This is a genomic window from Methylobacterium sp. J-026 (assembly GCF_022829585.1).
Classification (GTDB): domain Bacteria; phylum Pseudomonadota; class Alphaproteobacteria; order Rhizobiales; family Beijerinckiaceae; genus Methylobacterium.
In genome coordinates this window covers 1-55,281 of sequence record NZ_JAKSYC010000181.1, presented here as the reverse complement: position 1 = coordinate 55,281, position 55,281 = coordinate 1, and the positions used below count along the sequence as shown (strand labels likewise).

Genomic DNA, 55,281 nt, shown 5'->3' with positions numbered 1-55,281 from the left:
CCCCCGCCCCTTCCGTATCCCCCCCGACCCGCCGCCGGACTCGCGCGTGACGCCCACGCCCCTCTCGGCCCGGCCGCAGACCCGGATCGTGGAGGAGCCCTTCGAGTTCGTCGATGCGGCGGAGGGCGTCGCGGTGCCGGTGGCGCGGCGGCGGCGGTCGCCCTGGATGGCGCTGTTCCTGTCGGCGGTCGGGGCCTGGTCTCGCTGGGCATCGGGCTCTCGGTCGAGCGGATGATCGCCGATCTCTTCCAGGCCGCGCCCTGGCTCGGCTGGGTGGCGCTCGCCCTGCTGGCCATCGCCGCCCTGGCATGCCGACCAGTGCGTGTGGCGGTCTCTTGTGGATCTCGGAAAGAGCCGGAGGCGCGCCTATCCTTCCCGCCTCTGCGGGGGAGGGTGGCCCCTGCGTGAGGAGGGGCCGGGCAGGGACTAAGTCCCGCAAGAGGGGAGCGACGGTGCAGAATAAGGCTTCAGCCGTCATGCAGGCTTCGCCCTTTTCGGAAGCCGGGTTCCCCTCTCCCAACCCCCTTCGGGGGCCACCCTCCCCCGCAGAGGGGGGAGGGAGAGACCGCGCGTCTGCGAGCGCCTCTCCGAGATCCGCCATCACGCCAGCCTGTCGCCGATCAGGAACTGCATCGCCCGGTCCAGCCGGATCTGCGGCAGGTGCCCGGGGCGGCCGAGGCCGTCGGGCCGCACCAGCGGCGGCCGGAACCGGGGGAAGCGCAGGGAGCCCGGCTCCACCGCCCCTTCGAGCACCGCCTCGGCGCGGGCGGGCAATTCGCCCGGGAAGATCGCGGCCTCGCCGTTGCCGTCGAACACCTCGTCGCCCACCACCTCGCCGGCCTCCGGGGTGCCGGCCACCGCCCGGAGGGTCTCGGCGCCGTCGTGGACCGTGGTCTCCCGGGTGGCGCGCACGGAGGCCAGCGCCACGGTGCCGACCCGGGCGCCCGCCGCCTCGGTCCGGCGCATGGCCCGGGACACGAGCAGCCGCAGCAGCGCCTCGAGCCGGTCGTGGCTGGTCTGATGGAGATGGTCGGCCTTGGTGGCGGCGAACAGCACCCGGTCCGCCCGGGGGGCGAACAGCCGCGACAGCACCGTGTTGCGGCCGATGTTCAGGCTGAGCAGCACCGCGTCGAGGGCCTCCTCCAGCTCCGCCAGGGCCGCGGGGCCGGCATCGACCGCCGAGAGCACGTCGACTAGGACGATCTGCCGGTCGACCCGCTGGAAATGCTCGCGGAAGAACGGCGTCACCACCTTGGCCTTGTAGGCCTCGAAGCGCCGCTCCATCAGCCCGGCGAGGCTGTCGGGGGCGATGCTCTCGGAGAGGCGGTCGAGGGGCGCGAAGGTCAGCGCCGGGGAGCCCGCGAGGTCGCCGGGCATCAGGAAGCGGCCCGGGGGTGTCGTGGCCACCGATTCCGGACCGGCCCGCAGGCCCGCGAGGTAGGCCTTGAACGCGTCGCTGGCGCGCTCGGCCGCGATCTCGTCGAGGGGGCCGTTCGGGTCGAAGCCCGTGAGCGCGTCGAGCCAGGGGGCCGCGACGGCGGCGCGGCCGGGCCGGCGGGTGCCGTTGATCGTGGACCGCGACCACGCCGTGTAGCTGGTCTCGATCAGGGCGAGGTCGAGGAGCCACTCGCCCGGATAGTCGACCACGTCGAGCATCAGGGTCGCCGGGCCCGAGCGCCACGCGGCGGCGCGCTCGTAGGCGATCTCCAGGCGGAACTGGCTGATCCGGTCGGTGGAGCGTGGCCAGCGCCGCGCCTCGGTGAGGGTGCCGAAATGCTCCTCGAAGGGGAAGCGCGGGACGTCGTCGTCGGGCTGCGGGACGAGGCGGGCGCGGCGCAGGCGGCCCTCCTGGGCGGGCGCGAAGGCCGGCAGGGCGTGCGTCTCCACGAGGTGGTGGATCAGCGCCGTGGTGAACACCGTCTTGCCCGAGCGCGCGAGCCCGGTGACGCCGAGCCTCAAGGTCGGCTGGACCAGCAGGTCGTGCGAGGCTTCGGCGAAGGCTTTGACGGCCGAGCCGGCGCGCGCGGCAAGGTCGGTCAGGGGCACGGGCGGGCTCGTCGTGAGGGGAACAGGCCGGGCACAGGTGGCGCGATTGCGGCCGAACCGCAAGGCTTGCGGCGCGCGCATCGTCCCGGACCGCACGGCGGCGGCCGTCTTTCGGGGCGATGCGCTACGGCGGCGCGCCCTCGGCGGCCGGCGTGAGCGGGCGCAGCCGGGTGATCGCCCCGGCGACGAGGTCGGGGCTGGCCCGGAGCGTGCCGAGTTCCACCGCCGACATCGCCAGCATGACCGGCGCGAGATGGGGGCGCGGCGCGCCGTCAGGCCCGAACAGGTCGAGATCGTCGCCGGGTTTCAGCCCGACGCTGCCGCTGATCCGGGCGGCATAGGCCTGGATCCGGCCCTCGTCGCCGCTGCAGAGCGGCGCCGGCAGGCGCAGGTCGAGGATGGGCATCCCGGCCGCGATGGCCGGCAGCAGCGCGGATTCCGCCACCATCCGGTCGGGGCTCGGAACGGGGCGGTCCGCCGCCCGGTCGAGGAGGGCGGCGGGGTCGGCGGCGCCGCGGACCGGGCGCGCCGGGCCCGCCGACGGGGCGATGCCGGCCGCGATATCGGGCACCGGCTGAAGCGCCGCCACATGCGGCACGGCCGGGCGCCGGGCCGGCCGCCCGGCCATCCGGGCGAGGGGTGACCAGGGCTGTACCCGCAGGGCCGACGCCCGGCGCCGGGGCGCTCCCCCGGGCCGGTGCGCCGCGAGGAAGCGGGCGCGCAGCGTCCGCCCGAGCCCCCTTGGCGCCAGGGCCGCCGAGATGGCGGGCGCGGCGCCCCCCCGGGCCGGTGCGCCGCCGACGCGGCATTCCGCCGGCGCCCAGCGGCGCACGATGGCGAGCGCGGTCCGCCGCCCGTAATCGCGATAGTAGCGCCGCAGCAGGCTCGCCGCCGCGTCGGCGCCGTCGTCGAGGGTGGCGAAGGCGGTGTGGCCCTCCCCGTCGGCACCGATCTCGCCGGGCCAGCGGGCGGACTTGATGCACCAGCCGTTGTTGAGCCGCACGCAGCGGGCGACGTAGGGCGGGTCCGCGCTGAGACGGGCTGTGACGGCCAGCGCCCGCGGCAGCAGGTGCGTGCCGGTCTGCACGTGCCAGTTGGAGACCGAGCGGGTGGCGGGGTCGAAGCGCGGCGGCGCCTCGACGGCGACGGCCGGCTCCGGGGGCGGCACGGCGTGCAGGAGCGCGTCGACACCGGTCTCGGCGCGCGGGATCAGGCCCGTGAGCAGGACGAGCGCGTTCAGCAGCACGCGGACGGGCCCTCGCCGGGGTTCGCAGCGGCCTTCCCGTGTGGGCGATCGGAGGCGGAAACCTTCATCAAGCCACCCGACTGCAGGAACCCGGGCGTCTTCCGTCCCCCTGTCCTCCTGAGTTCATAAAGCGCGGTCGGAGACGGGGAGCAGCCGGCCGCGCGCCTCTCGCTTCCTGCTCTGCAGGCTACGGGATCCGCAGCTTTGACGCTGACCTCGATGGCGGAGCGCGGCAGGCTCCCTCTCCCGGGCGGGACAGGGTTGGGGTGAGGGGCGGGAAGGATCAGGATCGGGCACATCATCGAGGCATGTTCGGGCCTGTCCGCCTCCGGTGAGGTCCCGCCTTTCACCCTGTCCACCGACCGTTCGTGACTGCACCGCGCCCCAAACCTGTGGAGGCCGTAGCTCCGCGTGGGAGGGAGGGCGCGGGGCCGGGTCCGCCGCTCCACCCTCACGGGTTCAGCACCTTCAGCGCCGCCGCGTGCAGCCGCGGATCTCCGGCCGCCACGATGCGCCCGCCGCCGGCCGCCGGGCCGCCGTCCCAGGCCGTGATCCGGCCCCCGGCCCCCTCGATGATCGGGATCAGCGCGACGATGTCGTAGGGCTTCAGCCCGGCCTCGACCACGAGGTCGATCTGGCCGGCCGCCAGCATGCAATAGGCGTAGCAATCGGCGCCGTAGCGGGACATCCGAACCCGTGCCTCCAGATCCCGGAACCGCTCGGCCTCCGCGCCGGCCGCGAACAGCCGCGGATCGGTGGTGGCCAGGATCGCCTGGGCGAGGTCCGCGCAGCGCCGGCTGCGCAGGGTGCGCGTACCGGCGGGTCCGCGCAGGCGGGCGCTGCGCCCGTCCCCGGTGAAGCGCTCGCCGAGATAGGGCTGGTGCATCATCCCGCGCACCGGCACGCCGGTGCGGGTGAGCCCGATCAGGGTGCCCCAGGTGGGCAGGCCCGCGATGAAGGCGCGGGTGCCGTCGATCGGGTCGAGCACCCAGACGCACTCGGCGTCGGTGCGCTCCGCGCCGAATTCCTCGCCCAGGATGCCGTGGCCGGGAAAGGTCTGGCCGATCATGGCCCGGAGCACGACCTCGGCCGCCCGGTCGGCCTCAGTGACCGGATCGAACGGCGCGCCGCCGCGGGCCTTGTCGTCGAGACCGAACTGGGCGCGGAAGAACGGCAGGATCGCCTTGCCGGACGCGTCCGCGAGGTCGTCCAGGAATCGCCCGAGTTCGACCACGCTCATCGGATCACGTCCCCGTTCCATCTTCGGCCGGCCCGCTCGAGCGGCCGATGCGCGACGAAACCGGTGCGCCCCCCCGGCCGTCAAGTCCCCGGAGCGGTCCGGATTCATGCCCCGGATTCATGCCCTGGATTCATGCCTCGGCCGGGGCCGGCGCGCGGCTGGCCTCGTCGCGGCTCTCCGGACGGCGGGCCGCCCCGGCATCCGGCGCCTGCGCGGCGGCCAGGACGGCCTCCACCATCGCGCGCAGCGAACCGGCCTGCCGGTCCCCCTCCGTCATCGGCTCCGCCGCACCGGATGTGGCCCCGTCGCCGGCCTGGGCGAGCCAGAGCCCGAGCAGCACCGGCACGCCTGGCATCCGCGCCTCCAGGCGCTGGACCAAGCGGCGCAGGTGGGTCGGCGCACCCTCGGGCGCCAGGGTGACCACGCAGGCCATCCGGGCCGGACCGGGCTCGAATCGCCCGATCCGCGCCGCCGCCGCCTCGGCGAAGGGCACCGTGCGGACGCCGATCCCGCGCTTCTCCAGGATCTGGGCCAGGATCGCGGCGGCGGCCTCGTCGAGGAAGCCGCGCCCGGAGACGCAGAGCACCGTACCCGACCGCCTCCAGGCCTCCGGCAGGCCGTCCGGGGCCGGACCCATCGGCAGCGGGCTGCAGGCGCTCCCGTTCCCCGCTCCGGCCGCCTCCGCGACCGCGTCGCTCCGGTCGGACAGGTCGGCGATCAGCTCGCCGAGGGCAGCGCGCATCGCCGCCTTCTGCCCGGCGGTCAGCACCCCACGCGCGGCGTCCCGGGCGGCGAGTTCGAGGGCCTTGAGGACGACCTCCTCGTAGTAGGACGAGAGCGCGCAGTCCTGCAGGATCAATTCGGCATGGCCCAGCACCTCCTCGGCGTCACCCGCGAGGATCCGCTGGTAGAAGTTCTGGACGGGCGTGAGCGCCGGCCGGTCGCCGAACAGCACGTCCAGGAATTCGAGATGCTCCACGTGGCGCCCGAGCACCACGAGGCAGGCGGTGAGCGGCGTCGAGAGCAGGAGCCCGACCGGCCCCCAGAGCCAGGTCCAGAACAGGGCCGAGACCAGCACGGCGAAGGGCGAGAGCCCGGTGGACTGGCCGTAGACGATCGGCTCGAAGACCTGGCCGGTGAGCGGCTCCAGGACGACGAACAGGAGCGCCACCGCGATCATCATGTTCCAGCCGGGATCGACCGCGGCGGCGAGCGCCATCGGCAGGATCGCCGACAGCACGGCCCCGAGATAGGGGATGAAGCGCATCAGCGCCGAGAAGATCGCCCAGAGCGCCGGGTTCGGCACGCCGATCACCCAGAGGCCGATGCCGATGACGACCCCGAAGGCGGCGTTGAGGGCGAGCTGGACCACGAAGTAGCGGCTCAGCCGCTTGGCCGCGTCGTCGATCGCCCCGGTGGTCCGGTGCAGGTCGCTCGACCCCGCCAGCCGGATCATGCGGTCGCGCAGGTCCTCGCGCTGCATCAGCACGAACAGCAGCACCACGAAGACGATGCCCACGGTGGCCAGCGGCGGCATCACCGGCGACAGCACGGTCCGGAGCATCTCGATCGGACCCGGCGGCGACGAGATCAGCTCGACCAGCACGGGCTTCTGCGCGGGCTGGGCCTGGTCCGGCGCCGGAGGCGGCGGGGCGGTCTGTCCCTGCGCGCCGGCCGGCTCCTGGCCGCCGCCGTGCAGCGCCTGTCCGGTCTTGGCGAGGGACTCGATCAGGTGTCCCGCGGGGGACTCGCGCAACCCGGCGAGCTTGCGCTCGATGGTCGCCCGGTAGCGCGGGGCGTCGCCCGCGAGGTCGGCCGCCTGGAAGCCGATCAGGGTCGCCAGGGTCGCCACGATCCCCAGGGTCAGGACGACGCTCAGCCCCACCGCCACCAGCCGGGGAAGGCGCAGGCGCCGCAGGCGGTTCACCAGCGGCGTGAGCACGAAGGACAGGAGCAGCGCGATCGCGATCGGGATGAAGATCTCCCGGCCGAAATACAGGGCCGCAATGAGGGTGGCGGCGACCACCACCGGCGAGGCCATCGCGGCCCGCGGGGTCTCGGCGGCGGCGACGCGGGCCGCCCGCGGCGGAACCGGCGCGCGTTCAGGCTGCGCCCCGACCGGGGTTCTGGTGCCCATGCTGCGATCCACGCCCCGAACGCCACAGGCGGGCGCCCGCCGGGGTCGGACGAGGCCGCGCGCACGGGGAACGGCACGGGGCCGGAAAACGATCCCGCGGAGCGTTCGGCGGCTTACGCCCCCTGCACCCCCGCTCGGGCCACCGCGCCCGCATCCTCGAGATCGGGCAGCGACCAGCACAGCTGCATCACCCGCTTGGCCTGCGCCTCCGGCAGCACGCCGGCCGCGAGGTCGGCGAACTTCGCCTCCAGCTGCGCGTCGGACATCGGTGTCTCGACGCTGCCGATGGCGTGCGCGATGAACCGGTGGAACACCCGCCCGTCGTTCAGGGTCACGGTCATGTCGACCTGGGCGGCGTCGATGCCGGGGGTGACCACCGGCATCACCTTCCGGCGCAGAGCCACCACCCGCGGATCGTTCACCGCCCGGTCGCTGAACTGCTTCTCGCCGCCCGCCCCCTCCACGAAGGCCACCGCGGCCGCGTGGTAGATGCTGAACTTGCCCTCCAGGCCGGTCTTCGGGGCGGTCTTGCCGGTCAGCTCCAGTACGAGGGGGTGGACCTTCAGGTCGACGCGGGCGATGTCCTCGGGCCGGATGTGGTCCTGATCGCGGATCTGGACCGCCGCGTCGATCGTCGGGTGCATGACGATGCCGCAGGCGAAGGGCTTGTAGGTGTTCAGCAGGGACTCGTAGCGGGTGCCGAGGCCGTCGGTGATCTCGGACCAATCCTGCTTGGTGGAGATCGTGTTGGCCCAGCCGCGCCTGGCCTCGATCATCCCGTCCGAGGACGTATAGCCCTTGGCCGCCAGGATCGCCGCGAACAGGCCGTTCGCCGCCGCCCGGCCCGGGTTGAAGCTCTTGTTCATCGAGCCGAAGGATTCGCGCAGGCCCACCGGCTGCGAGGCGGCGAGCCCCAGCGCGTAGACCATCTGCTGCTCGGTCAGCCCCATCAGCTTGCCGGCGGCCGCGGCCGCGCCGAAGGGCCCGCAGGTGCCGGTGATGTGCCAGCCGGCATCGTAGTGGTTCGGATAGACGGCGTTGCCGATCCGGCACTCGGTCTCGATCCCCACCACCAGGGCGTCGAGGAAGGCCTTGCCGGAGACCGGCTTCATCTCGGCATAGGCCAGGATCGCCGAGGCGACCGGGCCGGCGGGGTGGATGATCGTCTTCAGGTGGGTGTCGTCGAAGTCGAAAATGTGGCTCGCCACGCCGTTGAGGAAGGCGGCGTTCATGATGTCGAACCGCTCGGTCCGGCCGAACAGCCCGGCCTGGGGCGGCCCCGAGAAGGGCTGGAGGGCCGAGACCGCCACGTTCACGGTCTCGTGGTGCGAGCCGCCCACCGCCACGCCGACCCAGTTGAGGAAGCTGCGCACGCCTTCCCGGCGGACTGGCTCCGGCAGGGTGTCGTAGGAGGATCCGAGGATCCACTGCGCGAGGATTTTCGTGACGGGCGGCGGCGCCTTCGCGGCGGGCTTCGAAGCCTCGGCGGCCTGCGCCCCTTCGAGGGCTGGCCCCGCGAGGGCGAGGCCCGCGGCACCGATGAGCGAGCGGCGATTCATCGACATGGCGTTCTCCCGTGGGGGCGGCCGCGGACGGCGATCCCATTGGTCGACGCCATACCACTCCGCGCCGCCCGCCGTCAGCCGGCCGGTTTCACGCCGCGGCCGGTGAAACCGGCGCTCACACCACCACCGGCAGCGCCTCCTGCGCGCCCACGCCGAAAACCCGGCGGTAGCGGGCGATATCCTCGGCCGGACCCTGCGCCTTGGTGGGGTTGTCGGAGAGCTTGACGGTCGGCCGCCCGTTCGCCTCCGTGACCTTGCAGACGATCGAGACCGGGTCGAGCTTGCCGTCCGGAAGGAGGCCGCGGAAGTCATTGGTGAGCAGGGTGCCCCAGCCGTAGCCGATGCGCATCCGCCCGTGGAACCGGGCGTGGATGCGCTCGATCTCGTCGATGTCGAGCCCGTCGGAGAAGATCGCGAGCTTGTCCCGGGGATCGTGCCCGCGGCCCTGCCAGAACCGGATCACCTCCTCGCCGCCCTCGATCGGGTCCTTCGAGTCGATGCGGATCCCGGTCCAGCCGCTCACCCATTCGGGGGCGTTCGCCAGGAAGCCGGTGGTGCCGTAGGTGTCCGGAAGGATCACCAGGAGGTTGCCGCCGTAATCCTCCTGCCAGTCGGCCAGCACCGCGTAGGGGGCGGCGGCGAGCGCCGCATCGTCCTCGGCGAGCGCCGCGTAGACCATCGGCAATTCGTGGGCGTTGGTGCCCACCGGCTCGACCTCCTGCCGGGCGGCGATCAGGCAGTTCGAGGTGCCGAGGAACGCGTTCCCCAGACCCTCCGCCATGGCCTGCACGCACCAATCCTGCCAGAGGAAGCCGTGGCGGCGGCGGGTGCCGAAATCCGCCACCGACAGGTCCGGCAGCTTCTGCAGCCGCTGGATCTTCTCCCAGACCCGGGTCATGGCCCGGGCGTAGAGCACCTGCAGGTCGAGCTTGCCCAGACCGCGCAGCACGGCCCGGGCCCGCAGCTCGTTGAGGATCGCCAGCGCCGGCACCTCCCATAGGGTGGTCTCGACCCAGGGGCCGTGGAAGGTCAGCTCGTACTGGCCGTCCTGGACGGCGAGTTCGTAGTCCGGGAGCCGGAAATCCTCCAACCACGCCACGAACTCGGGCTCGAGGATCCGGCCCTGGCCGCGGAAGACGTTGCCGCGCAGCCACGTTACCTCGCCCTTGCTGAGGCGCAGCGTGCGGGCGTGATCGAGCTGCTCGCGCAGCAGCCCGGCATCGACCTCGTCGGCGATGCGGATCCGCCGCGTCCGGTTGGTGATGCCGAAGGTGGTGCGGATGTCCGGGTGCCGGCGCAGGATCGATTGCGCCATCAGCAGCTTGTAGAAATCCGTGTCGAGCAGCGACCGCACGACCGGGTCGATGCGGAAGCTGTGATCGTAGACCCGCTTGGCCAGATCGAGCATTCTCTTGGCACTCTGCCGCGCTTCGATCGCGCAGAGCGCATGCCCCACCCGCCCGCGTCAAGAAAAAGGGCGGCCCGCCGATCCGGCGCGCCGCCCCCGAGACCCGCGTCGTCCGAACGCGAACGATCAGGCGAGATCGACCTTCTTGGTGTCGGTCTTAGGGCTCTCGCCGGTGAGCGAGGCTTTCACGTAGCCGTAGAGGTGCAGCATCGTGCTGTTGGGGCTGTCCCAGTACTCGCCCTTCTCCGGATGGACGCGGAGCAGCGCCACCTCGGGGTCGTTCTTGCCGTTCGGGAACCAGGTCTTGAGGCTCTCATTCCACTTCGCGTCGATCTTGGCCTGATCGCGGACGATCTCGGCCTTGCCGGCCACCGACACGTAGGTCTGGCTCGACGGGTCGGAATAGGCGAGGTTCACCTGGTTGTCCTTGCTGATCTCCTCGGTCTTGGGCGAGTGCAGCTTGGTGAAGAACCACAGGTCGCCGTTCTCGTCGGCGTCGTTGTTCCACATCGGGCGGCTGTTGAGCGTCCCGTCGGAATCGGTGGTGGTCATCATGGCGATCTTCACGTCCTTGATGAGCTCGAACAGCTTCTTCGCGCCCTCGTGGTCGCGGTGGTTGCCCTGATGCATGAATGTCGTCTCCTAACGCGTCTCGTCGGTCTGTCCGGACGGCGATTCGCCGGTGCGCGGGCGCGCGCCGGAGAGGTCCCCGCCTGAAGGCTGCCCCGACAACGGATCAATCTCCCGTTGGTTCAGCGTGCTCGCGCGGTGAGGGAGGTTCGCATGGGGGCCGTTCGGGTGGAAACCGCAGTGCCACGCTGCTGGTGATGGGCGCGCTCGGCTTCCCCGTCCTGCCGGCGGCCGCGGAGGTGCGCTTCGGCGCGGGCGTGCGCATCGCGGGCCACGACTTCTCGCACCGGCGCTCCGGCAGCGTGCATATCGAGCGCGTGAAGCGGCTCCGCGGCCCGCTCGGCTGCCGCCACGAGCGCCACGGCCTCGACAGGCGCGGCGACGGGACCGTGGTGCGCGGCCCGATGGAAACCTACACCGTCATCGCGCGCCCGTCGGCGCGTTGAGCGTCCCGTCGTTTCACGAACCCGCTTTCGCGAACAGCGCCTCGATCTCAGCCATCGGCTTGAAGAGCCGGTCAGGCAGATCGGTCAACCGCAGGAATTCGTGGCGCTCGTAGAACGAGGCTGCGGCCGCGTCCTTCGCGTCGACGACGACCGCCAGGGTGGCTGCCTCGCTCCTGAGGCAGCGTCGGAACGCGTCGAGGAGAAGGAGCGTGCCGAAGCCCTCTCCGCGCCGCGTCCCATCGACCGCCAGTCGGCCAAGTAATGTCGCGGGCAGGATGGGGTAGCGCGGCAACTTCTTGACGAGCGTCGCCGGCAGCTCGGCCGACCGGATCGAGGTGTTCGAGAGGGTGTAGAACCCGATGACGGCGGCCGATGGCGGTTCCAGAAGAACGTAGGGGGCAGCCACGCGCCGCCGCGCATCCTGTCCGGCCTGCATGCGGAGGTAGCGGTCCAGCGCCTCGACACCGCAGGCGAAACGGGACCGGTCGTGCCGCGCCGGGTCGAGGGCGGCGATGACCGGCATCGACGAGCCGTTCACGTCGCGTCGTCGCCCATCCGCGTCCGGAAGGTCGCGACCCGTTCCCGCATCCGCCGGCCCGGTTCGCGAGGCTCGACCAGGGCCTCCACGAAGGCGCGGGAGTCCCGGACACTCAATTCGATCATCGCGTGCTCGGCGATGGCGCGCTTGGCGGCATCCTGGAGGCTTGTCAGGACGAAATCGGTGACGCTGCGCCCTTCGAGGGCCGCAGCGTGCGTGATCAACGCCTTCTGTTCCGCCGTGACGCGCGTTTCCAGCCGTTCCGCCCGTCGCCGCCGCGTCCGCGCATCGTCAGATCGCTCTGCATCGGCCATTGCCGCCTCCGATCGGGCAAAGTGTACGGCCAGCGACCGGATCTTTCCAGAGCGGATCGGTGCATCCTGCGTGAGAGCCCGGTCTGACCCGAATCGCTGTCCGGGGTCTGGTGTTCTCGCCGCGCTTAGTTACATGCAGCTGACATACCGACTTTCCCCCGTGGAGGACGACTTGGCGATCACCCGCGACGACGTGCTGAAGGCGCTCGCCAGCGTCACCGTCGATGCCGCCGGCACCACCCTGCCCGGCTCGGGCCGGCTGTCGGAGGTCGTGGTCGATCCGAGCAACCGGGTGATGTTCTCGATCCTGGTCGATGCCAGCGAGGCCGAGCGGTTCGAGCCGGTGCGGCGGCAAGCGGAGGGGCGCGTCCTGCAGATGCCGGGCGTCTCGGGGGTGTTCGCGAGCCTGACCTCCGAGCGGGGCCCGGGCCATCCGGCCCAGAGCGGCGCCGCGCCGCGCCCCGTGACACCGCCCCCGGTCGCCCCGCCCCGGCCCGGCGCGCCGCCGAACCAGGGGCCGCAGATCGCCGGCGTGCGCCACATCGTGGCGGTCGCCTCCGGCAAGGGCGGCGTCGGCAAGTCCACGACCGCCTGCAACCTCGCCCTCGCGCTTCAGGCCCAGGGGCTGAAGGTCGGCCTGCTCGATGCTGACATCTACGGGCCGTCGGTGCCAAAACTGTTCGGCCTGGCGGGCAAGCCCAATGTCGTCGACAACAAGGCCATGGAGCCGATGGTCGGCTACGGCCTCAAGGTCATGTCGATCGGCTTCCTGATCGAGCCCGAGACGGCGATGATCTGGCGCGGGCCGATGGTGCAATCGGCCATCACCCAGATGCTGCGCGACGTGCTCTGGGGCGAACTCGACGTGCTCATCGTCGACATGCCCCCCGGCACCGGCGACGCGCAACTCACCATGGCGCAGGCGACGCCGCTCTCCGGCGCCGTGATTGTCTCGACGCCCCAGGATCTCGCGCTGATCGACGCCCGCCGGGGCGTGACCATGTTCAAGAAGGTCGCGGTGCCGATCCTCGGCGTGATCGAGAACATGGCGACCTTCGTCTGCCCGAATTGCGGCCACGCCTCGCACATCTTCGGGCATGGCGGCGCGCGGATCGAGGCGCAGCGCCTCGGCGTGCCGTTCCTCGGCGAGGTGCCCCTCGACATGATCATCCGCGAGACCTCGGATTCCGGCCGGCCCGTGGTGGCGACCGATCCCGATGGGCCCCACGCCAAGGTCTACCGCGCCATCGCCGCCCAGCTCTGGGCGAACCTGTCCGGGGCGCCGGCCGGGCGGACGGCGCCGAAGATCGTCTTCGAGTGATCGTTTGGACCGCCCGCCGATCCTGGGTCTGATCCTCGCCGGCGGCCTCGGCCGGCGCATGGGCGGGGGCGACAAACCCCTGCTCCGGCTCGGCGGCCGGACCCTGCTGGAGCACGTCGTCGCGCGGCTTGAGCCGCAATGCGCGGCGGGCCTGGCGCTCAGCGCCAACGGCGATCCGGCGCGGTTTTCCGGATTCCCAGGGCCGGTCCTGCCGGATCCCCTGCCGGGGACGCCCGGGCCGCTCGCCGGCATCCTCGCCGGGCTGGATCACGCCGCAGAAAGCGGCATCGCGCGGGTGATCAGCGTCTCGGGCGATACGCCCTTCCTGCCGGCCGATCTCGTGACGCGGCTTTCGGCGGTCGCGCCTGAGGCCGGCATCGCGCTGGCGGCGTCCGGGGCGCGGCAGCACTACACGATCGCGCTCTGGCCGGCGGCCCTGCGCGGCGCTTTGCGGACCTATCTCGAACAGGGCGAGCGGCGCGTCGGCGCGTTCATCGCCCGCCACGGGGCGGCTTCGGCGTCCTGGCCGGCCGAGCCCGTGGACCCGTTCCTGAACATCAACACGCCGGAGGATCTGGCGGCGGCGGAGGCCATCAGTCTCACAGCCGGCGTTTGAGGCGGTATCCCATCCGAGGCCTCAGGCCAGGATGCAGAGGGGTGAGATCGCCCGCGCGTGATCGAGCGGGCGATTCGAGGCTCAGGCCGCGCCGATCGTCGCCTTCACGATCTTGTCCGGGGAGCGCGGCGGCTCGCCCTTGTTGATCGTGTCGACCACGTCCATGCCCTCCACGACCTTGCCCCAGACGGTGTATTGCTTGTCGAGGAAGCGCGCGTCGTCGAAGCAGATGAAGAACTGCGAGTTCGCCGAGTGCGGGAAGTTGGTCCGCGCCATCGAGCAGGTGCCGCGCACGTGCGGCTCGGCGTTGAACTCGGCCTTCAGGTCCGGGAGCTCCGAGCCGCCCGAGCCGGTGCCGGTCGGGTCGCCGGTCTGGGCCATGAAGTTCTCGATCACCCGGTGGAACGGCACGCCGTCGTAGAAGCCCTGGGAAGCCAGGGTCTTGATCCGCTCCACGTGACCCGGGGCGAGGTCGGGGCGCAGCGCGATCACGACGCGGCCCTTGGTGGTCTCCAGCACGATGGTCTCGTTGTCGGCCATAGATCGATCCTTTTCCGGTTGGGGGAACTGTATCGGCGCGCGCCGGATCCGGCCAGCGCCTGTGAGGGGATCGCCGGCGCTCAGGCCGGCGGGCGATAGACGAAGCGCAGCGCCACCGGCCGCCCGGCGATGGCGCGGCCGAGGCCCAGGGTGATGTGGGCCGGGGTGCAGCGCGCCATCGCGTCGAGGGTGCCGCGCACCAGGGTGGTCCGCTGATCCGCGGAGACACCGGCCGCGTAGGTGACGCGCGGCGGCCCGATCAGGCTGCCGTCGCGGCGCAGCGACAGCCGGAGGGTGATCTCGATGTCGTCGGACTCAGGTGTCGGCCGTCCGAGCCCGGCCGGCACCTGCCAGCAGGCGGCGAGCGCCGGGTAGAGTTCGGCGAGGGTGTTGGCGGGCTTCGTCGCCACCCGGGAGACCGGCACCGCGATCGTGGCGCGCAGGGTCTGCGGCAGGCTCAGGGGATAGGCGCCGCCGGGTTCGAGGGCGTAGCCATAGAAGGGCCCGCCCTCGTAGGCCCTGGCGACCGCCGGCGCGAAGGTCAGCAGGAGGATCGAGGCGGCGCGCCGGCCCAGCATCGAGCCTCTACTTGGCCTTCTCGGCCATCGCCATGCTGACGATCTTGTCGGGGTCCTGCACGGAGCCCCCCGGCGCGCCGGGGGCGGCCTTCTTGATCTTGTCGAGCACGTCGAGTCCGTCCGTGACGTTGCCCACGATCGTGTACTGGCCGTTCAGGTTCGGTGCGTCGGCCAGGCAGATGAAGAACTGCGAGTTCGCCGAGTTCGGATCCTGCGAGCGGGCCATGCCCACCGTGCCGCGGCGGAACTGGGCCGATTGCGAGAACTCCGCCGGGATGTTCGGCAGGCTGGAGCCGCCGGTGCCGTTGCCCTTCGGGTCGCCGGTCTGGGCCATGAACCCGTCGATCACCCGGTGGAACTTCAGGCCGTTGTAGAAGCCCTGGTTCACCAGCGTCTTGATCTGCTTGACGTGCTTGGGCGCGAGTTCGGGACGCAACTCGATGGTGATCCGTCCATCCTTGGTCTGGAGATAGACCGTGTTGGCGTCGGCGGCGCGGGCCGCCGTAGCGGTGCCGAGCGTCAGGGCGAGCGCGAGGAGGGCGTGGCGTCGGTTCATCGAAGGCCTTTCGGGTTCAGGACTGTGCGGCGAAGCGCTGCCGGAGGCGCGCGGCCACGGCGGCGGGCACGAAGGGCGAGACGTCCCCGCCCATGCCGGCGATCTGGCGCACCAGCGTCGCGGTGATCGGCCGCGCCTGCGTCGAGGCGGGCAGGAACACGGTCTGCACCTCCGGCGCCATGGCGCCGTTCATGCCGGCGAGCTGCATCTCGTAATCGAGATCCGTGCCGTCGCGCAGGCCGCGGATGAAGATCGCGGCGCCGCAGCGCCGGGCGGCCGAGACGGCGAGATCGTCGAAGGTGGCGATCTCGAGCGTCGCGCCCTCCGCGGCAGCCACCGGTCCGCAGGTCTCGGTGAGGAGCGCGGCCCGCTCCTCGGCCGAGAACAGCGGCGCCTTGCCGGGATGCACGCCGATGGCGATCACGAGGCGGTCCACCAGCCGGCAGGCTTGGCGGACCACGTCGAGATGGCCGTTCGTGACCGGATCGAACGAGCCGGCATAGAGGGCGGTGCGGGTCATCGGGGCCCGGCCTAGAGCATTTTTGCGCCGGACGGAACCTCGGGGTGAGACGGCCGGGGCCTCACACCTCCTCGGGGCCGCCCTCCAGGCCGCCCTCAATGCCACCCTCCGCGCCACCCTCGTCCTCGCCCTCGATGTGCTCCACCGAGACGACCTTCTCGTCCTTGGCGGTGTTGAACACCGTGACGCCCTGCGAGGCGCGGCCGACGATGCGGATGTCGTCCACCGGCACCCGGATCAGCTGGCCGCCATCGGTGACCAGCATGATCTGGTCGGTGGCCTCGACCGGGAAGGAGCCGACGAGGCTGCCGTTGCGGTCGTTGACCCGCATGGCCGTGATGCCCTTACCCCCGCGGCCCGAGGTCCGGTACTCGAAGGACGAGGAGCGCTTGCCATAGCCTCGCTCCGAGAGCGTGAGCACGTATTGCTCGGCCGCGCCCATCTCGGCGTAGCGCTCCGGCGAGATGGCGGCGGCCTCGGCGCCGTCCTCGGCCTCGATCTCGGCGCCCTCCTCCGCCTCGCCGGTGACGGCACGGCGCATCTTCAGGTAGCCGGTCCGCTCCTCGGCGCTGGCGTCGAAGGCGTTGAGGATCGTCATGGAGATGACCCGGTCGTCCGGGGCGAGCAGGATGCCGCGCACGCCGGTGGAATCGCGGCCCTTGAACACGCGCACGTCCTCAACGGGGAAGCGGATGCACTGCCCCTTGGCGGTGGTCAGCAGCACGTTCTGGTCCGGCCGGCAGATCTCGACATGGACGATGTGGTCGCCCGGATCGAGCTTCATGGCGATCTTGCCGTTGCGGTTCACCGTGGTGAAGTCCGACAGCTTGTTGCGCCGGACATTGCCGCTGGCGGTCGCGAACATCACGTCCAGCGTCTCCCAGGAGGCCTCGTCCTCCGGAAGCGGCATGATCGTGGTGATGCGCTCGGAGGTGTCCTGCAATTGCAGAATGTTGACCAGCGCCTTGCCGCGGGCGTTCGGGGCGGCCATCGGCAGGCGCCAGACCTTCTCCTTGTAGGCCTGGCCCTGGCTGGAGAAGAACAGCACCGGCGTGTGGGTGTTGGCCACAAACAGTCGGGTGACGAAATCCTCGTCCCGGGTCGCCATGCCGGAGCGGCCCTTGCCGCCCCGGCGCTGGGCCCGGTAGGTCGAGAGCGGCACGCGCTTGACGTAGCCGGCGTGGGACACGGTCACCACCATGTCCTCGCGGGCGATCAGGTCCTCGTCCTCGACGCTGCCGTCGAAGTCGACGATCTCGGTCCGGCGCGGGGTGGCGAACTGCTCGCGCACCTCGACCAGTTCCCGCTTCACAATCGCCTGGATGCGCACCCGGGAGCGCAGGATGTCGAGATAGTCGGCGATCTCATCGGCGAGCGTCTTCAGCTCGTCGCCGACCTCGTCGCGGCCCAGGGCGGTGAGGCGCTGCAGGCGCAGGTCGAGGATGGCCCGGGCCTGGGTCTCGGACAGGCGATAGGTCCCGTCCTCGGCGACCCGGTGGCGCGGGTCGTCGACCAGCGCGATCAGCGGCGCGATGTCGTGGGCCGGCCAGTCGCGGCCCATCAGCGCCTCGCGGGCCGAATTCGGGTCCGGCGATGTCCGGATCAGCCGGATCACCTCGTCGATGTTGGCGACCGCGATGGCCAGGCCGCACAAGACGTGGGCGCGCTCGCGGGCCTTGCCGAGGAGGAACTTGGTGCGCCGGGAGACGACCTCCTCGCGGAAGTCCACGAAGGCCTCGAGCAGGTCCTTCAGGTTCATCAGCTCGGGGCGGCCGCCGTTCAGCGCCACCATGTTGCAGCCGAACGAGGATTGCAGCGGCGTGAACCGGTAGAGCTGGTTGAGCACGACGTCCGCCATGGCGTCGCGCTTGATCTCCACGACGATGCGCATGCCGGTGCGGTCGGATTCATCGCGCAGGTCGGAGATGCCCTCGACGCGCTTCTCCTTCACCAGCTCGGCGATCTTCTCGACCAGCGTCGCCTTGTTCACCTGATAGGGGATCTCGGTGAAGATCAGCGCCTCGCGCTCCTTGCGCAGCTCCTCGACATGCGACTTGGCGCGCATGATCACCGAGCCGCGTCCCGTCGCGTAGGCCTGCCGGGTGCCGGCCCGGCCGAGGATCATGCCGCCGGTGGGGAAGTCCGGCCCGGGGACGATCTCGGTGAGCTGCTCGATGGTCAGCCCCGGATCGTCGATCAGCGCCATGCAGGCGTCGATCAGCTCGCCGAGATTGTGCGGCGGGATGTTGGTCGCCATGCCGACCGCGATGCCGCCGGCGCCGTTGGCCAGGAGGTTCGGGAACCGGGCCGGGAGGACCTTGGGCTCCTCCCGCGATTCGTCGTAGTTCGGCTGGAAATCGACGGTGTTCTTGTCGATGTCGGCGAGCAGCGCGGTCGCGGGCTTGGCCAGGCGCGATTCGGTGTAGCGCATGGCCGCCGGCGGATCGCCGTCGACCGAGCCGAAATTGCCCTGCCCGTCGATGAGCATCAGGCGCATGGAGAAGTCCTGCGCCATCCGCACCAGGGCGTCGTAGATCGATTGGTCGCCGTGCGGGTGGTAGAGACCGATCACGTCGCCGACGATGCGCGCCGACTTGACGTATTTCCGCTCGGGCAGATGCCCGGATTCGAAGGCGGAATAGAGGATGCGCCGGTGGACCGGCTTGAGGCCGTCGCGGGCGTCGGGAAGCGCCCGGCTCACGATCACGCTCATCGCGTAATCGAGGTAGGAGCGGCGCATCTCGTCGGTGATGGAGACGGGGCGGATGTCGCTGGCGGGCGGGGCGGTGCCAGTCGGATCGTTCTCGGCCAAGTCGATTTCCGTTCTGAAGCCCGGATGGGCGGTGCTCGCGGCCGTCGACCGACGCGCGATGCGCCGGGACGGTCCCGCGGAAGAGCAGTGATATCAGACGGTTAAATAAAGTTTTCCGAGGCCCCCCGCAAGGCCGCCTCCCGGCCTGTCCGGGCCGGGCGGCGGGTCGGTCGGCTCAGTAGAACGTGAGGTTCCGGTGGCCGACGGCGCGGCCGGGCCGGGCGTGATGCGGGCGGACGTGATGAAGGCGGTGCCCGTGATGGCGATGCCAGTGGTGACGGTGGCGGCGGTGATGCCAGTGGCGCCGCCCGTGATGGCGCCGGTGCCAGTGGCGCCGGTAGTGCCAGCGGGCCAGCTGCACCGCCGGGGCGGGTGCGGCGGCCGCGGCGGTGACCGGGACCGGAAGGGGGGCCGCACGTGCGGGCACCCCCGCCAGCCCGCCGATCAGGGCGGCAAGGAGGACCAGGATAGGCCAGGGTCGCATTGTCTCTCTCCCGTGGTGGCGCCCGGACGATCCTGCGGATCCGGGCCGGCACGAGGCTCGCGCCGCGGGCAGAAACGGCCAAGGTCGGCCAACGGTTCGCCGGTCATGACTGCGCAGATCGAAAACCCGCCCCGGCCCGCCGCCGCACCGCCCTTGCGCCCCGGGGCGGAACGCCCAGTTTCCCGATGCCCCGCCCGGGCCGTTCGCCGCCCGGGCCCCCGACGAGCCCGCGCCAGATCTCCATGCCCTTCGCGTTCCCCGACACATTCCGGGCCCTCCTGCCGCGCCGGTTCCGGAACCGGCGCCCGCGGGTCGCCGTGGTCCGGCTCTCCGGCACGATCGGGGCGGTCTCGCCGATCCGCCCGGGCCTCTCGATCGCCAGCGTGGCGGGCAGCCTGGAGCGGGCCTTCGGGATGCCCGGGGTCAAGGCCGTGGCGATCGTGATCAACTCGCCCGGCGGCGCGCCCGCGCAGTCGCACCTGATCCACCGCCGGATCCGGGCGCTGGCCGCGGAAAAAAGCCTGCCGGTGATCGCCTTCGTGGAGGATGTCGCGGCCTCGGGCGGCTACATGATCGCCTGCGCGGCCGACGAGATCGTCGCCGACCCGACCTCGATCGTCGGCTCGATCGGGGTCGTGTCCGCCGGGTTCGGCTTCCACGGCCTCCTGGAGAAGCTCGGCGTCGAGCGCCGGGTGCACACGCAGGGCGAGGCGAAGTCCATGCTCGACCCGTTCCGCCCCGAGGACCCGGCGGATGTGGAGCGGCTGAAGCGCATCCAGGCCGACATCCAGGACCTGTTCACCGGCCTCGTCACCGCCCGGCGCCCGACCCTGTCTCCGACCGAGAACCTGTTCACCGGGGCGGTCTGGACCGGCCGGCAGGCGCTGCCGCTCGGCCTCATCGACGCCCTGGGCGACCTCCGCACGACGATGCGCGCGCGCTTTGGCGAGACGGTCGACCTGCGCCTCGTGGCGGAGGCGCGGGGCGGGCTGGTCGCCCGCCTTCTGCGCCGGGGTGGGGCGCCGGGCGGGATTGCCGCGGATGCCCTGGCCGCGTTGGAGGAGCGCGCCGCCTTCGGCCGGTTCGGTCTCTAGGCGCGGGCGTCTCAGCCCCGCCCCGCGCGCCGGGCGGAGACGCGCGCCAGGGCGGCGAGGTCCTTCTCGCCGTCGCCGTGGCTGATCGCCTCGATCAGGCCGTCGCGCAGGACGCTGGCGAAGGGCATCGGCACGCCCGCGCCCTCGGCGGCCTGGAGCGCGAGGCGCACGTCCTTGGCCCCGAGCTTGAGGATGAAGCCCGGCGGCTCGTAGCGGTTCTGGGCGATCGAGGCGCCATAGCCCTTGTAGACCGGCGAGGCGAACAGGGTGCTGGTCATCAGGTCGAGGAAGTCGGCGCCCGCGACTCCGTGGCCCTCGGTGAGGGCGCAGGCCTCGCCCATGGCCTCGATCGCCGAGATCAGCATGAAGTTGCCGGCCAGCTTGACGGCGTTCGCCCGCACCGGATCGTCCCCGAACCGCCAGGTCTTGGCGCCCATGGCGTCGAGCAGCGGGCCGGCCCGGTCAATCAGCTCCGCAGCCCCGGCGGCCACGATGTTGAGTTTGCCGGCCTCCGCCACGTCCGGTCGCCCGAAGACCGGCGCCGAAATGTAGGGGACGCCCGCCCGGTCGTGCACGGCCGCGAGCTGCTTGGCGAGCGCCACCGAGACGGTGCTCATGCCGATATGCAGGCCCGGGCGCTCCGGCCGGTCAAGCAGGCCGCCGGCCACGATCACGGCCTCGAGCGCCGCGTCGTCCGCCAGCATGGTGATCACGGCGTCGCCCGCAAAAGCCTCCGCGGCGCTGCCCACCGGGGTCACTCCGTCGATGCCCTGCGCCGCTGCCGGCGTGCGGTTCCAGGCCCGGACCCGGTGGCCGGCCCGCGCGAGGCTGGCGGCCATGCCCCGGCCCATCCGCCCCATCCCGATGAATCCGACGTCCATGGCGTGCTCCTCGATTCCGTCTGCCGCCCGCGCAACCGGGGAACCCCGACCGGCGGTCAACGGCGCCGACCGGATTTGCGCCGATCTCCGGGCATGGCAAGGTCGGGCCATGCTGCGCAATCGCATCACGGACATTCCCGGCCTGCGGGTCGGCCACGCCAGCGACCTCATGCTTGCCAGCGGCGTCACCGCGATCCTGTTCGACGCGCCGGTGGTCGCCTCCGTCGATGTGCGTGGCGGCGGGCCCGGTACCCGCGAGACCGATCTGCTCGATCCCGAACGCACCGTGGAGCGGATCGACGCGCTGGTGCTCTCGGGCGGCTCGGCCTTCGGGCTCGACGCGGCGGCCGGCGTGACCGCGTGGCTCGCCGAGGCCGGGCGGGGCTTTCCGGTGGGCACCATGCGCGTGCCGATCGTGCCGGGCGCGATTCTGTTCGATCTCCTGAACGGCGGCGACAAGGCCTGGGGCCGCTACCCGCCCTATCGCGAACTGGGTTTCGCGGCGGCCGCGGCGGCGGCCGTGGATTTCGATCTGGGCTCCGTGGGGGCCGGGACCGGGGCCCGCACCGGGCGCCTGAAGGGCGGGATCGGCTCGGCCTCGGCCCTGGTGGCGGGCACTGGCTTCCGGGTCGGGGCGCTCGTGGCCGTCAACGCCTTCGGCAACGCGACGATTGGCGACGGGCCGCATTTCTGGGCGGCGCCGTTCGAACAGGCGGAAGAATTCGGCGGCCTGGGCTCGCCGGCCCGGGTACCGGACGATGCCCTCGCCTTCCCGGCCCGGACGCTGCCGGGCGCCGCAACGACGCTCGCCGTGGTGGCGACCGACGCGGCGCTGACCAAGGCGCAATGCCGCCGCCTCGCGGTGGCGGCCCAGGACGGCCTCGCCCGCGCCCTCGTGCCGGCGCATACGCCGCTGGACGGCGATCTGGTGTTTGCCGCGGCCACCGGCGCCGTGCCGCTGGCTGATTCGGTGCCGGATCTCGCGCGGCTGGGCGATGCCGCCGCGCGGGTGCTGGCGCGGGCGGTGGCGCGGGGGGTTTTTTGCGCCACGCGGCTGCCGGGTCATGCGGTGGCGTCGCCACTGGCCTCGACGGGTTTGCCGCCGGCTTGGGGTGACGTGTTTCGGGGCGTTCAAGTTTAGAATTTGCGCACGCGGGACTTGTCAGTTCGGCGCCAGGAAGAACCACTTGTCTGGCGCGAAGCGTATCACCTTGCCCTCGAACCGATCGTAGAATTCCGGCACCGTGTTGAACACGACTTCGCGTCCAGCAAGGATCTGGATGGCATGCTCGATTCTTGGTCGTTCCGACATGCCGAAGACGCTTACGACGACGTGGCTCCAGGATCGCCCACCGCATCCCATCGTTCTGCAGTATCAACACACCAAATCCCTCAGCGCGGCATCCAGCCCGCGATGAGGGGCCGTCTCACACCTCCCCGCGGGCATCCTCGATCAGCTGTGCCAGCCCGGCATCGACCTCCGCGCCGAGCATCTTCCGCTCGGCGTCGGTGAGATCCTTGGCCCAGGCGGTGCCGCCAAACCCCTCCGCGCAACGCGCCCGCTCGGAGGCGATGTAGGCCTCGGTCTCTTCGGGCTGCGTCTTCATGGCGTGGACGAGGCCGAACCACGCCGCCCGCTCCACCACGGCGAGCCGCGCCCGCAGGCGGATTGCCGCCGCCTTGTTCGGATCGATGCCTTCGTCGCTCATGGCCGCTCCTGCGTATCCTGTTCGGCGAGCCGCGCGATCAGACCCTGGAGTTGTCCAGGCACCGGCTCGCTCGCCGAACGCGCGTAGAGCACGCGCAGTTGCCGGCCGATCTCGGCGAGGCTCATGGAGCCCTTGGCGATCACCCGGTCGGCCTGCTTGTTCAGGCTCTCCTTCTCGGCATGGGTGATCTCCTTGGCGGTGAGCACCACCACCGGCACGTCGCCGTCGGGCCGGGCGCGCAGGGCCCGCAGGAAGCCGAACCCGTCCATCTCGGGCATCATCAGGTCGAGGAGGATCAGGCTCGGGCGGGCCTGGCTGAACCGGTCCAGGGCGATGCGGCCGTTCTCGGCCTCGTCGACGGTCCAGCCCTCCCGGCCGAGCGACCGGCGCAGGCGCTCGCGGGCATCGGCGTCGTCGTCGACCACCAGCACCCGGGCCTCGTTGGGCGCCGCCGGCCGGTAGCGCTCCATCAGCCCCTTGAGCCGGTCCCAGTCGATCGGCTTGACGAAGTAGTCGGTGGCGCCGAGCGCCTGGCCGAGGCCCTGTTCGGCCACCACCGAGGTCATGATCACCGGCGTTCCGACCAGATCGGGATCGCTGCGCACCGCGTGCAGCACCGCCCAGCCGTCCATGCGCGGCATCTCGACGTCGAGCAGGATCGCCCGCGGCTTCAGGGCCCGGGCGAGGGTCAGTCCGGCGCGCCCGTCATTGGCGCTGCGGACGTGGAAACCCTCGCGTTCGAGGAAGCGCTGGAGCAGCTCGCGGGCGGCCGGATCGTCGTCGACCAGCAGCACCGTCTCGTGCTGCTCGTGCGGCTCGACCGGCTTGTGGGCCTCGACCTCGGCCGCGGGCGACTCCTCGGGACTGAGCGTCGCGGGCAGGCGGATCGTGAAGGTTGCGCCCGCGCCCGGGACGCTGGTGACGTCGATGTCGCCGCCCATCGTCTGGCAGAAGGCGCGGGTGATGGCGAGCCCGAGGCCGGTGCCGCCGAACTGGCGGGTGGTCGATTCGTCGGCCTGCACGAAGCGCTCGAACAGCCGTTCGATCTGCTCCGCGCTCATGCCGATGCCGGTATCGGTCACCGCGAAGGACAGCCAGTCCGCCTCCGCCTCCCGGTGCCGGCGCACCGTCAGGGTGATGGTCCCCGTCTCGGTGAACTTGGCGGCGTTGCCGATCAGGTTCAGGAGGCACTGGCGGATCTTGGTCTGATCCTGGTGCATGGAGCCCAGTTCGGCCCCCGCATCCTCGCCCGCGTCGAGCACGAAGCGGTTGCCCTTCTTCTCCACCAGGGAGCCGGTGGAGTCGGAGACGTCCCGGAGCAGGTCCGACACCGAGAAGGTCTCGGCCGAGGCGGTCATGCGCCCGGCCTCGATCTTGGAGATGTCGAGCACGTCGTTGATCAGCGACAGGAGGTGGCGGGCCGCCGCCTCGATCTTGCGCAGGTCCGGCAGGAGGGCGGCCTGGCCGATATCCTCCAGCTCCTCGCCGAGCATCTCGGAATAGCCGATCACCGCCGAGAGCGGGGTCCGCAGCTCGTGGCTCATGTTGGCGATGAACTGGCTCTTGGCGCGGTTGGCCGCCTCGGCGGCCTGCCGGGCCCGCTCCACCGCCTCCTCGGCCTCCCTGCGCTCGGTGACGTCGATGCAGGTGCCGACCCATTCCCGCAGGGTTCCGTCCTCGGCGAGCACCGGCACGCCGCGCACCTCCATGGCGCGCCACGCGCCGTCGTGGCGGCGCAGGCGGTACTCGACCTCGTAGGTCCGGCGCGCCTCCACGCAGGCCGCCCAGGTATCGGCGGCCTGTGCCCGGTCGTCGGGATGGACCGCGTCCAGCCAGCCCCAGCCCTGATAGGCCTCCTCGGTCTGCCCGGTATAGATGCTCCAGCGGACCTGCGGCGGCATCAGCTCCCCCGCCGCGTTGGTGTTCCAGATCACCGCCGCCGAGGCGTCGACCAGAGCCCGGAAGCGCTGCTCGGAATGGCGCAGGCGCTCCTCGATCGCCCGCCGCCCGGAGATGTCGGTGTTGGTCCCGTACCAGCGCAGGATCCGCCCGGACGCGTCCCGGTGGGGCCGCGCCTTCGACAGGAACCAGCGGTAGGTCCCGTCCTGGCCCCGCAGGGGGAACGTGTCCTCCCAGGTGCTCCCGAGGGCGATGGCGGCCTGGTAGCGCTCGGTCACCGCCGCGACGTGGTCGGGATGGTGGACGGTGCGCCAGCCCCAGCCGCGCATCTCCGCGAGGGACGTGCCGGTGTAGTCGTACCAGCGCTGATTGTACCAGACGATGGTGCCGTCCGCCTCGGCGATCCAGGCGAGCTGCGGCAGCGTCTCGGCGAGAATCCGGTAATCGGCATCCGTGACGGCCTGCGCGCCGCCCTCAGTCTCGCTCATCGGCTAAGCGCTATCCCCTCATCCGCCCGCGGCGGCCCTGTACCGGTATGCCTTATACACGCATCCCGTCCGGATCCGATCGCAACCGCGCGGGCGCGGCGTTGCGGCGGTCGCGCAGGGCGTCGATCGTGTAGAGGGCGAGCGCCGCCCAGATCAGGGCGAGCATCGCCGCCCGCGGCGGCGCCACCCGCTCGCCGAAGGCCAGCACGCTGAGGCCGAGCAGGCAGGTCGGGGCGACGTATTGCAGCAGCCCGAGGGTGGTCAGGCGCAGCCGCACCGCGGCGGCGGCGAACCAGATCAGCGGCAGGGCGGTGGTGAGCCCCGTGAGCATCAGGAGCGCGAGACCCGCCGTCTCCGCGGGCAGGAACGGCTCCGGGGACAGGGCCAGCCACACCACCGCCGCCGGCAGGAGCACCAGGGTCTCGGCCAGGAACCCGACCAGCGCGTCGACCCCGACGATCTTCCGGACGAGCCCGTAGAGGGCGAAGGTCACGGCCAGCGACAGGGACAGGACCGGCAATTCGCCGGCCCACACCACCGCGATGGCCACGCCCGCCGTCGCGACGCCGACCGCCGCGGCCTGCATCGGCCGCAGGCGCTCGCCGAGCACCACCCGCCCCAGCGCCACGCTGACCAGGGGGTTGATGTAGTAGCCGAGGCTCGCGTCGAGCAGGTGCCCGCTGCTGACCGCGGAGAGGTAGAGCAGCCAGTTCACGCCGATCATCGCCGCGGAGAGCAGCAGCAGGGCGTGGCGTGGCCGCAGGGGCAGCGGCAGGTTGAGGCGGTGGCGCGCCGCGAGCACCAGCGCCAGCGTACCGGCGAACAGGCTCGACCAGACGATCCGCTCGGCCAGGATGTGGTTCGGGCTGTAGGCGCCGAGCAGCCGGAAATGCAACGGGACCAGGAGGCCCCAGCTGAGGTAGGCGGCGAGCGCGTAGACGAGGCCCACGGGTTTCTCCCGGCCGGCCCGGCGGGCAGCCGGGTGCCGGGGCTTTAGCCCGGGGCCGCGGCCCCGGTCAGGTGGGGCGGCGCAGGGCTGCCATCCCGGCGACCGGCGCTTAGGCGGCCCGGAGCGTGGCGAGGAAGCGCCGCACCTCGCCGCCGAGATCCTCCGACTGGCACGCCAGCGCGGCGGCGGCGGCCAGGACCTGATCGGCGGCCGCGCCGGTCGCCTCCGACGCCTCGGCCACCCCCGCCATGTTGCCGGTGACCTCGCTGGTGCCGGTGGCGGCCTGCGCGACGTTGCGGACGATCTCCTGGGTGGCGGCGCCCTGCTCCTCCACGGCGGCCGCGATCGAGGAGGCCACCATGTCGATCTCGCGGATCCGCGCCGTGATCGTGGCGATCACCGAGACCGCCTGGCCGGTCGCCCCCTGGATGCGGCCGATCTGCTCGGAAATGTCGTCGGTCGCCCGGGCCGCCTGGGCGGCGAGCACCTTGACCTCCCCCGCCACGACCGCGAAGCCGCGGCCGGCCTCCCCGGCCCGGGCCGCCTCGATGGTGGCGTTCAGCGCCAGGAGGTTGGTCTGGCTCGCGATGGCGGCGATCAGCTCCACGACGGTGCCGACCTTGGCGGCGGCGGCGCTGAGGTCCTGCACCAGGGCGGCGGTCCGGGCGGCCTCCGAGACAGCGTTCTGCGCGAGCGTCGCGGAGCCGCTGACCTGCCGGCCGATCTCCAGGACCGAGGAGCCGAGCTGCTCGGCCGCGCTCGCCACCGTGTTGACGTTGGCGGCGGCCTGCTCGGCGGCGGCGGCCACGGTGGTGGACCGGTCGGCGGTCCGCGCGGCGGTCTCGGTCATGGTCCGGGCGGTGGCCTGCAAGGTGGCCACCGAGGCGGAGACCAGGCCGATGATCCGGCCGACCGTGTCCTCGAAGCCGCCGGCGAGCTCCAGCAGGGTCCGGCTGCGCGCGGCGGCGGCCGCCTCGTCCGTCAGCCGTTTGCTATCGGCCCGCTCGGCCGCGTTGCCGGTGACCAGCGCCTTGATGCCCTCCACGGCCTTGCCGATGGCGCCGATCTCGTCCCCGCGCCGTGCCTCCGGAACCTCGGTGCCGAGGTCCCCCTGCGCCATCGCCTTCAGGGCGGCCGTCAGCCGGCCGAGGGGGCGCGTGACGCCGAAATTCACCACCAGCAGGCCGACCAGGATGCTCGCCGCGATGCCGCCCGCCGACAGGCCGATCACCCAGAACAGGGTGGTCTGCGTCTCCGCACCCAGCGTCGCGGACCCCGTCTGGATCGCCGCGCCCAGGTCGTCGGCGAAGGTATCGAGTTCGGCAAACAGCGTCTTCTGGAGGGGATCCACCTTCCTGTGGGCGAGGGTCAGCGCCTGGGCGCTCATGCCCTTCTTGACCATCGCGCACATCTCGCCCGTGAGCGTGACGTAGCTGTCGAGCAGAGCCGCGATCCGGTCGGTCCGCTCGTGGAAGGCCGGCGCGTTCCGGCGCACGCCATCCACGAGCTTCGCGGCTTCGGCCGGCAGCGGCTCGAAGGCGGCGCCGATCCGGTCCGACTCGTCCGGATCGGCCTCGCCGAGGGCGCGGAAGGCGACGTAGCTCATCTGATAGACGACGCGGCCGAGGCGCGCGGCCATGGTGGCCGCCGTGGCGTCGTTCTCCAGATAGGCGCTATAGGCCGCGTCGACTGCGACCGTACGCTTCGAGATATACCATAGATACCCGACGGAATTCGCAGCAATAAAAGCAAAGGCGAATGCAATCTTCAGGGAGATTGAATTTTTCAACAGACGATGCACGGCCGATGCTCCGGGTCGGATGCAGCTTAGATCCGGCAAACTAACCAAGTCGATAACAATTCTGAGCCCTGGCACGGTTCGGGGCGAAAATGAGACGCTGCGAACAGGCGCACTATCTTGAGATGGCAATGCGCTTGACGATACAACCTTCAGCGCAGAACGTTGCCGCGCTCCGAATCTGCTGGCGGATCCTGCGCGGATACGGGACGCGACACAGGCCCGGGCGGGCTCCGGCGGCCGTCCGGCCCCATCGTCCGTGGTGCCTTCGCGAATCGGGCGCCTCAGGGCGCGCGCCACGCCCCGTGCCAGCCGGCCTCGCGCCGGTCCCACGCCGCCCGGCGGTGGCCGCGCCGGTCGAGGTAAAGGAAGTCCAGCCGCTCGGCCCGGACCAGCACGGCGGCGAAGTTCGGGCGGCCGGTCGCGGCGGCGGAGGTCTCGTCCGGCAGCGCGTAGGCGCCCCCCGCCGGGAGCGCGGTCCCGGGGCCGGGCTCGGCCCCGTAGCAGACCCGGCTCATCGCCCGGGATCCGTCCCAGGCCGCCTCGGCCACGGCGTCGTCGGTGTGCAGCGTGGCGCGGCCCTCGACGCGGATCTGGACCTTCGCGGCCGCGTCATAGGCGGCGAGCGCGCAGGCCGGCTTCGCGCCGAGCTCGGCCGCCTTGTCGGAGCGGCGGTCGCAGTGGAACCGGAGGGTGCCGGATTCCGGGTCGGCGGCGCGCAGCACCACGGTGCGCAGCCGCGGCGCGCCGTCCGGGCCGATCGTCGCCAGGGCCGGGAGGTGGAATCCGCCGCGGCCCTGCGCGGCGCCCTCGGCCAGGAGCCGCCACGCCTCGGCGAAGGCGGCGTCGAGGTCGTCGTAGAAGGCGGGCAGCGGCGTGCGGGTCACGCGGCCCCCCGCTTCCGCCGGTGCTCGCGAAAGATCAGCGCGAGGTTGCGCAGATAGATGCCGGTGGACAGACCCTGGCCGATGATGATCACCGGCTCGCGCCGCACGAAGCCGTAGACCAGGGTCATCAGGCCGCCGAGGATCGACAGGAACCAGAACGACAGCGGCATCACGCTCCGCCCCGCCCGCTCGCTGGCGATCCATTGCAGGATGAAGCGCGAGCCGAACACCAGCTGGGCGACGATGCCGAAGACCAACCAGAAATCCATTCGGGTGACGAACACGTCGTAGAAGTAGTCCGGCAGGTCGTGGGCGAGCTGGATCAGCATCCGACATCCTGGTCTGCCGGCGCGGGGGCCGGGATCGCGATCTCCGCCGGCCGCGGATCCGCGCGCTTGCGCCGGATCAGCCACCAGACGCCCGCGAGATCGAGGAGCCCGACCCAGAGACGGTCGAACAGCCCGTAATTGGAGACCCCCGTCAGGCGGGGCCGGTCGACCACGTCCCGGTGGACCACCGAAAACCCCTCTCGCGCCACCAGGGCCGGCATGAACCGGTGGAGGGCGTCGAAATAGGGCAGCCGGAGGTAGACGGCCCGGCGGAACACCTTGAGACCGCAGCCGGTGTCGCGGGTGGAATCCTTCAGGATCCGCCCGCGCACGCCGTTGGCGATGCGCGACTGGAGCATCTTGAAGCGCCCGTCCCGGCGCCCGCGCCGCTGGCCCTGGGCGAGCCCGGTCCCGGGGCCGGCCGCGTCCAGGGCGGCGAGCAGGATCGGGATGAAGGCGGGGTCGTTCTGGCCGTCGCCGTCGAGGGTCGCGACGGTGTCGCCCCTCGCCGCCAGGACGCCGCTGCGCACGGCGGCGGACTGGCCGCCGCTCCGGGCGTGGCGCAGGACCCGCAACCAGGGCCGCCCCGCCCGCGCCGCCGCGAGGGCCGCCGGGGTGCCGTCGGTGGAGCCGTCATCGACATAGATCAACTCGAAGGCGAGACCCGCGCAGGCGGCCGCGATCTCCGCCACGAGGGGCGCGATGTTGCCGGCCTCGTTCCGCACCGGCACGACGACGCTGAGCCGCGGGCCGTCGCCGAGCTGCGGGGTATCGTTCACGGGGTCACCGCGTAGGCCGTCACGAAGACCCGCCGGCCGGTGTTGAGGTTGAAGCCCTCGACCTCGGCCCGCGGCGCCGGTGCCCCGCGCCCCACCGGCCAGGCCGCGTTGAACTCGTCCCGGTCCCGGGCCTCGACGAACAGCAGCCGGCAGCCGCCACCCTCCAGGAAGTCCCGGGCGGCGGTTCCGTCCGGCGGCAGGACGAGCCCGGTGCCGATCAGGAACACCAGGCTCGGCTCCCGGTAGCCGAGGCTCGCCACGCGCGGGTCCGCGCAGGGCATCCGGTCCCGCAGGGCGGCGAGACGCGGGGAGACCTTGAGGGCGGGCAGCGACAGCTGCGCCACGCCCAGCACCGCGGGCCCGAGCAGGGCGGAGGCCAGCACACCGAGCACCAGGGCGCGCTCGGCGGAGCCCTGCGCGAAGGCGAGCCACGCCAGCGCCGCCACCGCGCAGGCGGCGGCGAGCAGCGGCAGCGCCGGCCAGGGGATCGTGTGGCCGTCGAGGCGCCACCCGACCACGCACAGGCCGAGGGTCAATCCGACCGGGATCGCCGGCACCAGCAAAGCGGTCAGGCGCGCGCCGCGCAGCCGCGGGTCCAGCGCCCGCCGCGACAGCGCCAGCAGGGTCAGGATCGCCAGCCACGGCATCAGCGGCAGGACGTAATGGGGCAGCTTGGTCGGCACCGCCTCGAAGATCAGCCAGGCCGGCAGCACCGTGGCGATCAGGAACGCCACCGCGGGTTCGCGCCGCGCCCGCCACGCGAAGGGGAGGCTCATGGCGGCGAAGGCCGCCCCCGGCCAGAAGGTGGCGAAGACAGCGAGCGCGTAGGCGCCGGGCGGTCCCCAATGCCGCTCGGCCGCGCCGCCGAGCTTGCCGAGCATGTCGTGCCCGACCGCCTCGGCGTAGAAGGCGCCGCCGCTCTTCCAGGCGATGGCGGCGAACCAGGGGGCCACGATCACCAGTGTCAGGCCGAGGCCCGCCAGCGGCCGCAGCGGCAGCAGCCAGCGCCCGGAGCGCGCCACGGCCGACAATCCGAGCGCCGGGAGGGCGACGAAGAGCGGGACCATCGGGCCCTTCACGAGGATGCCGACGGCCATCCCGAGCCAGAAGGCGGCGAAGACGGCGCGCCCGGGCGCATGCGCCCTCCCTCCCCCCTCTGTGGGGCTCCGATGTTCGCGCTTCGGCGTCTGCCACGCGCGACCGGCCCCCTCTCCCGCACGGGAGAGGGGACTTGCGCCCCGTTCTGCGACCGCGTCCCCGCGCGGGATGTGCAAATCCCGTCGCTCTGCGGGGGCAGAGAGAGGCGCGTATCGCCGGCCGTCGGCCTCGTTCGTCGGCGTTGTGAGCCGGTCGTCGGTGCGCAGGCGGAGCGGATGCGCGGCCAGCCAGACCCGGGCCAGCGCCCCGAGGCTCGCCGTGGCGCAGGCGGCGAGCAGCGCGTCGGTCTTGGCGAGATGCGCCTCGGCCGTGAGCATCAGGCTGGCGCCGAAGAGGGCGGCGGCCAGCAGCGCCGACCGCCGGGGCAGGACGGCGAGCGCCGCCCAGTAGGCCAGCAGCACCGAGGCGGCGGCGCCGATCAGCGAGGGGATGCGGTAGAGGGCGATCTGCGTGCGCGCGCCCGGCACGCCGAGCGCTTCGCCTGCCGCCACCGCGGCGGCCTGCGCCCAGTAGATCCCGACCGGCTTCTTGTTCCGCGCCTCGCCCTGGAAGCGGATATTCACCAGATCGCCGGTCTCCAGCATCTGCTTCGAGGCCTGGGCGAAGCGCGGCTCGTCCCGGTCCATCGGCTGCAGCGAGATCTGGCCCGGCAGGAACAGGATCAGGCACAGCGCGGTCAGGGCCGCCACGGCCCGGGCGTGGGTGAGGCTCAGGGCGTCGAGCCCGCGCCCGATCCGGTCGGCGGGGGCGAGGCGCGCGGGGCCGCCGGCGGAGAGGCTCGTGGTCATGCCAGGCCGGTCAATCAGGATCGTGCGGGCGCGTCAAATGCACCGCCGGGCGGTTTGTCGGCCTCAGGCGGTCAGGAGGGGCCGCAATGCGCGCATGTCGGCGACCGTCTCGAGGGCGTTGACCTGCGCGATCAGGCGCTCGGTCGCGTCCGGGCCGAGCACCGGCGCCATCAGGTCCCGCGCCTTGGCGTTCACCGCCTCCGTGCTCAGCGGATTCTCCTTGGTGCCGGGGGGATGCCGGGTGTGGTGCTCGACGATCCGGCCGTCCGTCAGGGTCATCGTCACCACGGCGCCCCGCGGGGCGGCGGGGTCCATCAGGGCCGGATCGCCCGCCAGCTCGACCTTGGCCTGCTCGGCCGCGATCACGGGATCGTGCATCAGGCCGGCATCGTGGCTGTCGGCGAAGGAGACCGCGCCCTTGACCAGCGCCAGGGCGACGAGGTGCTGGCAGCTGACATCGGGCATGGCGCTCGACCCGACGATGCCGACCGCGTCGGTAGGCAGCCGCACCAGGATGTGCCGCACGGCCTCGGGCGTCAGGCCGTATTGCCGGCGCAGCGTCAGGGTCGCGTCCAGGGGCGACTGGATCGGGTAGCCGACCGAATAGGTCTTGATCGCCGTCTCGGTGACGAAGAACCGGCTGCCCAGCCCCTCCAGCATCAGCTCCGGCCTCGGCGCGGTGGAGAGGGCGTTCAGCAGGTTGTGGCGGCCGTCGAGCACATCGGCGACGCCGGTCAGCCCGGCCTCGACCATGCCCACCGCCGTGACGCCGTTGCGCGCGCCCATGCCGGCGAAGTCGAAGGCCTTCTCGACATGGTCGTGGTCGCGCACCCAGCTCCACAGGCCGGAGACCTGCTGGGCCCCGTAGGAGAGCGCGAAGCGCATGCCGCGCTCGTCGAGGCGGGCCAGGGCGGCGGCGGCGCCCAGCGCCCCGAAGGTGGAACTGGTGCCCTCGGCGCTGCGATGGGTGCCGCGCACGAGGTCGGGTCCGAGCGCCAGCAGCAGGCGGCAGCAGAGATCGTAGCCGAGCGCCACGGCCCGGACGAACTCGGCGCCGGAATTCCCGTGCTGCTCGGCGAGCGCCAGGGCCGCCGGTACGGTGGCGCAGCCGGGATGGGCCTTGGTCACCGGCTCGAAATCGTCGGTCTCGTCGGCATGGGCGCACATGGCGTTGGCCAGCGCCGCGTTCACCGTGGTGGTCCGGAAGCTGGAGGCCACGACCCCCGCCTGCTCGGCGCCGCCGAGGGTTCGGACGTAAGTCAGCGCCATCTCGCCCGGCCGCATCCGGGCACCCGAGACCATGGCGGCCAGGGTGTCGAGGATCCGGTGCTTGCAGGCGGTCAGCACCTCGGGCGGCAGGTCTTGCCCCCGGGCGGCCGCCATGTAGCGGGCGAGCCGCCCGGTCACATCCGTCTCCGCGGCGGTCACGGGAAGGCCGCCCGCGAGGGTGAGCGCCCCAACGCCCTGGATCAGACGGCGCCGGGTCGGCGCGCTCACGCGGCCGCCCGCAGGCGCGCGAAGCCGGCATCGAGATCGGCCTTGAGGTCGGCCACGTCCTCGAGCCCGATGTGGAAGCGCAGGGCCGGTCCGCCGGGCGCCCATTGCGTGGCGGTCCGGTAGCCGGCGCAGTCGAACGGGATCACGAGGCTCTCGAAGCCCCCCCAGGAGAAGCCCATCCCGAACAGCTCCAGCCCGTCCAGCATCGCGGCCAGAGCCGCCTCGGGGACGGGCTTCAGGATCACCCCGAACAGCCCGGAGGCGCCGGAGAAGTCGCGCGTCCAGATGGCGTGGCCGGGATCCTCCGGCAGGCCGGGATGGAGCACCCGCAGCACCTCGGGCCGCGCCTGGAGCCAGCGGGCCATCTCCAGCCCGGCGCGGCCGTGCTCGCGCAGTCGCAGCGCCATGGTCCGCATGCCGCGCAACGCCAGGAAGATGTCCTCCGCGCCGGCACACATGGCGAAATGGTCGAAGGTGCGGCGCACGGCCGGGAAGTACTGGGCGTTGGCCGAGGTCAGCCCGATCAGCAGGTCGGAGCCGCCGCTCAGGTACTTGGTCCCGGCCTCCACGGCGATGTCGACGCCCCGTTCGTGCGGCGGGAACAGCAGCGGCGTCGCCCAGGTGTTGTCCATGATCACGCAGGCGCCGCCGGCATGCGCCACCGCGGCGATGGCCGGGACGTCCTGCATCTCGAAGCTCTGCGAGCCGGGCGCCTCGACCAGCACGGCCTTCGTGTTCGGGCGCATCAGGTCGGCGATGCCGGCTCCCACGGTGGGGTCATAGTAGGTGACCGCGACGCCGAAGCGGGCCAGCACGCCGTCGCAGAACTGCCGGGTCGGCCGGTAGGCGGAATCGGTGACGAGGAGGTGGTCCCCCGCCGAGACGGCGGCCATCAGCGCGACGGTGAGGGCCGCGAGGCCGGAGGGCGTCACGACGGTGCCGGCCGCGCCGGCGAGTTCCGTCCAGGCGCCGGTCAGGGCGTCCATCGTGGGCGTCGCCGAGGTGCCGTAATTGTAGCGCCCGCGCCGGTGCTTGATCGCGTCGTAGGTCGGGTAGAGGACCGTGGAGCCGCGGTAGATCGGCGTGTTGACGAAACCGTGCTGCTCGCCCGGATCCCGGCCCGCATGGACGAGGCGCGTCGCGGGGGCGAAACTCTGCTTGGACTCGGGCGAGGGCTTCAGGGACATCGGGGACCGGGGCTCGCGTCGGGAAGGCGCCGCACGAAGCGCCCGGCGCCGGGCGAGGTCAAGCCTGGGCGGACCACGCGAACGTCCGGGCGCGCCGGGGTTTCCGCCTTAGGCCGTCTCGGGCGGATCGGAGGCTGCGGCCTCCTCGTAAGCTTGCATCCAGCCGGCATAGTCCTCGGAGCCCTCCGGATAGGGACATTCGCTCACGGGCTTGCCGTAGAGGCGCGCGTTGCGACCCTGGATGAACGGGCTGTCGCTCGCGGTGGCCTGGACGTTGGTCAATATCGCCTCCCGAAGATTTGGGGTGGGGCTTCGTTAACGGCCCCGCGCCTATTCTGTTGCCGTCTCAAGTCGCGTCCCGGGTCATCGCGTGCCTGTCCTGCGTTCCCTCTTCGGCGGCGTCCTGATCCTGGCCTCGACGGCGATCGTCGTGTTCGTCAGCGCCGACCGGCTCGCCCATCTGGCGCCCAGTCCGGTGGTGCGCGCGGCCCAGGTCGAGCCGTCCGCCACCGGTTCGCTGCCGGCGCCGGCCAAGGCCGCGCCCGCGCCGAAGCCGGCCATGCCGAGCATCCCGAACGGGTTCGACACGGAGCGGCTCCACGCGCTGATGCGCGGCGATCCGATCCTGCCGCGGCGCTGACCGGGCGTCTCGGGGCTCCGCCCCGAACCCCGCCGACGCGCTCGGCCTTCGTGACCCTCTACCGCGCCGTTCGGAACACCTGGAGGTCGAGGTCGCGGACCTTCTTGCGCAGGGTGTTGCGGTTGACCCCGAGCAGTTCCGCCGCGCGGATCTGATTGCCGCGGGTGGCGGCGAGCGCCGCGCCGATCAGCGGGCCTTCGATCTCCCGCAGGATCCGGTGATACAGCCCGGGGGGCGGCAGCGTGTCCCGGTAACCCGAGAAATAGTCCGAGAGGTGACGCTCCACCGCGCTGGACAGGCTCTCGGCATCGGCGCCGGACTTGCGCGTCCCGCCGTTGAGGGCCGGCGTCGAGGGCGTCGCCAACGGCAGGGTGTCGAGCTCCGCCTCGATCACCGGGCCGGTGATCGTCTCCTGCGGGTAGAGGGCGGCGAGCCGCCGGACGAGGTTCTCCAGCTCGCGGACGTTGCCGGGCCACCGGTAGCGCTTGAGCCGCTCCATGGCGTCGCCGTCGAGCATCTTGCGGGTCAGGCCCTCGCGCTCGACCTGTACGAAGAAGTGGCGGACGAGGTCCGGCACGTCCTCCGAGCGCTCGCGCAGGGCCGGCAGCCGGAGGGGCACGACGTTCAGGCGGAAGAACAGGTCCTCGCGGAAGATGCCCTGCTGGATCGAGACCCGCAGGTCCTTGTTGGTGGCCGCGATGATCCGGACGTTGGTGCGGATCGGGACGCGTCCGCCCACCGTGGTGTACTCGCCCTGCTGGAGGACGCGCAGCAGCCGGGTCTGCGCCTCCATGGGCATGTCGCCGATCTCGTCGAGGAACAGCGTGCCGCCCTCGGCCTGCTCGAAGCGGCCTGCGGAGCGCTGGAGGGCGCCGGTGAAGGCCCCCTTCTCGTGGCCGAACAGCTCGGACTCGATCAGGTCCCGCGGGATCGCCGCCATGTTGACGGGCACGAACGGGCCGGTGCGGCGGCGGCCGTAATCGTGCAGCGCCCGCGCCACCAGCTCCTTGCCGGTGCCGGATTCGCCGGTGATCATCACCGTGAGGTCGGTGGGCATCAGCCGGGCGAGCGCCCGGTAGATCTCCTGCATGGCCGGGGAGCGCCCGACCAGCGGGATGTCCTCGTTCTCGGGCGGTCCGCCGGGGGCGGGCGCCCCGCGCGGACGGGAGAGGGCGCGGCCCACGATGGCGATCAGCTCCTTCAGGTCGAAGGGCTTGGGCAGGTACTCGTAGGCGCCCCGCTCCGAGGCGCGGATCGCCGTCATGAAGGTGTTCTGCGCGCTCATCACGATGATCGGCAGTTCCGGCCGCACCCGCTTGATGCGCGGCAGCAGATCGAACACGTTCTCGTCGGGCATGACCACGTCGGTGATGACGAGGTCGCCCTCCCCCTGCGCGACCCAGCGCCAGAGGGTCGCGCAATTGCCCGTCGAGCGGACCTCGTAGCCCGCCCGGGACAGCGCCTGGTTCAGCACGGTGCGGATGGCAGCGTCGTCGTCGGCGACGATGATGTGGCCGTTCGGCATGACTCTCTACTCAGACCTCCGACGGGGAGCCGACTCACAAAACGTGATCATGGGTCGACCGCCGATTCGCGCCCGTCCCGGGCACTCGACATCGGCAGAAGGATGCGGAACGTCGTGCGGCGGGGGGCGGGATCGCACTCGACGATGCCTCCGTGATCGCCGACGATCTTGGCCACCAATGCAAGACCGAGGCCGGAGCCCTGCGCCTTGGTGGTGACGAACGGGTCGAACAGGTCGGGCAGGAGATCGGCCGAGATGCCCGGGCCGTTGTCGCGGATCGCGACCTCGATCGGCAGGCTGACCCGCTCCCGGGAGCCCGGCACCTGGAGGCGCAGGCCGGTCCGGAAGGCGGTCGACAGGGTGATCTCGCCCTCGACCGCGTCCTGGCCGATCGCCTCGGCGGCGTTCTTCACGAGGTTCAGGATCACCTGGATCAGCTGGTCGCGGCTGCCCAGCACCGGCGGCAGCGACGGGTCGTAGGTCTCGACGAAGCGGATGTGCCGGGCGAACCCCGACTGCGCGGAGCGCTTCACCTGGTCGAGCACCCCGTGGACGTTGACGGCGCCGCGATCGGCCGGACGCTCGTCGCCGAACAGCTCCATGCGCTCGACGATCCGGACGATCCGGTCGGACTCGTCGCAGATCAGCCGGGTGAGCAGCCGGTCCTCCTCGGCGCCGGTGCTCTCCAGGAGCTGCGCGGCGCCGCGGATCCCGGCCAGCGGGTTCTTGATCTCGTGGGCCAGCATCGCGCCGAGCGCCACCATCGAGCGCGCGGCGCCGCGATGGGTGAGCTGGCGGTTCATCTTGTCGGCGATGGTGCGCTCCTGGAGCATCATCACCACGGCGTCGCCGTCGTCGCCCAGCGGGGTCGCGAACACGTCCACGCTGCGCTCCAGCCCGAGCCGGGGCTGGGTCAGCTCCACCCGGTACTCGCTGACGCTGGCGCGGCGGCGGCGCACCTCGGTCACCAGGGCGATGATCGGGGAGGCGAAGGGGATGATGTCGCGCAGGCGGCGGCGCTGCATCAGCCGCGCGGAATAGTCGAAGAACGCCTCCGCGGCGTGGTTGCAGTGGAGGATCCGCTCGTCGCCGCCGATGGTCAGGACCGGCAGCGGCAGGGCGTTAAGCACGGCCTCGGCGGCCGTGTCGCGCCGGCTCTCCGGCTCCTGCAGAACGGGCTCATCGCTCATGCGGCCTCCCGGATCGGATCCTGCGCCCCGGCGAAGGCCCGGGCCAGCAGCGCCAGCGCGGCGTCGGGATCGGCGGTAGTGAGGAGCGCGGTACGCTCCGCCGGGTCCAGGCCCCCGCCGGTCTCGGCGTAGGCGGCGAGGTGCTTGCGCGCGTGGCGCACGCCCATGGCGCGGCCGTAGAGGGACAGGAGCCCGGCATAATGCTCGGCCGCCAGGGCGGCCTGCTCGGCCCGCGACGGCGCCGAGGCCGGCCGGCCGGCGAGCGCCGCCGCGACCTGCCCGACCAGCCAGGGACGGCCCGTGGCGGCCCGGCCGATCATCACCCCCGCGGCCGCCGATTCCGCCAGGCAGGCGCGGGCGCTGGCGAGGTCGGTCACGTCCCCGTTGGCGATCACCGGGATCGACACCGCCTCCACCACCGCGCGGATCGCGGCCCAGTCGGCCGTGCCCGTGTAGAATTGCTGCCGGGTCCGGCCGTGGACCGTGACGGCGTTGAGCCCCAGGCGCTCGGCGCGGGCCGCGAGGTCGGCGGCGTTGCGACTCGCATCGTCCCAGCCCAGGCGCATCTTGACCGTCACCGGCACCGAGACCGCCCCGCGTACCGCGGCGAGCAGCCGCGTCGCGTGGTCGAGGTCGCGCATCAGGGCCGAGCCCGAGGCGATCCCGGTGACGATCTTGGCCGGGCAGCCCATGTTCACGTCGATCACGTCGGCGCCCCCGGCCTCCGCGAGCCGCGCGGCCTCGGCCATCGGCCCGACCTCGCAGCCCGCGAGCTGGACCACGTGGAGATCGACGCCGGAGCCCTCCGCGCGCAGGACCGCCTCGCCGGCGCCGCGGGCGAGTTCGCGCGCCGCCACCATCTCGGAGACCACGGCATCGGCGCCGCAGCGGCGGGCGATCCGGCGCATGTGCAGGTCGGTGACGCCGGACAGGGGGGCGAGCAGGCAGAGCGGAGCGCGCTCCCCCTCCCCGTCCACGGGTCGTCCCCGGCGCAGCGCGCTCAAATAATGATCAGTCGCCATTCTGCACAACAATGAGGCAAGCGCGGCCCGCTGGCAAGCGGGGCGACGCGTTGATTTCGGGCCCTCCCCCGCTTAAACGACGGGCATCCTCACCGGCAGGGCATCGGCGGACCGTCTGGCCTGCGTCCGGGCCCGAGCCTGCTCTCCAGATCCCACGAGTTTGCCGCCCATGTCCGCCACCGGCACGCATGCCAATGGACCCGCCCGCGCGGGGGCCGGCGTCGCCGCGGTGGTGGTGGCGGCCGGGCGCGGGATCCGCATCGGCGGCGGTACGCCCAAGCAGTATCGGCGCGTGGGCGGTCAGGCGGTCCTGACCCGCACGCTGGCCGCCCTCGCCGCTCAGGATTCCATCGACCGGATCCAGCCGGTGATCGCCACCGACGCGGCCGCGTTCTTCCAGGAGTGCCTCGCGGAACTCGCCGCCGAACTCCGAGACAAAATCGCCGCGCCCGTGGAGGGCGGCACGACGCGCCAGCTCTCCGTCCGGGCCGGCCTCGAAGCCCTGGCCGCCGGCGCGGCGCCCGAGATCGTGCTGGTGCACGACGCCGCCCGCCCCTACGTCGACGCGGCGCTGATCGCCCGGGCGATCGGGGCCGGGCGCGACCACGGCGCCGCCGTGCCCGGCGTGCCGGTGACCGACACGGTCAAGCGCGTCGTCGACATCGCCCCGGGCATCGGCCGGGTTCATGAGACCCCGCCCCGCGAGCATCTGCGCGCGGTGCAGACGCCGCAGGCCTTCGCCTTCGCCCCGCTGCTCGGCGCCCATCGCGCGGCCGCCGCGGCGGGGCTCGACGGCTTCACCGACGACGGCGCCCTCGCCGAATGGGCGGACCTGCCGGTGGTGGTGTTCGCCGGCGACGTCGCCAACCGCAAGATCACCCAACCCGCCGACCTCATCGAGGCCGACCGCGCCTTCGCGGCCGGCACCGCCGAAACCCCAGCGCCGGGAGCCCGCCCCATGACCGCCTACGTCACCCGTGTCGGCACCGGATTCGACGTGCACGCCTTCACCACCGGGGACCATGTCTGGCTCGGCGGCGTGAAGATCCCGGCCGACCGGGGGGTGCTCGCCCATTCCGACGGCGACGTGGCCCTGCACGCGCTGACCGACGCCCTGCTCGGCGCCATCGCGGACGGTGATATCGGCACCCACTTCCCGCCCTCCGAGGAGCGCTGGCGCGGGGCCTCGTCCGATCAGTTCCTGGCCCATGCCTGCGGGCTGGTCCGCGCCCGGGGCGGCCGGATCGACCACCTCGACATCACCGTGCTGGCCGAAGCACCGCGGATCGGCCAGCACCGGGAGGCGATCCGGGCGCGCATCGCCGCCATCGCGGGCGTGCCGCTGACGGCGGTCTCCATCAAGGCGACGACCACCGAGAAGCTCGGCTTCGTCGGCCGGGCGGAGGGGCTCGCCGCCCAGGCCGCCGCGACGGTTCGGCTCCCGGAGGAGGACGGCCCCGCACTCGACGCCGAGGCGGAAACCGCCATGCGCCAGGGGTGAGGCTCAGGCCACCCGCAGCAGCAGCGCGATGGCGGCGATGCCCAGCGCCGCGAGGGTCAGCAGGATGCCGCCGCCCCGGCAGGCGAACTGGCGCGGGGAGTTCGGGGCCGCGAACATGCCGATCGGGTGCAGGATCCGTCCGACCAGGAGGGCGACCAGCAGGCCCTGTACGAGCCCGTGGCCGGCGCCCCCCGCCTCCAGCAGACCGACGAGGATCAGCGTCAGGGGCACGTATTCCGAGAAGTTGGCGTGCGACCTGGCCCGTTTGAGCAGCGCCGCGTCACCCCCGTCACCGAACAGCACGTTGCCGGAGACCCGGCTCGCCATGACCCAGCCAGAAAGGCCGAGATACACCAGGGCGAGCAGCGCGCCGTAGAGCGCCGTGGTCGCGGGGAAGATCATCGCGTCGTGTCTCCTGTGGAGCCTGCCGGTCCTTGAGCCGGCACCGGCCATACGTCACAACACGAGATAGGGCGACGGCGCCCGAGGGGAGCCCGTTCGCGATGATCGACGACGCAGAGCTTCTCGCACGCGCGGAGGCGCTGGTGGCGGCCTACGCGGCGGCCGGCCGCACGGTCGCCACGGCCGAATCCTGCACCGGCGGCCTCGTGGCCGGCCTGCTCACCGCCGTGCCGGGCTCTTCTGCCGTCCTGGAGCGCGGGTTCGTCACCTACTCGAACGCCGCCAAGGCCGAGGCGATCGGCGTGCCGATGGACCTCATCAACCAGCACGGCGCCGTCAGCGCGCCGGTGGCGCGGGCGATGGCCGCGGGGGCGCTCTCCGCCTCCCGGGCCTCCGTGGCGGTGGCGATCACCGGTATCGCGGGCCCCGGCGGCGGCAGCGCCGAGAAGCCGGTCGGGCTGGTCCATTTCGGGCTCGCCCTGGGGGATGGCGGCGTGCGCCATCTGGAGCGGCGCTACGGCGATCTCGGGCGCGCGGGCGTCCGCCGGGCCGCCGTCGCCGACGCCCTCGGTCTCCTGGAGGAGGCCCTCGGGGCCTGACGATGGAGGGACGGTCCATGGAGACGGTGACGACCCGCCTCTGCATCGTCGGCGGCGGCCCCGCCGGGATGATGGCCGGGCTGCTCTTCGCCCGCGCCGGGCTCGCCGTCACCGTGCTGGAGAAGCACGCGGATTTCCTGCGTGATTTCCGCGGCGACACGATCCATCCCTCCACCCTCGACCTGATGGACGAACTTGGCCTGTCCGAGCGCTTCCACGCCCTGCCCCAGCGGCGCGTCGAGCACTTCTCCGGCGTCGTGAACGGCCGAAGCTATCGGGTTGCCGATTTCAGCCGGCTGCCGACCCGCAACCGCTTCCTGTCCTTCATGCCGCAATGGGATTTTTTGGACTTTTTGGCCGGTGAAGCGGCCGGCTATCCGGGGTTCCAATTGATCCGCCGGACCGAGGCTCGCGACCTCATCGCGGCCGAGGGCCGGGTCGCGGGCGTGCGGGCCGAGGGGCCGGACGGGCCGGTGGAGGTCCGTGCCGATCTGGTGCTCTGCGCGGACGGGCGCCACTCAGGGATGCGCGAGCGCGCCGGGTTCACGCCCCGCGCCTTCGGTGCCCCGATCGACGTCCTGTGGTTCCGCCTGCCGCGCCGGGACGGCGACCCGGAGGCGGCGGCCGGACGCTTCGGGCCGGGACGCATCCTGATCACCCTCGACCGGGGCGATGCCTGGCAATGCGCCTACGTGGTGCCGAAGGGCGGCGACGCGGCCCTGCGCGCCGGGGGCCTGTCGGCCTTCCGGGCGGTGGTCGCCGAGATCGCGCCGTTCCTGGCCGACCGCACCGATTCCATCTCCGACTGGGACTGCGTCAAGCTCCTGACCGTCACGGTCGACCGGCTGGACCGCTGGCACCGGCCCGGCCTGCTCTGCATCGGCGATGCCGCCCACGCCATGTCGCCGGTGGGCGGGGTCGGGATCAACCTGGCGATCCAGGATGCGGTGGCGGCGGTCAACATACTAGCCGGGCCCCTGCGCTCCGGGCCGGTGGCCGAGGCCGTCCTCGCCCGGGTCCAGGCCCGGCGGATGTTCCCGGTGCGAGTGACCCAGGCGCTCCAGCGGGTGATCCAGTCCCGGGTGATCGCGGCCTCGCTGGCGGCGCACGCCCCGTTCCGGGCGCCCCTGGCGCTCCGGATCCTCGACGCGCTGCCGCCGCTCCAGGCCCTGCCCGCCCGGATCATCGGGATGGGCGTGCGGCCGGAGCACGTGCACGCGCAGGGCAGTCCCTAACCCGTGGTGACCGCCCTGCCGGCCCGCACGACGCCTACAGCAGGTGCCAATCGGCCAGACGGTCGTTCACGAAGATCAACTCCAGCCTGTTGCCGGCGCCCCGGGCCTTGGCGGATTGGGCCGCCGAGGCGGCGGCGATGGTCTCGACACCGTCGACGGCGCTGCCTGCCCGGTAGAGGGCTTCGCCCGCGCTCGACCCGAGGGGAGTCAGGGACGCGATGACGCCGAGGGTTTCACCGACCCCAGACTTCACCGCCTCGGGCCGGATATAGGTCATGACGCTGCGGTCTCCCGACGGGGAGGCGACGTTGTCCCGGCTCGCCGGAGGCCCGTACAGCGCCAGGACCTCGCCGACCGTGGTGCGCCTGACCTTGAGATGAGCGTGGATGAAGGACGGGCTGAACCGGTCGCCGGCCAGGACGACGGCGCCTGCCGCGGGGGCCGCGCCGGCGGCGGCCGTCACCGGCGCGGAATTCGATCCCGTGCTGTTGCAGGCCGACAGGGCCGTCATGGCCGCTATGGCGAGCGGGATGGCGAACAGTGTCTCCCCGTATTTCATGGTATAACCCCCAACAACTGAAAATACAGCGCCAGATTGGATCCGGTCACCGCGCGATCTGCTGGCATGGGTTGATGGATCTGTAAAGTTGACGGTCGCAGCGTGCGTGCCGGGTCGACGACTATGACCGATACAATAATTTCCTGGTAGCGCGTAATTACTTATTGATTATGCTAATTTAATTCAGATGTTCATCAAAGGAACATGCAGGGTGTACAATTACTGAAAAGCGGCTGTCCCAGATGGATGTCTTTGTCAAGTCGGTCGCCCGGTCTATGCCGCGGAGACCTTAATCTCAGGGCGGTGTGGCAGTCGGGCCCGCTCGGGGGGCGGATGTCGGGCTCGCCGATCCTCGAAGCCGACACCGCACCGCCGGTCTGCCGCCGCGGTCAGTAAAGGCGCCAGCCGATCCGTTCAGAGTTCAGGAATACCATCTGCAGCCCGTCCCCCCGGCCCTGGGCATGGGATGCGGAAAAGCCGGATGTCGGGTCCATCCGCCTGCCATCCTCGACCACGCTGCGAGTCCGATGGGGTGGGTCACCGTCGGACATGTTCGGGGACGGGTGGGCACCGAGGGCGCGGCTGGGCGTGTTCGGCACCGGTTTGGTGCAGAGGTTGGTCAGGATCGTCACATCCCAGCCGGGAGGGATGTCTCGGCACGACGGATCTCCATCGAGGGCGTCAGCCCAAGAGATGGACGTCGATCCGATCGGACGATACGCATTTTGCATGCGTCGCTGAACCGGTCCTCATACGGGACCGTGCTGGCCGGGCTTCGGGCGGCCGCTCCCTCGGAGGGCGCCTCCGCGGGGCGGATGTCGTCGGCGTCGCTGCATGACGACAGGGCGTGCGTGGCCATCAGCGCAAGGGCCATGGCGGCGAGAGCGTGTCCGTATCGCGAGGCCAATTCCCGCCGCTCTCGGCGCAGTCGCAGATGGCGTGCGTCCGTGGCCTGGCTCGGTGTCGGGGGGCGGAGATGTGAATTCGACGGCGGCGGAAGTTTTAGAGAGATTTTGTAGGAGAGAGAGTAAAGCTCGTCAGAAACAGAATGGAATTTGCAAAAATACGAATATAAAATCAATATAATATCAGCACTTGCTCTGCTGGGGTGCGTCCGCCTGGGGCGCTTTCCCGTGTCCAGGTGGTCCCCCGCTCCAGGCCGCCGGCATGGAATCCTGCCGGCGGCATGACGGCTGTGACCGCTCAAGCGGCTCCGTAGATCCGGTCCGCCCGGCCCTCGAAGGCGTCGGTGAACTTGCGGAAGGCGCGGTCGAACATCGTACCCATCAGCAACCCGAGGGTCCGGCTCTTGAACTCGTAGGTGATGAAGAAGTCGACGGCGCAACCGCCGTTCGGCGCCTCCTTGAACGACCAGCGGTTCTCGAGGTGGCGGAACGGGCCGTCGATATACTCGGCGACGATCTTGTGGTGCGCCGGATCCAGGCTGACCCGGGTGGTGAAGCGCTCGCGGATCGCCTTGTAGCCGACGCCCATCTCGGCGATCAGCACCTGCCCGCCCTCCGGCATGTCCTGATGCTGGACATCCTGGCGGCGGATCACCCGCAGGGATTCGCACAGCGGCAGGAACTCCGGGTAGCGCTCCACATCGGCGACGAGATCATACATCTGCTGCGGCGAATGCCGCACCACGCGGGTAACCCGGAAGGACGGCATTTCTGTTCCGACGTGCTCAGGCCGAGAGGGCGGGGGCGTGCGAGGACGCATGTTTGGCGAGCCGGGCCGCCCGAAGCTTGGCAAAGTCTTCGCCGGCATGGTGCGACGAGCGGGTGAGCGGCGTCGCCGAGACCAGCAGGAAGCCCTTGGCGTAGGCGGTGGTCTCGTAGGTCTTGAACTCGTCCGGCGGCACGAAGCGCACCACTTCATGGTGCTTCTTGGACGGCTGCAGGTACTGGCCGATGGTGAGGAAATCGACCTCGGCCGAGCGCAGGTCGTCCATGAGCTGGAGCACCTCGTTCCGCTCCTCGCCGAGCCCGACCATGATGCCGGACTTGGTGAAGATCGTCGGGTCGAGCTCCTTCACCCGCTGGAGCAGGCGCACCGAGTGGAAGTAGCGGGCGCCGGGCCGCACCGTCAGGTACTTGGCCGGCACCGTCTCCAAGTTGTGGTTGAACACGTCGGGCTTGGCCGCGACCACGACCTCGAGCGCCCCGTCCTTGCGCAGGAAGTCCGGCGTCAGGATCTCCACCGTCGTGCCGGGGCTCGCCCGCCGGATCGCCGCGATGGTCCGGGCGAAATGCTGGGCGCCGCCATCCTTCAGGTCGTCCCGGTCCACCGAGGTGATGACCACGTGGTGCAGCCCGAGCTTGGCCACCGAGTCGCCGATTTTTTCCGGCTCCAGGGCGTCGAGGGCGTCGGGCAGGCCGGTGCGGACGTTGCAGAAGGCGCAGGCCCGCGTGCAGGTGTCGCCCATGATCATGAAGGTGGCGTGGCGCTTCTCCCAGCACTCGCCGATATTCGGGCAGCCGGCCTCCTCGCAGACCGTGACGAGGCCGTGCTCGCGCACGATCTTCTGGGTCTCGGTCCAGGCCTTGGAGCCGGGCGCCTTGACGCGGATCCAGTCCGGCTTCTTGGCCTGGACCGGCTGGTCGGGCCGGTGGGCCTTCTCCGGGTGGCGCAGCCGCGCGGCGCGCGGATCGTTCGTCAGGATGTCGAGGACGACGGCCATGGGTCGGGGGCTGCCACACCGCGGGGAAGCGCCCGGGGGCGCGGTCGGGATCGCCTTGACTTAAGGCGCCCGGCCCCGCGCCGCAAACCGCCGCGACGCCGGGACGCCATGCGGCGGTTGAGGGTGTAACGGTTCCGTCAGATCCCGAGCCCCCGCACCAGCAGCCCCGCCAGCGCTGCCCCGACCACCGGGCCGGCCACCGGGATCAGCGCGTAGCCCCAGTCGGAGGAGCCCTTGCCGGCGATCGGCAGCACCGCGTGGGCGATGCGCGGCCCGAGGTCGCGGGCGGGGTTGATGGCGTAGCCGGTGGTGCCGCCGAGCGAGAGGCCGATGCCCCAGACCAGCATGCCGACCATGTAGGGCGCGACGCCCCGCGGGATGGCGCCGCTGGCGCCCAGGGTGTTGGTCACCAGCGCCGAGATGGTGAGGATCAGGAAGAAGGTGGCGATGATCTCCGAGGTCCAGTTGGCCTTGGCGTCCCGGATCGCCGGCCCGGTGCAGAAGCAGGCGAGCTTCAGGTCCTGTTCCGGGGTCGCCGCCCAGTGCGGCAGGTAGTGCAGCCAGACGATCGCCGCGCCCACGAAGGCGCCGAGCATCTGCGCCGGCACGTAGACCGCGAGCTTCGAGACATCCCCCGAACTGACGGCGCCGGCCACGGTCACGGCCGGGTTGAGATGCGCGTCCGGGCTGCCGGTGGCGGTGGCGACGAAGATCCCGGCGAGCACAGCGAAGGCCCAGCCGGCGGTGATGGCGATCCAGCCGGCGTTCTCGGCCTTCGAGCGCTTCAGCAGAGCGCCGGCGACGATGCCGTCCCCCAGCACGATCAGCGTCATCGTGCCCAGGAATTCGCCCAGGAATGGTGAGGTCATGGTTTGGTCTCCCCCCAATTGTTGTTGCTTTTGACAGTTCCGGCCCCGCGCAGTGCGCGAGGCCCGGTGGTTGCGTACCGGTCTCCGGCTTGGCGCCCGCCCTCCCTCGCAGAGCTACGCCCACACAGGGCTCCATCTTTGAGCAGGCAACGGCATGACTCATGACCGGCGCAGGTCCCCCCTCTCCTGCACGGGAGAGGGGGGGGGCGTTGCGGTTTGCAGGAGCGACAGCGCCCCGGCCCGGGTCGGCGGTAGCCCGCAGAGGGGCGTGGGAAAGGGGCCCGTCCTCCTCAATCCTCGTCGCGCTTCCAGTCGAAGGAGCGCTGCACCGCCCGGCCCCAGGCGGCGGCGATCTTTTCGCGCTGGCCGGCATCCATCTTCGGCGTCCAGCGCTTGTCGACGCCCCAGTTGCCCTTGAGGTCGTCGATGCCCTTCCAATAGCCGACGGCGAGGCCGGCCGCGTAGGCGGCGCCGAGCGCGGTGGTCTCGGCCACCTTCGGGCGCACCACCGGCACGTCGAGCAGGTCGGATTGGAACTGCATCAGCGTGGTGTTGGCGACCATGCCGCCATCGGCGCGGAGTTCCTTGACCGGGATGCCGGAATCCTGGGCCATCGCCTGCAGTACCTCGCGGGTCTGGAAGGCGGTCGCCTCCAGCACCGAGCGGGCGATGTGGCCGCGGTTGACGTAGCGGGTCAGGCCGATGATCAGGCCGCGGGCGCCCTCGTTCCAGTGCGGGGCGTAGAGGCCCGAGAAGGCCGGCACGAAATAGACGCCGCCATTGTCCTCGACGGTGGTGGCGAGGGTCTCGACCTCCGCGGAATCCTTGATCATGTGCAGGTTGTCGCGCAGCCACTGCACGAGGGCACCCGTGATGGCGATAGAGCCTTCGAGGGCGTAGGCCGGCTTCTGGCCGTCGAGCCGGTAGGCGAGCGTGGTGACGAGGCCGGCCTTCGACGGGACCGGCTCGGTGCCAGTGTTCATCAGCGCGAAGCAGCCGGTGCCGTAGGTGTTCTTGGCCTCACCCGGGCTGAAGCAGGTTTGGCCGAACAGGGCCGCCTGCTGGTCCCCGAGGATGCCAGCGATCGGCACGCCCGAAAACGGCGCCCGGGTCTCGCCGTAGACCTCGCTCGACGAGGCGATCCGGGGCAGCATCGCCCGCGGGATGCCGAAGGCCGCCAGCATGCCGTCGTCCCAGTCCAGGGTCTTGAGCGACATGAGCTGCGTGCGGCTGGCATTGGTCACGTCGGTGACGTGGAGGCCGCCCTCGGTGCCGCCGGTGAGGTTCCAGACCAGCCACGTGTCGATGTTGCCGAACAGCACGTCGCCGGCCTCGGCCTTCTCCCGGGCGCCGTCCACGTGGTCGAGGAGCCAGCGCAGCTTGAGCCCCGAAAAATAGCTCGCCAGCGGCAGGCCGGTGAGGTCGCGGAATCGGTCGCGGCCGCCGTCGCGGCCGCCGTCGCGGGCGAACTCGGCCACCAGCCGGTCGTTGCGGGTGTCCTGCCACACCAGGGCGTTGTGCAGGGGCTTGCCGGTGCGCCGGTCCCAGATCAGCGTGGTCTCGCGCTGGTTGGTGATGCCCACCGCGGCGAGATCGGAGGGCTGGAGCCCGCCCTTCTCCAGCGCCGCGCGCATCACCCCTTGCGTCTTGGTCCAGATCTCGGCGGCGTCGTGCTCGACATGGCCGGGGGCCGGGTAGATCTGCGCGTGCTCGGCCTGGGCGAGCGTGATGACGCTGCCCGCGCGGTCGAACACGATGAATCGGCTGCTCGTGGTGCCCTGGTCGATGGCCCCGACGTAACGGCTCATCGTTCCCTCCCGTGTTAAGCCCGACCGGTCTCTCGCCGGCTCGGGTCCGAAAAAATCAGGCCGCCTCGGCCCTGCGGTCGAGATAAGCGGAGAGCCGGGCGGCGCTCTCCGCGCCCGTGCGCAGGCCGAGCTTCGAGCGCCGCCACAGGATGTCCTCCGCGGTGACGGCCCATTCCGCGGTCCGGAGGTAATCGACCTCGGCCGCCGTGAGCCCGCCGTCGAAGGCCTCGCCGAGATCGGCCAGGGACTGCGCCGTGCCGACGATATCCCGCGCCCGGGTGCCGTAGGCGCGGGCGAGCCGGCGCGCGGTCTCCTCCGGCAGGAACGGCTTTTCCGCCCGGAACTCGGCGAGGAACGGGTCGAAATCCGCGTTCGTCATGGCGCCGCCGGGCAGCACCGCGTCGCCGGTCCAGGGCGTCTTGAGCGCCGGGAAATACGGGGCCAGCTTGTCCAGCGCATGCTCGGCCAGGCGCCGGTAGGTGGTGATCTTGCCGCCGAAGACCGACAGCACCGCCGCCTTGCCGCCCTGGTCCTCCACGTCGAGGACGTAGTCGCGGGTCACGGCGGAGGCGTTCTCGGCCGCGTCGTCGTAGAGGGGGCGCACGCCCGAATAGCTCCAGACCACGTCGGCCGGGGTGATCGTCGCGTCGAAGGAGCGGTTGATGCAGCCGCAGAGGTAGTCGGTCTCCTCCGGGGAGATCGAGACCGGTCCGGGCTCGCCGTCATAGGGCACGTCGGTGGTGCCGATCAGGGTGAAGTCGCGCTCGTAGGGGATCGCGAAGATGATGCGCTTGTCGGGCTGCTGCAGGATGTAGGCCTGGTCGCCGTCGAACAGGCGCTTGACCACGATGTGGCTGCCCTTGATCAGGCGCACCGCAGCGCGGCTGTTGATGCCGAGCGTGCCGCCCAGCGTCGCGCTGACCCAGGGGCCGGCGGCGTTGACCACGGCCTTGGCCCGGACGGTCCGCTCGGCGTTGCTGCGCTCGTCGCGCAGGGTCGCAATCCAGCCGTCACCCGCGCGCCGCGCCGAGACGACGCCCGTGCGCGTGAGGACCGTGGCGCCGCGCTCGCGGGCGTCCATGGCGTTGAGGACCACGAGGCGGCTGTCCTCGACCCAGCAGTCGGAATAGACGAAGCCGCGGGTCAGCCGCTTCTGCAGCGGGGCGCCGTAAGCCGAGCGGCGGAGGTCCACCGAGGTCGAGCCCGGCAACGTCCGCAGCCGCGCGAGATGATCGTACAGGAACAGGCCGAGCCGCAGCATCCAGGCCGGGCGCAGGCCCTCGTCGTGGGGCAGCACGAAGCGCAGCGGCCAGATCACGTGGGGCGCCTGCCGCAGCAGCCGTTCGCGCTCCGCCAGCGCCTCCCGGACGAGCCGGAACTCGTAATATTCCAGGTAGCGCAGGCCGCCGTGGATCAGCTTCGTCGAGGACGAGGAGGTGAAGCCGGCCAAGTCCCCGCGTTCGGCCAGCAGGACCGACAGGCCGCGGCCGGCGGCGTCCCGGGCGATGCCGGTGCCGTTGATGCCGCCGCCGATGACCAAAAGGTCGTAGGCGTCGGCCGGCTCGCGCTGGCGCGTTGCTGCCGCCATGGGTCCTCCAATCCCGCCCTCGCGGCGGGTTGGAACTATATTGAGCCGGCCGCGAATTTTCGCAAGCGAAAAAACGCGTGTTCGTTACGGTTCGTCCGCCGCCCCGGCGATCACCAGGGCGACGCCCAGCCGCCCGAGCAGGGCGGCGATCTCGGGCGGGGGCTGCCGGTCGGTGAAGAACGTGTCGATCTGGTCGAGCCGCCCGACCTGGACCATCGGCCGGCGGGTGAACTTGGTGTGGTCGGCCACCAGGAAGGTTTTCCGGGCATGGGCCAGGATGGTCTGCGTCGCCCGCACCTCCTCGTAATCGTAGTCCAGGAGCGCCCCGTCCGCGTCGATCCCGCTGATTCCGATCACCGCCACGTCGACCCGGAACTGGCTGAGCGTGTCGCAGGTGAGCTGGCCGAGCACGGCCCCGTCGCGGTTGCGCACGGTGCCCCCCGCCACCACGATCCGGAACTCCGTGGCCTCGGCCAGCGACAGGGCGACGTTGAGGTTGTTGGTGATGATGCTGAGGTCGTCGTGCCGGGTCAGCTCCCGGGCGACCGCTTCCGCGGTCGTGCCGATGTTGATGAAGACCGAGCAATGCGACGGGATCCGGCTCGCCGCCAGGCGCGCGATCCGGGTCTTCTCCGGCAGCAGGGTCACCCGGCGGTCGGCGTAGTCGATGTTCTCGACGCTCGAGGGCAGGCCGCCGCCGCCGCGGTAGCGTTCGAGCCGGCCCTCGGCGCTCAGCTCGTTGAGGTCGCGGCGGATCGTCTGGACGGTGACACCGAACTGCGCGGCGAGCGCCTCGATGGTGACGAAGCCCCGCTGGCGCACCGCCGCCACGATGGCGCTGCGCCGCCCCTCGACTCCCGTCGCCTCGATCCTGTCCTCGGACCTGCGGTCGAGCGGTCGCGACATCGATTACCCCTCAAAGCTGTCCCTGGACCGATCGTCGGCCCGCCTTCCATGCGGCGATGTTCGTTTTCGAACATCTTGTGATTGCGTTCGACGGAGGCGGTGCGCGAACGAACCTGGCCTGTGCGCGCGTGGCCGGCAAGACCCCGTCCTGATCGGCGTCGGTACCATCGAGAGGAATTATGGTTCCGGCAGGGGCGCGGAGGATCGGACATGAAAAAGGCCTGCCGCGGATGCGACAGGCCGGATCGTTCGGGCTCGGCCGCCCTTCGGCGGCGAAGCGGGACCGATCACATCTGGTGATGCATCCGGTGATGGTGGCGCATCCGCTTGTGCTTCATGCGCTTGCGCATCATGGGCCGGGGCGCCGGCGCAGCGCCCTGCTCCATCGCCGCACCCTCGCCGGCGCGCTCCATGCCGCCGCGCGGGCCGCCGGCCTGCGAGCCGGAATTGTTGTAGGGCGCGTTGCCCTGGGCGTAGGCGGAGCCCGCCAGGAGCGTCAGCGACGCGGCGGCCAAAAGAAGTTTCCTCATCGTCAATCCCTGGCATAGACCGGCGCAGGCGAGGCACCGCCCCTTGTCGGGAGCGTTGCCGCTGCGTCGGAAAATAAGCGGCTGAGGCGAGACTTGGTTCCCCGCGTCCGGTCGCGGGGATCGGGCGGGGGAGCGGGCGATTGCCGCCGGCACCAACTCGGCCTATGTCGCGACCCGGCTCGGACCGGGCAAGGACAGGGAGGGGTGGCGTTGCCCAGCAGCGGTTCGGCCTATCTCCTCCTCGACGTGGCGGGCACGCCCTGCGCCCTGCCCCGGGCCGCGGTCGCGGAAGTGCTGCCGCTGCCGGACCTCCACTGCCCGCCCGCCGCGGGCGGCTGGCTCGTCGGCTTCCTGAATCTCGGCGGGCGCCCGGTCCCGGTGATCGACCTCGCGGCCCTGCTCGGGCTCCGATCGGACGCCGCCGAGCCCGGCCGGTACGCGCATCTCGTCCTCACCCGCGGCGAGGGACTCGCCTATCGCGTCGACCGGGCCGCCGACCTCGTCACCGTGCCCGCGGACGCGATCCGCCCCGTGGTCGAATCGGGGACCTTCAATGGCTGCGTCGCGGCCGAACTCGTCCTCGGCGAGCGCCTGATCCATGCCCTGGCGCCGGAGCGCCTCATGACCGTCGAGGAACGGACCCGGGTCGCGGCGCTGTCGCGGACCGCCGCCGATCGCCTCGCCGCCCTGCCCGAGCCCGTCTGACCCCGCGATGCCCCGTCCGGGTCCTCCCCGCCCCGATCCGGGTGCCGATCCCGCCTACGCGGCCCTGAAGACGCGGATCATCGCGCGCACCGGTCACCATTATTATGCCGACAAGGACGATCTGCTGATCGAGCGTCTGCGCCGGCGCTTCCGCGACGCCGCGGCGGCCGATTGCGCGGCCTACGCCGCCCTCCTGTCGGACGCGGTGCTGGGCGAGGCGGAATGGGCGCGCCTGGAAGCCGAGATCACCGTCGGCGAGACGTTCTTCTTCCGCTATGCCGAGCAGTTCCAGGCGCTCCGCGTGCGGATCCTGCCGGCGCTGATCGCGGCCCGGGCCTCCGAGCGCGTGCTGCGGATCTGGAGTGCAGGCTGCTCGACGGGGGCCGAGCCGTACTCCCTGGCGATCCTGGTCCAGGAACTCCTCGGCGACGCGCTGCCCGACTGGCGGGTCTCGATCCTCGGCACCGATATCAGCCACGAGGCGCTCGCGGTCGCCCGCTCCGCCGAGTACGGCCGCTGGGCCCTGCGCACGATGCCGCCGGCGGAGCGGCTGCGCTACTTCACCCGGCTGCCCGCCGCCCCCGGGATCCGGCGGGAGGGCGGCTACGCCCTGCGCCCGGAATATCGCGGTCTGGTGCGGTTCGAGCGCGGCAACCTGCTGACGCTCGTCGAACCGGTGCGGCCGGAGGGCGAGCGATACGACCTGATCCTGTGCCGCAACGTCTTGATCTATTTCGACGCCCGGACGGTCGCGGCCGTGGTGCGCGGCCTGGCCCGCCGGCTCAAGGAGGACGGCTGGCTGCTCCTCGGCCACGCCGAGCCGAGCCCGGCCTTCTCGGGATTCCTCGACGCCGTCAGCCTGCCCGGGACGGTGGCCTATCGCGCCCGGTCGGAGGCGCCGCCGCCCCTCGCCCCGCCGGCCGGACCGGCCCAGCCGGAAAGGCCGCCGGGCGGCCGCGGCGCGGACGTGGCGGATCGGGACGCATCGGCCGGCCCCGGTGGCGAATCCCCGGTGATGCCGGCCGACGAGCCGGCGCCGCGCGAAGCCGCACCGGCCGTCGCGTCGGCGCGCCCACCGGATGACCCGCCCGACCGCGCCGAGCCCGTGGACCCCGCGGAGGACTCGGACGCCGTCCTCGACCGGATCCGCATCCTCGCGGATGCCGGGGAGACCGGCGCCGCCTGGCGGGCGTTGCGCCGCGCCCTCGACCGTGACCCGACCGATTCCGGCCTGCGCTTCTACGAGGGCCTCCTCGCCCGGACCCTCGGCCGCGACGCGGAGGCCGAACGGGCGCTGCGGGCGGCCCTCTACCTCGACCGGGGCTTCGTGATGGCCCACTACCATCTCGGGCTGCTCCTGATCGCGCGCGGCCGTCCGGCCGATGCCGCCCGCGCCCTCGACAACGCCATCGCCCTCAGCCAAGCCCTGATCCAGGTTCTCGGGCCGGATACGGCGCTGCCCGAGGGCGACGGCGCGTCCGCCGGGGAGATCGCCGCCGGCGCATCCGCGGCCCGCGCCGCCCTCGACCGCGGCAGCAGGAGATCCTGATGGAGGCAACCCCGAGCCCGCAGGCGGGCCGCGCGCCGACGCGGCCCCGCACGGAGCGGGACCTCCGGGCCGAGCGCACCGCGGCGCTGGCCCGGCGCGGCGTCGCCGCGGCGTCCTCCGATGCCGGCCTCGAGCACCTCGTCTGCGCCTGCGGCGGCGAGCGCTACGGCCTGCCCCTGACGGCCGTCGCGCAGATCCTGCCGATGCGGCCCAGCACGCCCATGCCGGGCGCGGTGCCGGCGCTGATCGGCCTCATCGCCCTCTCGGGCCGGATCGTCGGCGTCCTCGGCCTGGCCCGGGCCCTCGGCCGGCCAGATTCCGAGACCGAGACGGGGCATCTCGTGGTGCTGCGCGGGGCCCCGGCCCACCAGCCCATCGCCCTGGCGGTCGACCGGGTGCTGGGGATCGCCCGCGCCCCCGGTTCCGCCGCCGTCAGCCCGCCGGCTGCCGCCGATCCCGACGGGTTGGGCAACGAAGCGACTTCGGGCTATGCCCCCGGGGCGGCGGGCGGCAGCGGCCCGGATTTCGTCATCGTCGACCTGCCCCGCCTCCTGCGCCGCGCCCTGCCCTGACGGCCCCCGCATCCCCAAACCGGAGCCAGCCCAGCCCGTGATTCTGTCGATCGGACGACGCATCCTCCTCGGCTTCTTCGCCGTCACGGTGGTGATCATGGCGCTCGGGCTCTACGCGCTGGAGCAGATCGGGGCGGTGCGCGACACGACCGACGCGATCGTGCGGCGGGACATGACCGTGCTGCGCCAGCTCGACGACCTCGGCAACGAGGCCCGCGACCTCGGGCTCCTCCGCCGCAGCGCCGTGATCGCCATGCTGACCCAGAGCCAGGGGCGGCCGGCCCGCACGGACGACATCGCGGCCGCGTGGCGCCAGACCGCCACCCAGGTGGAGAATCGCCTCGCCACCACGGTCCAGCTCGCCACCGAGTACCGGGCTGCCTCGGCCTCCCCCGAGCGCGTCGCGTCTTGGGATCGGATCATCACGGCGGTCGGCGAGGTCCAGCGCGCCTTCCGGGACGTCAGGAGCCTCAGCGAGCTGCAGTTCGCCGCCATCGCCGCGCGGGATGCCGCCGCGGTGGAGGCCCGCAACGACGAGATCACCCGCCTCCAAGCGCCCTTCCTCGATGGGATCAAGACTCTCAGGAGCCTGCTCGATGGCGGCATGGCCCTGGGTCAGCGCGCCGTCCAACAGGTCTACGACCGCTCGCGCCTCTCGATCTACCTGACCCTCGCCGCTGCGGTGCTGCTGGCGATCCTGATCACGTGGCTGATCAGCCGCGCGGTGGTGCGCCCCCTGGAGACCGTCATGGCCTTCGTGGGCCGGGTCGGGGACGGCGACCTGTCGGGCCGGCTGGAGAACCGCGGGCAGGACGAGGTCGGTCGTCTAGCGGGGACGCTGAACGCGATGGTTTCGGGGCTTTCGGAGCTTGCGCGGACCAACCGGGCGGCGACGGCCGACCTGAACGCGGCGGCGGCGGAGATCCGGGCGTCGGCGCAGGAGCAGGCGGCCTCG

52 protein-coding genes and 1 pseudogene are annotated in these 55,281 nt (G+C 71.9%); 14 read left to right on the top strand and 39 right to left on the bottom strand.

Annotation, left to right across the window (positions count from 1 at the left end; all coding sequences use genetic code 11):
• Positions 1–235: pseudogene (locus MKK69_RS16935) on the top strand (hypothetical protein); the annotation flags it as partial.
• A gap of 365 nt (positions 236–600) precedes the next feature.
• Here the strand turns inward: MKK69_RS16935 and MKK69_RS16930 are convergent.
• The 7 genes from MKK69_RS16930 to MKK69_RS16900 all read right to left on the bottom strand — a co-directional run bounded on the left by MKK69_RS16930 (position 601) and on the right by MKK69_RS16900 (position 10,272).
• Positions 601–2,046 carry a YcjX family protein gene (locus MKK69_RS16930; protein ID WP_243969670.1) on the bottom strand — a complete coding sequence of 482 codons (1,446 nt, stop codon included), beginning with the start codon at positions 2,044–2,046 and terminating at the stop codon, positions 601–603.
• A 124-nt stretch (positions 2,047–2,170) separates the two neighbouring features.
• The gene (locus MKK69_RS16925) at positions 2,171–3,292 is read right to left on the bottom strand and encodes a hypothetical protein (RefSeq protein ID WP_243969668.1); all 1,122 of its coding nucleotides are present in this window, start codon (positions 3,290–3,292) and stop codon (positions 2,171–2,173) included.
• 451 nt (positions 3,293–3,743) lie between these two features.
• On the bottom strand, positions 3,744–4,532 hold the full coding sequence (hisN, locus tag MKK69_RS16920) for a histidinol-phosphatase (protein WP_243969666.1): 789 nt from the start codon (positions 4,530–4,532) through the stop codon (positions 3,744–3,746).
• Positions 4,533–4,662: 130 nt separating this feature from the next.
• Complete coding sequence (locus MKK69_RS16915) at positions 4,663–6,669, bottom strand: AI-2E family transporter (protein ID WP_243969664.1); 2,007 nt, start codon at positions 6,667–6,669, stop codon at positions 4,663–4,665.
• A 113-nt stretch (positions 6,670–6,782) separates the two neighbouring features.
• Positions 6,783–8,234 (bottom strand): MmgE/PrpD family protein, encoded by a 1,452-nt coding sequence (locus MKK69_RS16910; protein WP_243969662.1) that lies wholly within the window; start codon positions 8,232–8,234, stop codon positions 6,783–6,785.
• Between the two features lie 115 nt (positions 8,235–8,349).
• A complete protein-coding gene (pncB, locus tag MKK69_RS16905) occupies positions 8,350–9,642 on the bottom strand; it encodes a nicotinate phosphoribosyltransferase (RefSeq protein WP_243969660.1) in 1,293 nt (430 codons plus the stop codon).
• 126 nt (positions 9,643–9,768) lie between these two features.
• Positions 9,769–10,272, bottom strand: a complete 504-nt coding sequence (locus MKK69_RS16900; protein ID WP_243969658.1) for a pyridoxamine 5'-phosphate oxidase family protein — start codon at positions 10,270–10,272, stop codon at positions 9,769–9,771.
• 197 nt (positions 10,273–10,469) lie between these two features.
• On the opposite strand from MKK69_RS16900, the gene MKK69_RS16895 reads away from it, so the two are divergent.
• Positions 10,470–10,718 carry a hypothetical protein gene (locus tag MKK69_RS16895; RefSeq protein ID WP_243969656.1) on the top strand — a complete coding sequence of 83 codons (249 nt, stop codon included), beginning with the start codon at positions 10,470–10,472 and terminating at the stop codon, positions 10,716–10,718.
• Positions 10,719–10,731: 13 nt separating this feature from the next.
• On the opposite strand, the gene MKK69_RS16890 is transcribed toward MKK69_RS16895, so the two are convergent.
• Both MKK69_RS16890 and MKK69_RS16885 read right to left on the bottom strand, forming a co-directional pair.
• Positions 10,732–11,256 carry a GNAT family N-acetyltransferase gene (locus MKK69_RS16890; protein WP_313900865.1) on the bottom strand — a complete coding sequence of 175 codons (525 nt, stop codon included), beginning with the start codon at positions 11,254–11,256 and terminating at the stop codon, positions 10,732–10,734.
• Positions 11,253–11,570, bottom strand: coding sequence for a DUF1778 domain-containing protein (locus tag MKK69_RS16885; protein WP_243969654.1), 318 nt, complete (start codon positions 11,568–11,570; stop codon positions 11,253–11,255). Before MKK69_RS16885 ends, MKK69_RS16890 begins: the two co-directional genes overlap by 4 nt.
• Positions 11,571–11,742: 172 nt before the next feature.
• Between MKK69_RS16885 and MKK69_RS16880 the strand changes: the two genes are divergently transcribed.
• Both MKK69_RS16880 and mobA read left to right on the top strand, forming a co-directional pair.
• Positions 11,743–12,891 (top strand): Mrp/NBP35 family ATP-binding protein, encoded by a 1,149-nt coding sequence (locus MKK69_RS16880; protein ID WP_243969652.1) that lies wholly within the window; start codon positions 11,743–11,745, stop codon positions 12,889–12,891.
• A gap of 4 nt (positions 12,892–12,895) precedes the next feature.
• Positions 12,896–13,507, top strand: coding sequence for a molybdenum cofactor guanylyltransferase MobA (gene mobA, locus MKK69_RS16875; RefSeq protein WP_279598436.1), 612 nt, complete (start codon positions 12,896–12,898; stop codon positions 13,505–13,507).
• Positions 13,508–13,588: 81 nt separating this feature from the next.
• Here the strand turns inward: mobA and MKK69_RS16870 are convergent, their stop codons facing one another.
• From MKK69_RS16870 to MKK69_RS16845, 6 genes are all read right to left on the bottom strand, one after another.
• Positions 13,589–14,047, bottom strand: coding sequence for a peptidylprolyl isomerase (locus MKK69_RS16870; RefSeq protein ID WP_243969650.1), 459 nt, complete (start codon positions 14,045–14,047; stop codon positions 13,589–13,591).
• Between the two features lie 80 nt (positions 14,048–14,127).
• Positions 14,128–14,625 carry a hypothetical protein gene (locus MKK69_RS16865; protein WP_243969648.1) on the bottom strand — a complete coding sequence of 166 codons (498 nt, stop codon included), beginning with the start codon at positions 14,623–14,625 and terminating at the stop codon, positions 14,128–14,130.
• A gap of 7 nt (positions 14,626–14,632) precedes the next feature.
• Positions 14,633–15,181 (bottom strand): peptidylprolyl isomerase, encoded by a 549-nt coding sequence (locus MKK69_RS16860; RefSeq protein ID WP_243969646.1) that lies wholly within the window; start codon positions 15,179–15,181, stop codon positions 14,633–14,635.
• A gap of 16 nt (positions 15,182–15,197) precedes the next feature.
• Positions 15,198–15,701, bottom strand: a complete 504-nt coding sequence (coaD, locus tag MKK69_RS16855; RefSeq protein WP_243969644.1) for a pantetheine-phosphate adenylyltransferase — start codon at positions 15,699–15,701, stop codon at positions 15,198–15,200.
• Between the two features lie 61 nt (positions 15,702–15,762).
• Positions 15,763–18,513, bottom strand: a complete 2,751-nt coding sequence (gyrA, locus tag MKK69_RS16850) for a DNA gyrase subunit A (RefSeq protein ID WP_243969642.1) — start codon at positions 18,511–18,513, stop codon at positions 15,763–15,765.
• A 175-nt stretch (positions 18,514–18,688) separates the two neighbouring features.
• The gene (locus tag MKK69_RS16845) at positions 18,689–18,997 is read right to left on the bottom strand and encodes a hypothetical protein (protein WP_243969640.1); all 309 of its coding nucleotides are present in this window, start codon (positions 18,995–18,997) and stop codon (positions 18,689–18,691) included.
• A gap of 242 nt (positions 18,998–19,239) precedes the next feature.
• Between MKK69_RS16845 and MKK69_RS16840 the strand changes: the two genes are divergently transcribed.
• Complete coding sequence (locus MKK69_RS16840; RefSeq protein ID WP_243969639.1) at positions 19,240–20,091, top strand: S49 family peptidase; 852 nt, start codon at positions 19,240–19,242, stop codon at positions 20,089–20,091.
• Between the two features lie 11 nt (positions 20,092–20,102).
• On the opposite strand, the gene MKK69_RS16835 is transcribed toward MKK69_RS16840, so the two are convergent.
• On the bottom strand, positions 20,103–20,972 hold the full coding sequence (locus MKK69_RS16835; RefSeq protein WP_243969637.1) for an NAD(P)-dependent oxidoreductase: 870 nt from the start codon (positions 20,970–20,972) through the stop codon (positions 20,103–20,105).
• Between the two features lie 109 nt (positions 20,973–21,081).
• Here MKK69_RS16835 and MKK69_RS16830 point away from each other — a divergent pair, with 109 nt between their 5' ends.
• Positions 21,082–22,113 (top strand): P1 family peptidase, encoded by a 1,032-nt coding sequence (locus MKK69_RS16830; protein ID WP_243969635.1) that lies wholly within the window; start codon positions 21,082–21,084, stop codon positions 22,111–22,113.
• A gap of 286 nt (positions 22,114–22,399) precedes the next feature.
• Here the strand turns inward: MKK69_RS16830 and MKK69_RS16825 are convergent, their stop codons facing one another.
• The 11 genes from MKK69_RS16825 to MKK69_RS16770 all read right to left on the bottom strand — a co-directional run bounded on the left by MKK69_RS16825 (position 22,400) and on the right by MKK69_RS16770 (position 34,722).
• The gene (locus tag MKK69_RS16825) at positions 22,400–22,681 is read right to left on the bottom strand and encodes a hypothetical protein (protein ID WP_243969633.1); all 282 of its coding nucleotides are present in this window, start codon (positions 22,679–22,681) and stop codon (positions 22,400–22,402) included.
• Complete coding sequence (locus MKK69_RS16820; RefSeq protein ID WP_243969632.1) at positions 22,678–25,068, bottom strand: response regulator; 2,391 nt, start codon at positions 25,066–25,068, stop codon at positions 22,678–22,680. Before MKK69_RS16820 ends, MKK69_RS16825 begins: the two co-directional genes overlap by 4 nt.
• A gap of 52 nt (positions 25,069–25,120) precedes the next feature.
• Entirely contained in the window at positions 25,121–26,017 is an 897-nt protein-coding gene (gene rarD, locus MKK69_RS16815; RefSeq protein ID WP_243969630.1) for an EamA family transporter RarD, read from the bottom strand.
• A 109-nt stretch (positions 26,018–26,126) separates the two neighbouring features.
• Positions 26,127–27,656, bottom strand: a complete 1,530-nt coding sequence (locus MKK69_RS31025; RefSeq protein WP_279598435.1) for a methyl-accepting chemotaxis protein — start codon at positions 27,654–27,656, stop codon at positions 26,127–26,129.
• A 443-nt stretch (positions 27,657–28,099) separates the two neighbouring features.
• Positions 28,100–28,702, bottom strand: a complete 603-nt coding sequence (locus MKK69_RS16800) for a pyridoxamine 5'-phosphate oxidase family protein (protein ID WP_243969628.1) — start codon at positions 28,700–28,702, stop codon at positions 28,100–28,102.
• Complete coding sequence (locus MKK69_RS16795) at positions 28,699–29,031, bottom strand: lipid-A-disaccharide synthase N-terminal domain-containing protein (protein WP_243969625.1); 333 nt, start codon at positions 29,029–29,031, stop codon at positions 28,699–28,701. The genes MKK69_RS16800 and MKK69_RS16795 overlap by 4 nt, the downstream gene beginning before the upstream one ends.
• On the bottom strand, positions 29,025–29,810 hold the full coding sequence (locus tag MKK69_RS16790) for a glycosyltransferase family 2 protein (RefSeq protein WP_243969623.1): 786 nt from the start codon (positions 29,808–29,810) through the stop codon (positions 29,025–29,027). The genes MKK69_RS16795 and MKK69_RS16790 overlap by 7 nt, the downstream gene beginning before the upstream one ends.
• Entirely contained in the window at positions 29,807–31,756 is a 1,950-nt protein-coding gene (locus MKK69_RS16785; protein WP_243969622.1) for a glycosyl transferase, read from the bottom strand. Before MKK69_RS16785 ends, MKK69_RS16790 begins: the two co-directional genes overlap by 4 nt.
• A 63-nt stretch (positions 31,757–31,819) precedes the next feature.
• The gene (locus MKK69_RS16780; protein ID WP_243969620.1) at positions 31,820–33,253 is read right to left on the bottom strand and encodes an MmgE/PrpD family protein; all 1,434 of its coding nucleotides are present in this window, start codon (positions 33,251–33,253) and stop codon (positions 31,820–31,822) included.
• A complete protein-coding gene (gene metC, locus MKK69_RS16775) occupies positions 33,250–34,440 on the bottom strand; it encodes a cystathionine beta-lyase (protein ID WP_243969618.1) in 1,191 nt (396 codons plus the stop codon). Before metC ends, MKK69_RS16780 begins: the two co-directional genes overlap by 4 nt.
• Before the next feature lie 108 nt (positions 34,441–34,548).
• On the bottom strand, positions 34,549–34,722 hold the full coding sequence (locus MKK69_RS16770; RefSeq protein WP_243969616.1) for a hypothetical protein: 174 nt from the start codon (positions 34,720–34,722) through the stop codon (positions 34,549–34,551).
• A gap of 88 nt (positions 34,723–34,810) precedes the next feature.
• Between MKK69_RS16770 and MKK69_RS16765 the strand changes: the two genes are divergently transcribed.
• On the top strand, positions 34,811–35,080 hold the full coding sequence (locus MKK69_RS16765) for a hypothetical protein (protein WP_243969614.1): 270 nt from the start codon (positions 34,811–34,813) through the stop codon (positions 35,078–35,080).
• Positions 35,081–35,138: 58 nt separating this feature from the next.
• Here MKK69_RS16765 and ntrC read toward each other — a convergent pair whose 3' ends face one another.
• The 3 genes from ntrC to dusB are packed head-to-tail and all read right to left on the bottom strand — an operon-like array spanning position 35,139 to position 38,817.
• Positions 35,139–36,605 carry a nitrogen regulation protein NR(I) gene (ntrC, locus tag MKK69_RS16760; RefSeq protein ID WP_243969612.1) on the bottom strand — a complete coding sequence of 489 codons (1,467 nt, stop codon included), beginning with the start codon at positions 36,603–36,605 and terminating at the stop codon, positions 35,139–35,141.
• A 47-nt stretch (positions 36,606–36,652) separates the two neighbouring features.
• Positions 36,653–37,795: a two-component system sensor histidine kinase NtrB gene (locus MKK69_RS16755; RefSeq protein WP_243969610.1), complete on the bottom strand. Its 1,143-nt coding sequence runs from the start codon at positions 37,793–37,795 to the stop codon at positions 36,653–36,655.
• Positions 37,792–38,817, bottom strand: a complete 1,026-nt coding sequence (gene dusB, locus MKK69_RS16750; RefSeq protein WP_243969609.1) for a tRNA dihydrouridine synthase DusB — start codon at positions 38,815–38,817, stop codon at positions 37,792–37,794. The genes MKK69_RS16755 and dusB overlap by 4 nt, the downstream gene beginning before the upstream one ends.
• Before the next feature lie 169 nt (positions 38,818–38,986).
• On the opposite strand from dusB, the gene MKK69_RS16745 reads away from it, so the two are divergent.
• Positions 38,987–40,318: a bifunctional 2-C-methyl-D-erythritol 4-phosphate cytidylyltransferase/2-C-methyl-D-erythritol 2,4-cyclodiphosphate synthase gene (locus MKK69_RS16745; protein ID WP_243969607.1), complete on the top strand. Its 1,332-nt coding sequence runs from the start codon at positions 38,987–38,989 to the stop codon at positions 40,316–40,318.
• Between the two features lie 3 nt (positions 40,319–40,321).
• Here the strand turns inward: MKK69_RS16745 and MKK69_RS16740 are convergent, their stop codons facing one another.
• On the bottom strand, positions 40,322–40,720 hold the full coding sequence (locus MKK69_RS16740; protein WP_243969605.1) for an MAPEG family protein: 399 nt from the start codon (positions 40,718–40,720) through the stop codon (positions 40,322–40,324).
• A gap of 101 nt (positions 40,721–40,821) precedes the next feature.
• On the opposite strand from MKK69_RS16740, the gene MKK69_RS16735 reads away from it, so the two are divergent.
• On the top strand, positions 40,822–41,319 hold the full coding sequence (locus tag MKK69_RS16735) for a CinA family protein (protein WP_243969603.1): 498 nt from the start codon (positions 40,822–40,824) through the stop codon (positions 41,317–41,319).
• A 17-nt stretch (positions 41,320–41,336) separates the two neighbouring features.
• Positions 41,337–42,554 (top strand): FAD-dependent oxidoreductase, encoded by a 1,218-nt coding sequence (locus MKK69_RS16730; RefSeq protein ID WP_243969601.1) that lies wholly within the window; start codon positions 41,337–41,339, stop codon positions 42,552–42,554.
• A 34-nt stretch (positions 42,555–42,588) separates the two neighbouring features.
• On the opposite strand, the gene MKK69_RS16725 is transcribed toward MKK69_RS16730, so the two are convergent.
• From MKK69_RS16725 to MKK69_RS16690, 8 genes are all read right to left on the bottom strand, one after another.
• Positions 42,589–43,113, bottom strand: a complete 525-nt coding sequence (locus MKK69_RS16725; protein WP_243969599.1) for a hypothetical protein — start codon at positions 43,111–43,113, stop codon at positions 42,589–42,591.
• 1,203 nt (positions 43,114–44,316) lie between these two features.
• A complete protein-coding gene (locus MKK69_RS16720) occupies positions 44,317–44,787 on the bottom strand; it encodes a type II toxin-antitoxin system RatA family toxin (protein ID WP_243969597.1) in 471 nt (156 codons plus the stop codon).
• A 16-nt stretch (positions 44,788–44,803) separates the two neighbouring features.
• The gene (gene lipA / locus MKK69_RS16715; protein WP_243969595.1) at positions 44,804–45,799 is read right to left on the bottom strand and encodes a lipoyl synthase; all 996 of its coding nucleotides are present in this window, start codon (positions 45,797–45,799) and stop codon (positions 44,804–44,806) included.
• A 137-nt stretch (positions 45,800–45,936) separates the two neighbouring features.
• Positions 45,937–46,668 carry an MIP/aquaporin family protein gene (locus MKK69_RS16710; RefSeq protein WP_243969593.1) on the bottom strand — a complete coding sequence of 244 codons (732 nt, stop codon included), beginning with the start codon at positions 46,666–46,668 and terminating at the stop codon, positions 45,937–45,939.
• A 290-nt stretch (positions 46,669–46,958) separates the two neighbouring features.
• Complete coding sequence (gene glpK / locus MKK69_RS16705; RefSeq protein ID WP_243969591.1) at positions 46,959–48,476, bottom strand: glycerol kinase GlpK; 1,518 nt, start codon at positions 48,474–48,476, stop codon at positions 46,959–46,961.
• A 55-nt stretch (positions 48,477–48,531) separates the two neighbouring features.
• A complete protein-coding gene (gene glpD / locus MKK69_RS16700; protein ID WP_243969589.1) occupies positions 48,532–50,064 on the bottom strand; it encodes a glycerol-3-phosphate dehydrogenase in 1,533 nt (510 codons plus the stop codon).
• A gap of 84 nt (positions 50,065–50,148) precedes the next feature.
• Positions 50,149–50,970, bottom strand: coding sequence for a DeoR/GlpR family DNA-binding transcription regulator (locus MKK69_RS16695; protein WP_243969587.1), 822 nt, complete (start codon positions 50,968–50,970; stop codon positions 50,149–50,151).
• 287 nt (positions 50,971–51,257) lie between these two features.
• Entirely contained in the window at positions 51,258–51,500 is a 243-nt protein-coding gene (locus MKK69_RS16690) for a hypothetical protein (RefSeq protein ID WP_243969585.1), read from the bottom strand.
• 210 nt (positions 51,501–51,710) lie between these two features.
• Between MKK69_RS16690 and MKK69_RS16685 the strand changes: the two genes are divergently transcribed.
• The 4 genes from MKK69_RS16685 to MKK69_RS16670 all read left to right on the top strand — a co-directional run.
• Positions 51,711–52,205, top strand: coding sequence for a chemotaxis protein CheW (locus tag MKK69_RS16685; RefSeq protein ID WP_243969672.1), 495 nt, complete (start codon positions 51,711–51,713; stop codon positions 52,203–52,205).
• A gap of 7 nt (positions 52,206–52,212) precedes the next feature.
• The gene (locus MKK69_RS16680) at positions 52,213–53,754 is read left to right on the top strand and encodes a CheR family methyltransferase (RefSeq protein ID WP_243969583.1); all 1,542 of its coding nucleotides are present in this window, start codon (positions 52,213–52,215) and stop codon (positions 53,752–53,754) included.
• Positions 53,754–54,326 carry a chemotaxis protein CheW gene (locus MKK69_RS16675; protein WP_243969581.1) on the top strand — a complete coding sequence of 191 codons (573 nt, stop codon included), beginning with the start codon at positions 53,754–53,756 and terminating at the stop codon, positions 54,324–54,326. Before MKK69_RS16680 ends, MKK69_RS16675 begins: the two co-directional genes overlap by 1 nt.
• A gap of 37 nt (positions 54,327–54,363) precedes the next feature.
• Positions 54,364–55,281: HAMP domain-containing protein (locus MKK69_RS16670; protein WP_243969579.1), on the top strand; the 918-nt coding region annotated here is incomplete at its 3' end.

What these genes read in the sequence shown, in the direction of transcription:
- hisN (WP_243969666.1), bottom strand. Translation starts at nt 4,532, where the DNA reads ATGAGCGTGGTCGAACTCGGGCGATTCCTGGACGACCTCGCGGACGCG.
- MKK69_RS16915 (WP_243969664.1), bottom strand. Translation starts at nt 6,669, where the DNA reads ATGGGCACCAGAACCCCGGTCGGGGCGCAGCCTGAACGCGCGCCGGTT.
- MKK69_RS16910 (WP_243969662.1), bottom strand. Translation starts at nt 8,234, where the DNA reads ATGTCGATGAATCGCCGCTCGCTCATCGGTGCCGCGGGCCTCGCCCTC.
- pncB (WP_243969660.1), bottom strand. Translation starts at nt 9,642, where the DNA reads ATGCTCGATCTGGCCAAGCGGGTCTACGATCACAGCTTCCGCATCGAC.
- MKK69_RS16900 (WP_243969658.1), bottom strand. Translation starts at nt 10,272, where the DNA reads ATGCATCAGGGCAACCACCGCGACCACGAGGGCGCGAAGAAGCTGTTC.
- MKK69_RS16895 (WP_243969656.1), top strand. Translation starts at nt 10,470, where the DNA reads ATGGGCGCGCTCGGCTTCCCCGTCCTGCCGGCGGCCGCGGAGGTGCGC.
- MKK69_RS16885 (WP_243969654.1), bottom strand. Translation starts at nt 11,570, where the DNA reads ATGGCCGATGCAGAGCGATCTGACGATGCGCGGACGCGGCGGCGACGG.
- MKK69_RS16870 (WP_243969650.1), bottom strand. Translation starts at nt 14,047, where the DNA reads ATGGCCGACAACGAGACCATCGTGCTGGAGACCACCAAGGGCCGCGTC.
- MKK69_RS16865 (WP_243969648.1), bottom strand. Translation starts at nt 14,625, where the DNA reads ATGCTGGGCCGGCGCGCCGCCTCGATCCTCCTGCTGACCTTCGCGCCG.
- MKK69_RS16860 (WP_243969646.1), bottom strand. Translation starts at nt 15,181, where the DNA reads ATGAACCGACGCCACGCCCTCCTCGCGCTCGCCCTGACGCTCGGCACC.
- coaD (WP_243969644.1), bottom strand. Translation starts at nt 15,701, where the DNA reads ATGACCCGCACCGCCCTCTATGCCGGCTCGTTCGATCCGGTCACGAAC.
- MKK69_RS16845 (WP_243969640.1), bottom strand. Translation starts at nt 18,997, where the DNA reads ATGCGACCCTGGCCTATCCTGGTCCTCCTTGCCGCCCTGATCGGCGGG.
- MKK69_RS16840 (WP_243969639.1), top strand. Translation starts at nt 19,240, where the DNA reads ATGCCCTTCGCGTTCCCCGACACATTCCGGGCCCTCCTGCCGCGCCGG.
- MKK69_RS16835 (WP_243969637.1), bottom strand. Translation starts at nt 20,972, where the DNA reads ATGGACGTCGGATTCATCGGGATGGGGCGGATGGGCCGGGGCATGGCC.
- MKK69_RS16830 (WP_243969635.1), top strand. Translation starts at nt 21,082, where the DNA reads ATGCTGCGCAATCGCATCACGGACATTCCCGGCCTGCGGGTCGGCCAC.
- MKK69_RS16825 (WP_243969633.1), bottom strand. Translation starts at nt 22,681, where the DNA reads ATGAGCGACGAAGGCATCGATCCGAACAAGGCGGCGGCAATCCGCCTG.
- MKK69_RS16820 (WP_243969632.1), bottom strand. Translation starts at nt 25,068, where the DNA reads ATGAGCGAGACTGAGGGCGGCGCGCAGGCCGTCACGGATGCCGATTAC.
- MKK69_RS31025 (WP_279598435.1), bottom strand. Translation starts at nt 27,656, where the DNA reads ATGGCCGCGCGCCTCGGCCGCGTCGTCTATCAGATGAGCTACGTCGCC.
- MKK69_RS16795 (WP_243969625.1), bottom strand. Translation starts at nt 29,031, where the DNA reads ATGCTGATCCAGCTCGCCCACGACCTGCCGGACTACTTCTACGACGTG.
- MKK69_RS16785 (WP_243969622.1), bottom strand. Translation starts at nt 31,756, where the DNA reads ATGACCACGAGCCTCTCCGCCGGCGGCCCCGCGCGCCTCGCCCCCGCC.
- metC (WP_243969618.1), bottom strand. Translation starts at nt 34,440, where the DNA reads ATGTCCCTGAAGCCCTCGCCCGAGTCCAAGCAGAGTTTCGCCCCCGCG.
- ntrC (WP_243969612.1), bottom strand. Translation starts at nt 36,605, where the DNA reads ATGCCGAACGGCCACATCATCGTCGCCGACGACGACGCTGCCATCCGC.
- MKK69_RS16755 (WP_243969610.1), bottom strand. Translation starts at nt 37,795, where the DNA reads ATGAGCGATGAGCCCGTTCTGCAGGAGCCGGAGAGCCGGCGCGACACG.
- dusB (WP_243969609.1), bottom strand. Translation starts at nt 38,817, where the DNA reads ATGGCGACTGATCATTATTTGAGCGCGCTGCGCCGGGGACGACCCGTG.
- MKK69_RS16745 (WP_243969607.1), top strand. Translation starts at nt 38,987, where the DNA reads ATGTCCGCCACCGGCACGCATGCCAATGGACCCGCCCGCGCGGGGGCC.
- MKK69_RS16740 (WP_243969605.1), bottom strand. Translation starts at nt 40,720, where the DNA reads ATGATCTTCCCCGCGACCACGGCGCTCTACGGCGCGCTGCTCGCCCTG.
- MKK69_RS16735 (WP_243969603.1), top strand. Translation starts at nt 40,822, where the DNA reads ATGATCGACGACGCAGAGCTTCTCGCACGCGCGGAGGCGCTGGTGGCG.
- MKK69_RS16730 (WP_243969601.1), top strand. Translation starts at nt 41,337, where the DNA reads ATGGAGACGGTGACGACCCGCCTCTGCATCGTCGGCGGCGGCCCCGCC.
- MKK69_RS16725 (WP_243969599.1), bottom strand. Translation starts at nt 43,113, where the DNA reads ATGAAATACGGGGAGACACTGTTCGCCATCCCGCTCGCCATAGCGGCC.
- MKK69_RS16720 (WP_243969597.1), bottom strand. Translation starts at nt 44,787, where the DNA reads ATGCCGTCCTTCCGGGTTACCCGCGTGGTGCGGCATTCGCCGCAGCAG.
- lipA (WP_243969595.1), bottom strand. Translation starts at nt 45,799, where the DNA reads ATGGCCGTCGTCCTCGACATCCTGACGAACGATCCGCGCGCCGCGCGG.
- MKK69_RS16710 (WP_243969593.1), bottom strand. Translation starts at nt 46,668, where the DNA reads ATGACCTCACCATTCCTGGGCGAATTCCTGGGCACGATGACGCTGATC.
- glpK (WP_243969591.1), bottom strand. Translation starts at nt 48,476, where the DNA reads ATGAGCCGTTACGTCGGGGCCATCGACCAGGGCACCACGAGCAGCCGA.
- glpD (WP_243969589.1), bottom strand. Translation starts at nt 50,064, where the DNA reads ATGGCGGCAGCAACGCGCCAGCGCGAGCCGGCCGACGCCTACGACCTT.
- MKK69_RS16695 (WP_243969587.1), bottom strand. Translation starts at nt 50,970, where the DNA reads ATGTCGCGACCGCTCGACCGCAGGTCCGAGGACAGGATCGAGGCGACG.
- MKK69_RS16690 (WP_243969585.1), bottom strand. Translation starts at nt 51,500, where the DNA reads ATGAGGAAACTTCTTTTGGCCGCCGCGTCGCTGACGCTCCTGGCGGGC.
- MKK69_RS16680 (WP_243969583.1), top strand. Translation starts at nt 52,213, where the DNA reads ATGCCCCGTCCGGGTCCTCCCCGCCCCGATCCGGGTGCCGATCCCGCC.
- MKK69_RS16675 (WP_243969581.1), top strand. Translation starts at nt 53,754, where the DNA reads ATGGAGGCAACCCCGAGCCCGCAGGCGGGCCGCGCGCCGACGCGGCCC.